This window comes from Leucobacter sp. PH1c (assembly GCF_000633415.1).
Classification (GTDB): domain Bacteria; phylum Actinomycetota; class Actinomycetes; order Actinomycetales; family Microbacteriaceae; genus Leucobacter.
The window spans coordinates 1-48631 of sequence record NZ_AYMV01000013.1 but is presented as its reverse complement, the minus strand read 5'-3'; the positions used below and the strand labels follow the sequence as shown (position 1 = coordinate 48631).

Here is a 48631-nt window from a genome sequence, read left to right as displayed (position 1 = left end):
GATCCGGCACCGCCCGGGTGACTCAGGTGCCGCGGCGCCTGCCCAGCCCCACGCCCTAGTCGAGCAGGAGCGCGGGCTCCTCGAGCACGGAGGCCACGTCGGCCACGAAGCGCGAGATCACATCACCGTCGACGATGCGGTGGTCGAACGAGCCACCCACCGTCGTGACCATGCGCGGGCGCACCTCGCCGTCCACGACCCACGGCTTCTGCCGGATCGTGCCCATCGCCATGATCGCGCACTCCCCCGGGTTCAGGATCGGCGTGCCGAAGTCCATCCCGAACACGCCGATGTTCGTGATCGTGATCGTGCCCTGCTGCATCTCGGCGGGCTGGGTGCGGCCCTCGCGCGCGGTGATGGTCAGCTGCTCGATCGCCTTCGCGAGGTCGAGCAGGCTGAGCTCCTGCGCTTCCTTGATGTTCGGCACCACGAGGCCGCGGGGCGTCGCGGCCGCGATCCCCAGGTTGACGAAGTTGCGGCGGATGATCTCGGTCTCCGTGAAGGTCGAGTTGACCTCCGGGTTGCGGCGGATCGCCCACAGCATCGCCTTCGCGAAGATGAGGAGCGGCGAGACCTTCACGCCGGCGAAGGCGGAGGACGTCTTGAGCCGCTTCACGAACTCCATGGTGCGCGTCGCGTCGACCTCGGTGAAGACGCTCACGTGGGGGGCCTCGGAGGCGCTCGCGACCATCGCCTTGGCGATCTGCTTGCGCATGCCCTTGAGCGGGATCCGCTCCTCGCGCACCTCGGGCGGTTCCGGCGTCTCGAGGTTGCGGAAGAGACGGGCCTGGCCCGCGTGTCGCTCGACGTCCGTGCGGGTCACCTCGCCTGCGGGGCCCGTGCCGCTCACCTCGGCGAGCGGCACGCCGAGATCCTTCGCGAGCTTGCGGATCGGGGGCTTCGCGAGCACCGCACCGGGGGCCGTTCCGGCGGCCGCGACCGCGGCGGGAACCGCACCGGGCGTGGGGAGCAGCGGCTCGCCGCCCGAGCGGCGGCGCGACTTCGCCGCGCCCGTCGTCCCGTAGCCGACGAGCACCGCACCGGCGCCCTCCTCGTGCTCGACGCTCGCGGCGGCGTCGGCGGCGATCTCCCGCGCCTCCTCGACCACCGCGGGGGCGGCCTGCGGCGCCGGCGCGGCGTCCGCGGGGGCGGCGTCGCCGCCCGTCGAGACGCGCATGATCGCTTCGCCCACCGGAACCGTCTGGCCCGGCTGCGCGAGCAGCTCGGTGACGGTGCCCACGAACGGCGATGGCAGCTCGACGATCGACTTCGCGGTCTCGATCTCGCAGATCACCTGGTTCAGCGCGACCGTGTCACCGGGCGCCACCTTCCAGGCCACGATCTCGGCCTCGGTCAGCCCCTCGCCGACGTCCGGCAGGGGAAAGGACATCTCACTCATCGCGAATCCTCCGAGGGTTAGTAGTGCAGGGCCCGGTCGACCGCTTCGAGCACGCGATCAGCGTCCGGGAGATACAGGCTCTCCAGGTGCGCCGGGGGGAAGGGAACATCGTATCCGGAGACCCGCATGACGGGGGCCTGCAGCGCCGTGAAGGCGTGCTCCGAGACGTGGGCGGCGATCTCGCTGCCCACGCTCGCGCCACCCTGTGCCTCCTGCGCGACGACGAGGCGACCCGTCTTGCGCACGGAGGCGATGAGCGGCGCGTAGTCGATCGGCGAGACGCTGCGGAGGTCGACCACCTCGAGGCTCGTGCCCTCGCTCTGCGCAATTTCGGCGGCCTGCAGCAGCGTCGTCACCATTGCGCCGTGGCCGACGACGGTGCAGTCGGCGCCCGTGCGCGCGATCCGCGTCTGGTGGAGCGCGGCGGCCGGAGCGCTCGGGTCGACCTCGCCCTTCTGCCAGTACTTCGCCTTCGGCTCGAAGAACAGCACCGGATCGGGCGACGCAATCGCCTGCTGGATCATCCAGTACGCATCGTTCGCGGTCGACGGCGCGACCACGCGGAGCCCCGGGGTGTGCGCGAAGTACGCCTCCGGGCTCTCCTGGTGGTGCTCGACGGCCCCGATGTGCCCGCCGTAGGGCACACGGATCACGACGGGCATCGACACGACGCCGTCGTGCCGGTTGGTGAGCTTCGCGAGCTGCGTGACGATCTGGTTGAACGCCGGGAAGATGAAGCCCTCGAACTGGATCTCGACGACCGGGCGGTAGCCGCGCATCGCGAGTCCGATCGCGCTGCCGACGATGCCGGCCTCCGCGAGCGGGGTGTCGAGCACGCGGGCGGAGCCGAAGTCCTGCTGGAGCCGATCCGTGACGCGGAAGACGCCGCCGAGCGGACCGATGTCCTCACCCATGAGGAGCACCCGATCGTCGGCGGCCATCGCCGCGCGGAGCCCCTCGTTGATGGCTCGGGCGATCGGCAGCGTGGTCGGCTCGCTCAGCGTGGCGACGGCGCGTGCGCCTGCGGTGGTCGTGGTCTCGGTGCTCATGCGCCCGTCCCCTCCTGGTGCTCGAACGAGGCCTCGTAGCGGGCGAGCCACGCGCGCTGCTCCTCGATGCGCGGGTGCTCCTCCGCGTAGACGTGCGCGAACATGGAATCCGGCTCGGGCGCCGGCAGGCTCAGGATCGCGTCGCGCGCGACCTTCGCCTCGCGGTCCGCGGTCTCGTGCACCTCCGCGAAGAAGTCGTCGGCGACACCGAGCGAGCGCAGGTACGCCTCGAGCCGCGCCACGGGGTCGCGCTCCTCCCAGCGGGCGAGCTCCTCCTCCTCGCGGTAGCGGGTGGGGTCGTCACTCGTGGTGTGCGCACCGATCCGGTAGGTGAGCGCCTCGATGTAGCCGGGGCCCTCGCCCGTCCGCGCGAGGCGGAGGAAGCGTCGCGCCACCGCGTAGGCCGCGAGCGGGTCGTTACCGTCGATCTGCACGGCCCGGATCCCGAAGCCGAGCGCGCGGCGGTACAGCGGGGTACGCGACTGGCGTGCCACGGGAACGGAGATCGCCCAGCGGTTGTTCTGCACGACGAAGACCTCGGGGGTCTGGTAGCTCGCGGCGAAGATCATCGACTCGTTGGCGTCGCCCTGGCTCGTGGTGCCGTCGCCGTAGAAGACGAGCGTGGCCTCGCCGGTCGCGGTGCCGGCCTCGCCCGCGTCGAGCGTCGAATCCCCCGCCGCGCGCTTCGCGTCGAGCAGCTGGCCGAGCGCGTAGCCCGTCGCGTGCTGCGTCTGCGCGCCGAGCACGAGCGTGTACAGGTGGAAGTTGCCGTGCGCCGGATCGGTGACGTCCCAGCCGCCGTGCGTGAGGCCGCGGAACTGCTTCGCGAGATCCACCCGCGAGACTCCGCGGATGTGGGCGATCGTGTGCTCGCGGTACGCCGGGAAGATGTGGTCCTGCGGCTCGGCGGCGCGGCCGATGCCGGCCTGGCAGCCCTCCTGGCCGATGCTCGGCACCCAGAGCGCGAGCTGGCCCTGGCGCTGGAGGTGCGTGCACTCGATGTCGAAGGCACGGGTGGAGACCATGTCGCGGTACCACTGCTGGAACTCGGCGACGCCGACCCCCGCGAGCTCGTCCGCGTACTCGGCCGCGGTGGCCGAGGGCGCATAGGCCCCCGCGTCGTCGAGGAAGCGGATGGGCTCCGGATCCTGCTGGGTGATGGTGAGTGCGGACTCGGTCACGCGACTCCTCCTCGCTGTGCGAGATGTGCTCGCACCAGGTCGATGATGACGGGGAGGCTCTCCTCCTCGCCGACGGAAATTCGGAGCCCACGCGCGGCGAACGGACGCACGAGCGTGCCGCGCTCCGCGAACTCGGCGGCGAGCGCGAGCACGTCGGGGACGCCGCCCTGCTCGGCCTCGGGGATCCAGACGAAGTTGCCCTGCGCATCGGGCACGGCGAGCCCGAGCTCGCGGAGCGCGGCGGCGAGCCGGTCGCGGCGCTCGACCAGCACGGCCACGCGCTCGGCGTGCGCCGCGCGGGCCTCGGGGGTGAGGGAGGCGCGAGCGGCGAGCTCGGCGATCCCGGTCACGGAGAGCGGGATCGCGACGCTCGCCGCCGCGCGGAAGATCGCCGGATCCCCCACGCCGTAGCCGATCCGCAGGCCGGCCAGCCCGTACGCCTTGGAGAACGTGCGCAGCACCACGAGGTTCGGGTGCGCCGCGAGGACGTCCTCACCGCGCACGGCCTCGGGGTCCGTGACGAACTCGCGGTACGCCTCGTCGAGCACGACGAGGGTGTCAGCGGGCACGCGCGCCATGAAGCGCTCGAAGTCGGCGCGGCGGAGCGCGGGGCCCGTCGGATTGTTCGGCGAGCAGAGCAGGATCACGCGCGTGCGCTCGGTGATCGCCTCGGCCATCGCGTCGAGATCGTGCTCGGCCTCCGCCGTGAGCGGCACGCCCACGGGCTCGGCGCCCGAGGCAAGACCAAGCCCGGGGTAGGCCTCGAAGCTCGGCCACGCGTAGAGGTAGCTGTCGCCCGCCGCCGCCGCGGCCTGCACGAGCTGGTAGAGGATCGCCACCGAGCCCGCCGCGAGGTGGACGTGCGCGGGGTCGACGCCGAACTCGGCGCCGATCTCGGCGCGCAGCTCGGGCATCGCTGCGGCGGCGTAGCGGTTGATATCGAATGCGCCGGTCATCGCCTCGAGCACTCCGGGGAGCGGGGCGAACGGGTTCTCGTTGCTCGACAGCTTGTAGCCGGGCTCCGTGGGCGTGGCGCCCTGCCGGTAGGCGGGTACGGCGAGCACATCGGCGCGGAACCGGACGGGCGTCTGGGCGTGGTCGCTCATGCGTGCCAGTGTATCGAGCGGGTATCTCAGGATCGGGATACACCGAGGGGCGGGAGATGACATTCGTCACTCCTTTTCGTGACACCGCCGCACTGTTCGGTCGCCGGCGCGCCCGCGAGACTGGGGCTCACCCCGCCGTCTGCGGGGCCCGAAAGCCGCCCTCGATCGTTGGGACCCCTCGTGCGCACCGCTCGCAAGATCATCCTCCGTACCCTGCTCGTGCTCGTGAGCGCCATCGCGCTGACGCTCGCCGGTACCGCCGTCGGCAACGCCGTCGCGAGCGCGAACGAGGCTGCGCGCCTCGTGCCGTACGGGGAGCGCGTGGACGTGGGCGGCCGGCAGATGAACGTCGTGGTGAGCGGCTCGGGCGAGGAGACGCTCGTGCTGCTGCCCGGCTTCGGCACCGCGGCGCCCGGGATCGACTTCGCACCGCTCGTCGCCGAGCTCGAGCGCGACTTCCGCGTGGTGGTCGTGGAGCCGTTCGGCTCCGGGCTGAGCGATGACACGAGCGTGCCGCGCACCAGCGAGGCCTACGTCGCAGAGGTGCACGCGGCACTCGCCCAGCTGGGGATCGATCGCTACGCACTTGTGGCCCACTCGATCGCCGGCGTGTACTCACTGGCCTATGCGAATCGCTTCCCCGGAGAGGTCACGGCGTTCGTGGGCATCGACAGCAGCGTGCCCGATCAGCCCGGCGCCGCCGTGGAGCTGCCGGTCGGCCTCATGCGCACGCTCAGCGCACTCGGCCTCACCCGGCAGCTCGATGCGGCCGGCCCGGACCCGCTCGAGGGGCTGCCCTACACCGCGGAGCAGCGCGAGCAGAACCGGATCCTCACCCTGCGAAACGGGACGAACGACGCGCTGTTCAGCGAGGCCGCGCTCGCGGGTACCAACTTCAGCGCGGCCTCGGGCGAGACGTTCCCCGCCGAGCTCCCCGTGCTGCTCATCATCGCGGAGGGGGACGACGGCGAGGTCGCGGGCTGGCAGACCCTGCATGAGGCGCAGGCTGCCGCCGTGGACCGCGGCGAGGTCGTCCTCATTCCCGGTGACCACTACCTGCACCACGAGCACTCCCCCGAGATCGCCGAGCGGATCCGCGCGCTGCTCATCCCCGCAGGCTGAGCCCGGGCGGGTGGGCCGCACTCGCGGCGCCCAGATCCCGGTGCGAGAATGGGCGCATGCGCGCCATCATTCGAATCCTCGTCAGCGCCTTCGCGCTGTGGCTCACCACGCTCATCGTGGGCGGCAGCGGCGACCACGGGGTGTGGATCACCCCGATCGACGCCGGCGAGTACGGCCACCTCATCACGCTCCTGCTCGTCGCGCTCCTCTTCGGCCTCGTGAACGGCACGCTCGGCCGCATCGTGCGCTTCGTCTCGATCCCGCTGTACATCATCACCTTCGGGCTGTTCGGCCTGATCGTGAACGGCATCATGATCGCCGTCGTCGCCTGGATCTCCGGGCTCGCCGGCTTCGGGCTCGAGGTCGAGAGCTTCTGGTGGGGCGTGCTCGGCGCGCTCGTGCTGTCGCTCCTGTCCGGCTTCATGAACAGCCTCCTCGGCACGAAGAAGAAGCGCGACCGCTAACAGCGTTCGGCGCGGTGGTGGCGATCCGCCGGGGGTGCACCGCGCCGCGGCCCGGCCGCTCGGGCAGACTGGAGCCATGAGCGCGCCCTTCCACGTCAACTTCGTCTGCACCGGCAACATCTGCCGCTCCCCCATGGCCGAGGCCGTCTTCCTGCGGCTCGTCGCCGACGCCGGGCTCGGCGAGCGCTTCACCGCATCGTCGAGCGGCACGGAGGGCTGGCACACGGGCCGCCCCGCCGATCCGCGCACGCTCGCGGCCCTCGCGGCGCGCGGCTTCGACGGCTCCGCGCACCGCGCCTCGCAGGTCTCGGACGCGGAGATCGCGCACGACGATCTCCTCGTCGCCCTCGCCCGCACCCACCGCGACGCCCTCCTCGCGCGCGGCGCCGATCCCGCACGAGTGGTGCTCTTCACCGACTTCGATCCCGCCGAGCCCGCAGACCCGGACGTCTTCGACCCCTACTTCGACGACCAGGCGGCCTTCGACGCGGTCCTCGCGCAGGTGGAGCGCGGCGCCGCTCGGCTCCTCGCGGAGCTGCGGGACCGGCCCTAGGCGGCGCGGGCGGCGCCTCCCCCGCCCGCATGGGAGAATGGAACCGGATCGCGCGCGCCATGGCGCCCTGCCGTGCCCGCGCCGCACCGCCGCCGCTCGCCTCGACCCGCACGGAGACGCCATGACCCCCCTGCCCCCGCAGCCCATCAGCCCGCTCGACGGCCGGTACCGCGCCGCCGTCGCCCCGCTCGGCGATACCCTCTCGGAGGCCGGGCTGAACAAGGCTCGCGTCCACGTCGAGGTCGAGTGGCTCGCGTACCTCACCGAGCACTCCCTGCTCGGCGGCACCCCGATCGATCCGGAGCAGCTCGCCTCGCTGCGCGCCTGGGCCGCCGACTTCGGCCAGGCCGAGATCGACGAGCTCGCCGAGACCGAGAAGACCACGCAGCACGATGTCAAGGCGGTCGAGTACCTCGTGCGCGCAAGGCTCGAGTCGCAGGGCCTCGGGCACCTCGCGGAGCTCACGCACGTGTGCTGCACGAGCGAGGACATCAACAACCTCTCCTACGCGCTCACCGTGAAGCAGGCGATCGCCGATGTGTGGCGCCCGCGCTTCGACGCCGTGATCTCGGAGATCGCCCGCCAGGCCGAGCAGTACCGCGAGCTGCCGATGATGAGCCGCACCCACGGGCAGCCGGCCACGCCGACCACGCTCGGCAAGGAGCTCGCGGTGTTCGTCCACCGCCTGGAGCGCCAGCTCAACCAGATCGACGATGTCGAGTACCTCGGCAAGTTCTCGGGCGCGACCGGCACCTTCGCGGCGCACCTCGCGGCGGATCCCGACACCGACTGGGCGCAGGTCTCCCAGGAGTTCGTTGAGGGCCTCGGCCTCGACTGGAACCCCCTCACCACGCAGATCGAGTCGCACGACTGGCAGGCGGAGCTCTACACGCGGATCGCGCACGCGAACCGGATCCTCCACAACCTCGCGACCGACATCTGGAGCTACATCTCCATCGGCTACTTCCGGCAGATCCCCGTCGCGGGCGCGACGGGATCCTCGACCATGCCGCACAAGGTGAACCCGATCCGCTTCGAGAACGCCGAGGCGAACCTCGAGCTGTCGAACGCGATCCTCGACTCGCTCGCCGCGACGCTCGTGACGAGCCGCTGGCAGCGCGACCTCACCGACTCCTCGGCGCAGCGCAACATCGGCGTCGGCCTCGGCCACTCGGTGCTCGCGCTCGACAACATCCTGAAGGGCCTCGGCCAGATCGACGCGGCCCCCGAGGTGCTCGCGGCGGATCTCGACGCGAACTGGGAGGTGCTCGGCGAGGCGATCCAGACGGTGATCCGCGCGGAGGTCACCGCGGGCCGCTCCTCCATCAGCGACCCGTACGCGGCGCTCAAGGAGCTGACGCGCGGGCGCCGGATCGGCCAGGCCGAGCTCATCGAGTTCGTCTCCGCGCTCGAGATCGGCGACGCGGCGAAGCAGCGCCTCCTCGCACTCACCCCCGCGACGTACATCGGTGATGCCACGCGTCTGCTCGACTTCCTCCAGCGGTAGTCGACGCGCTCAGCAGTGCGGCCCGGGGCGTCTCGCCCCGGGCCGCACTGCGTTTCGGGCGTGTGCGCCCGGCCCGGTGATACGCTCGGGAGGAATCATCTGATGAAAGGATCACCGTGACCGAGCAGGATCCCGCCGCACGCTTCGCCCGCCCGCGCACCATGCACCGCTTCACCGCACGGCGGATCGTGGTGACCCGCGTCACGGAAATCGAGCACTTCACGCGGATCACCTTCTCGAGCCCCGAGCTCGCGGACTGGGAGAGCACCGGCCCCGAGGACCACGCGAAGATCTTCTTCCCCGACCCGGACACGGGCGAGCTGCGCGCCCCCGCCCCCGTCGGAGCGGACGCGGACGGGATCGTGCGCCCGGAGGGCGAGATGTTCGGGCGAGACTTCACGCCGCTCAACGTGCGGGAGGATCCCGGATCCGGGCACCGCGTCTTCGATCTCGACGTGCTGCGCCACGAGGATCCAGGCCCCGCCGCGCGCTGGGCGGCCGGCGCCGAGCCGGGCGATGAGCTCGTGATGGTGGGGCCGCGCGGCTCGATCGCGGCGGCGAGTGCTGCGCCCCGCGTCGTGTGCTTCGCGGACGAGACGGCGCTGCCAGCGGCGGCGCGCTGGATCGCGGAGATGCCGCGGGAGTCGCGCATCGAGGTCGTCGCCGATGTGCCCGGAGCGCTCGACTGGGTGCGGCTCTACCTCGCGGCGCAGGGCGGGCGCGACGTGCCCGTGCACGCGGCGCCCGGCACGCTCGCCGAAGCCGCCGTCGCGATCGGGGTCGATGCGGACACCTACGTGTTCGCGGGCGGCGAGGCCGGTCGCCTCGTACCGCTCCGCCGCTACCTGCGCGGCGAGCTCGGCTTCGGCAAGGAGCAGTACTCGATCAGCGGGTACTGGAAGCGCGCGGAGTCGGGCTTCGATCACCACGCGCCGATCGATCCGAGCGACCCGGAGGACTAGCGGAACGCGCCGGCGGCGGGCGCCCGGCGGCTCAGTGCCAGTTGGCGCCGTTGTCGGGCTTCTGCAGGTCCTTGCGGGCCTCGAGGTCCTCGTCGCTCGGCTTGCCGCCGAGCCCGACGAGCGCGACCATCATCACGGAGACGATGAAGCCGACGCCGAGGAAGACGAGGCCGAGCACGATGTCTCGCGTCGTGAGCAGGACGATGAGCCCCGCGAACACGCCCAGGACGGTGGAGAAACCGAGCAGCTCGAGCGGTCGCAGGCGATCACGGCGCGACGGGGTCACGGGATCCTGCTTGGCGGGCTCGGGAGACTGAGTCATCTTCTGCTTTCAGGTCAGGCGAAGGGATTTAGCGGGCGGCGGGCGAGGCGCCCGCTGCGTCGCCGGCTGCACCGGCGGCGCGACGCGTGTCGAACGCGGAGATTCCGAGGAACACGCCCGTGAGGAGCGCGTAAGCCCCGAAGAAGCCGAGGATCGCGACCTGATCGTCGCGGAAGAGCAGCACGAGGAGCGCGAGCAGGACGCCGGCTCCGCCGAGCAGCGCCGAGTCCTGGCGGCTGCCGGGGCGCACCGCTGCGCCGATGAACTCGAGGAGCGCGCTCGCGAGCGCCCAGGCCGCGACGATCACCGCGAAGGCGATGGGCGCGCTGGAGAACGGGAGCAGCAGCGCGGCGACCACACCGACGACACCGAGCAGCAGCGGCACCACCGTGCGCGCGGGCGCGCGGAGCGTGAACCACTCGACGAAGTGGGCGATGCCGATCGCACCGAGCGCGGCGGACGCGACGCCGAGGTCGAAGCCGAGCTGCTCGTGCAGGGTCGCGGAGAACGCGATGACGAGGCCGGCGACGAGCAGCACGCCGACGCGCAGCAGGCGCACAGCGCGGGAGGGTGCGATTTCCGGGGCCACGGATTGCGCGGACGATGACGCCACAGCGGACATGGCTCCCCTTTCGTTGACCGACACCCAGTCTACCCCGCGACGGCTGAAGCCGCCTCCCAGGCTAGATCCCGCTCGGCATGTCCTGGAAGCGGGAGTAGTGGCCCTGGAACGCGACCGTGACGGTGCCCGTGGGGCCGTTACGCTGCTTCGCCAGGATGAAGTCGGCCTCGCCCGCGCGCGGGCTGTCGCGGTCGCCCACGGCCTCGCGGTGCAGCAGGATGACCATATCGGCGTCCTGCTCGAGCGAGCCCGACTCTCGCAGGTCGCTGATCGCGGGCATCTTGTCCGCTCGCTGCTCCGACGCACGGTTCAGCTGCGACAGCGCGATCACGGGCACGTCGAGCTCCTTCGATAGCAGCTTGAGCGCACGCGAGAACTCGGAGACCTCTTGCTGACGGCTCTCGGACTTCTTGCCGCTCGAAAGCAGCTGGAGGTAGTCGATGACGACCATGCGGAGGCCGTGCTGCTGCTTCAGTCGCCGGCACTTCGCGCGGATCTCGACGAGCGTCAGGTTGGGGCTGTCGTCGATGTACAGGGGCGCCTCGGCGACGCGGGCCTGCGTCGCCGCGAGCTTCTGGAAGTCGCGGTTGTCGAGCGCGCCCTTCCGGAGCGTCTGCATCGGAATGCTCGCCTCCGCCGCGAGCAGTCGCATCGCGATCTCGGCGCGCCCCATCTCGAGGGAGAAGAACACGGTGGGCGCATTGGCGTGCACCGAGGCGTTGCGGGCAACGTCCATGGCGAGGGTCGACTTACCCATCGCGGGTCGCGCCGCGATGATGATCATCTGCCCGCCAGCGAAGCCGTTCGTCATCGCGTCGAGCTCGCTGAAGCCGGTGGGCACGCCGAGCATGCCGTCAGCCGCACCGTTGGCCTTGTTGATCTCCTCCAGCGCGGCGTCGACGGCGAGGTGCAGGGGCACGTAGTCCTCGCCCTGCGCCTCCCCCGTCACGCCGTAGATCTCCGACTGCGCGACGTTCACGAGGTCGATCGCCTCGCCCTCGCCCGCGTAGCCCATCTGCACGATGCGGGTGCCCGCCTCGACGAGCCGGCGCAGCAGCGCCTTCTCGGCGACGATCTCGGCGTAGAAGCTCGCGTTGGCGGCCGTGGGCACGATGCTCGTCACCGTGTGGAGGTACTCCGCGCCGCCCGCGCGCTGCAGCTCGCCCGACTTCGTGAGCTCGTCCGTCACCGTGATGACATCGGTCGGCTCGCCGCGCGAGTAGAGCGAGAGCACGGCCTCGTAGATGACCTCGTGCTTCGGCACGTAGAAGTCCCCGCCCTTGAGCAGGCCCGTCACGTCCGCGACGGCGTCCTTCGAGAGGAGCATGCCACCGAGCGCGCTCTGCTCCGCGAGCAGGTCGTACGGCGGCGTGCGCTCGTGGCCACGCGAGGATTCCTCGACGGCGGGATCCGGGATCCCGAGATGTGCGATCGACACTCGATCACTCCTTTTCGCTGCAGCGGGACGGGTGCTCAATGATCGAACACCAGACCCCAGACATTCACGGTACGGGCACCTGCGGCCCACACCAAGCCCCTGAGTTTTACACCTGTGGATAACTCGGTGCATAACTTGCCGATTTGTGCCACATCTTTTCCACAATCCTGGGGACAACTTGTGGATGAGTGTGCACGGGTGTGTTTTTTATGGCTCCTGATCAGGCGTTTATATTTTCCACAGCCTGAAAGTTATTCAAGTCTCAGGTAGATCTTGAGGGTGGGGAAAGCGGGCGCGTGTGTGGAGAACTGTCGGGACAAGTCGCCGAATGTCAATCCCGCCACGCCGATATCGGCCCACCAATCGACATCGAGTGTTCACTTTTTCGGGCGTGTCGTGGCCGCCCGGCGATCCCGCACAAAACGCGAGCGGGGCGGCGGCCCCGAAGGACCACCACCCCGCTCGACTGCAGTGTGCTTAGCGCTGCGAAATCACCTGGAGGGTGATCTCGGCGTCGACGCCCTCGTGGAGGTGCACGATCGCCTTGTACTCGCCCGTCGACTTGATCGAGGGGACGGTGACCTTGCGCTTGTCGATCTCGCCCAGGCCAGCAGCGGAGACCGCAGCGGCAACCGCAGCGGGCTTCACCGAGCCGAAGAGGCGGCCGCCGGTGCCGGTCTTGGCCTGGAGGCGGATCTTGCCCTCCTGGAGCTTGGCCTTGAGCGCCTGAGCGTCCTCGACCGAAGCGAGCGCACGCGCCTCGCGAGCCGCACGGAGCTGCGCGACCTGAGCCTCGCCACCGCGGGTCCAGTGCACGCCGTAGCCCTGGGGCACGAGGTAGTTGCGAGCGTAACCGGTCTTGACGTCAACGACGTCGCCGGCGGAACCGAGGCCCTGGACCTCGTTCGTGAGAATAACCTTCGCCATGATTCTCGTTCTCCTTAGCGGCCGGAGCCGGCGTAGGGGAGGAGTGCCATCTCGCGGGCGTTCTTCACGGCCTTTGCGATGAGTCGCTGCTCCTGCACGGACACGCCGGTGATCCGACGGGCGCGGATCTTCCCACGCTCAGAAATGAACTTGCGAAGCGTCGCGACGTCCTTGTAGTCGATGACGCCCACGGTCTGCTTCTTGGCGGGTGCGACGACCTTAGCGTTCTTGCCGCGACCCGGCTTGCGGCCTGCGCCGCTGGACTTGCCTGCCATAGTTGGTCTCTTTTCATGTGATGCCCCGAGCACGCTCGGAACAAGAAGTTGATGCTCGCCGTCTGAGAGAACGGGAGGGTGGCGCCGCGTGGCGGCGCGAGGGCTGCCTTAGAAGGGCTGCTCGTCGTCGAAACCGCCGCCGAAGCCGCCGCCGCTGGAACCGCCCTGAGCGGGCTGGCCGCCCCAGGGGTTGTCCTGCTGCTGGGGAGCTGCTGCGGGCTGACCCCAGCTGCTCTGCCCGGCGGGCTGGCCGCTTCCGCCGCCGAAGCCGCCGACCTGACCGCGGGACTGGCCCCGGGAGATCTGTGCGGTAGCGAAGCGGAGCGACGGGCCGATCTCCTCGACCTCAAGGTCGAGTGACGTGCGCTGCTGCCCCTGGTTATCGGTGTAGCTGCGCTGCGTGAGACGGCCCTGGACGATGACGCGGGCGCCCTTCGTGAGCGAGGCGGCGATGTTGTCGGCGTACTCACCGTACGCGCGGCAACCGAGCCACAGCGGTTCGCCGTCCGACCAGTCACCCGACTGACGGTCACGCACGCGCGGCGTCGAGGCGATCCGGAAGGTCACCCACGACTTGCCGGCCTGGCTCACGCGAGGCTCGGGGTCGGCAACGAGGTTACCGACGACAGTGATCAGCGGCTCGCCGGCCATGAGCTACGCGCCCACCTTCGCGGCGCGAGCCGCCTTGGCCTGCTCGTGCTTCGCCTGCGCTGCGCGCTGCGCGATGAGCTCGTCGGAGCGCAGCACCTTGGTGCGGAGCACTGCCTCGGACAGGCCGAGCTGACGGTCGAGCTCCGCGGTCGCCTCGTGCGACGCGGTGAAGTTCACCACGACGTAGATGCCCTCGGACTGCTTCTTGATCTCGTAGGCAAGACGACGCTTGCCCCAGATGTCGACGTTCTCGATCTCGCCGCCCGCGTTGCGGATGACGCCGAGGAACTTCTCCATGCTGGGGGCCACGGTGCGCTCGTCGATACCCGGATCGAGGATCACCATGAGTTCATACGGATGCATTAACTGACCCACCTCCTTCGGACTTCACGGCCACAGGATTTCTGTGGCAGGAGGGTGTTTGTGCATCGTGCCGGTGCGCGACGAAGGTTACGCTGCGCACAGACAACCCGGAAAGCTTATCACTTTCCGCCCCTGCACGGGAGGCCCCGGACTGTTTCCCGTGAAACATCGACGGGGCATCCCTAGGGTGGGGGAATGCGGATCGCCCTTGTCTCCCTGCACACCTCGCCCGCCGCGGTGCCCGGCAGCGGCGACGCGGGTGGGATGAACGTGGTCGTGGCGAACGCGGCGCGGGCGCTCGCCCGGGCGGGGCACGACGTCACCGCGTTCACACGGGCCGATGGACACGCGGCCGCGGAGCTTTCGGAGACTTCGGTTCCTCCCGGGGCAGCGCCGTCCGGGGCACCCGTGGCGCGCATCGTGGTCTCGCCCCTCGGCGACGGCGCCCGGCTCGTCACGCTCCCCGCCGGCGACGCCGCACTGCGGAAGGAGGCCCTCCCTGGCGTAGTACCCGTGTTCGCCGCGGCGCTCGCGGCCCACGGTCCCTTTGACGCGGTGCACGCGCACTACTGGCTGAGCGGGCTCGCCGCCCTGCCGCTCGCGGCGCGGAGCGGCGTGATCCCGGCACTCACGCTGCACACGGTCGCGGCGCAGAAGAACGCACGGCTCGCCCCCGGCGACCGGCCGGAACCGCCCCTCCGCGTCGCGGGCGAGCGCGCGCTCACCCGGCGGGCGCAGCTCATCGCGTGCAGCACGAGCGAGCGCGAGGCGATCCGCTCGGGGTACGGCGAACCTCGCTTCCCCATTCCCGTGGTGACCCCGGGCGTCGACACCGAGCTGTTCCGTCCGCGCGGGATCGGGGCTGGGCTCGCGGAGAGCGGGGCAGGGCTCGCGGAGTTCGGGGCTGGGCTCGCGGAGTGCGGGGCGGGGCTCGCGGATTCGCGCCCGCTCCGCGTGACCGTGCTGGGGCGCGTGCAGCCGCTCAAGGGCCAGGACCTCGCGGTGGCCGCCGCAGCCGCCCTCGCGCGGCGAGATCCCGAGCTCTGGGGGCGCACGGAACTCGTTGTGGCCGGGGAGCCGACCCCGGGCGCGGAGGACTACGCCGCCGAGCTTCGCGCGCTCGCGGACCGGGAGGGGATCGCGGACCGGGTGCGGTTCCTCCCAGCGCAGTCGCGGGCGGCGGCGGCCGCGCTCTTCGCGGACAGCGACCTCGTTCTCGTGCCGTCGCACTCGGAGACGTTCGGCCTGGTGGCCCTGGAGGCCGCCGCCGCAGGCGTCCCCGCCATCGTCGCCGCCCACACGGGGCTGCTCGAGGCGACTCCGCCGGGGGAGTCCGGGGTGCGCGTCGCGGGACGCGATCCCGAGGAGTGGGCCCGCGCGATGGCGCAGCTCCTGAGGGATCCCGAGCGCCGTGCCCGGCTGGGCGCCGAGGCGCGGGCCCACGCGCTCAGCCACAACTGGGACGCGCACGCCGCCCAACTGGTCGAGGTATATTCCCGCCTGCGTACACGCTCCGCGTAGCGCCCATTCCCCGAATCGAATATTCCCGATCGGGAATTCGGTGGAATGCCTGCCTGGGGGTGCGGCTCGTGCGTGCTCTCGCTCGCTCGCCCGTGAGTGAGCCGATGCCGTCCCCCGGTTCCCGCTCACTTTCCTCGGAGAAATCCGATATCTCGGAGCCTGCCCCGGCAGAAACTCCGAGATATCGGATTTCTCCTGGGGAAGGTGCGCGAATGCGAGCGAGCGAGCGGAGCCTCAGCGGACAGACCCCAGCTCAGCGGCACAGCCCAGGCCGCAGCAGCACAGCCCAGGCCGCAGCAGCACAGCTCGCGCCACAGCAGCACAGCGGCACCGCACATGCACACGAGGGAATATGCGTGTGGGGCCCAGCGAACATCGCTGAGCCCCACACACGCGCACAACGGCAGCGCCGCCCCAAGCTACGCCGCGGAGTCCTCCAGGAACTCCTCGAGCTCAGCGCGCGCCGCGTGGTCGGGCTTCTGCACGGGCGGCGACTTCATGAAGTAGGCCGAGGCCGCCTCGACGGGCCCGGCGATGCCGCGCTCCCGCGCGACGTGCGCGATCCGGATCGCGTCGATCATCGTGCCAGCCGAGTTGGGGGAGTCCCACACCTCGAGCTTGTACTCGATGCTCATGGGCACATCACCGAAGCCGCGCCCCTCGAGGCGCACGAAGGCAAACTTGCGATCCTCGAGCCACGGCACGTGGTCGCTCGGCCCGATGTGGACGTCCTCAGGCGCGAGGTCGACGTCGAGGTTCGAGGTGACGGCCTGCGTCTTGGAGATCTTCTTCGACTTCAGGCGGCTGCGCTCGAGCATGTTCTTGAAGTCCATGTTGCCGCCGACGTTCAGCTGGTAGGTGTGGTCGAGCGCGATGCCGCGGCTCTCCATCAGACGCGCGAGCACGCGGTGCGTGATGGTGGCGCCCACCTGGCTCTTGATGTCGTCGCCGACAATCGGCACGCCCGCGGCCACGAACTTCGCGGCCCACTCGGGGTCGCTCGCGACGAACACGGGGACCGCGTTCACGAATGCGACGCCCGCGTCGAGCGCGGCCTGCGCGTAGAACTTCACAGCCTCGTCGCTGCCGACGGGCAGGTAGCATGCGAGCACATCGGCGCCCGAGTCGCGGAGCACCTGCGCGACGTCGACGGGTGCGGCGTCCGACTCCTCGACGGCGTCACGGTAGTACTCGCCCAGACCGTCGTAGGTGGGGCCGCGCTGCACGGTCACGCCGAGCTCGGGCACGTCCGAGAACTTGATCGTGTTGTTGTGGCCCGCCCAGATGGCCTCGCCGAGATCGAGTCCGACCTTCGCGGCGTCGACCTCGAACGCTGCGACGAACTCGAGATCGGAGACGTGGTGCCCGCCGAGGCGGACGTGCATCAGGCCGGGAACCTGCTCATCGTCTGCGGCACCCCGGTAGTACTCCACGCCCTGCACCAGCGAGCTCACGCAGTTTCCAACGCCCGCGAGGGCTACCTTGACAGTCATCGAACCCCTGTTCCTCACGATCCGGGCGCGCGGCGCGCCCGAGGGAAGAGTCTACTCCGCCTGCTCAGCGGCGTCGGTGGCGAGCGGGCGGAGCCGGAACGCCTCGCGTCGCGAGATCGGCTGGCGCTGCCCGCCGACGTGCACGATGTCGTCCCCGTCCACGGTCAGCTGCGTCGCGTGCGAGCGCAGTGCGGCCGTCTTTCGGTCGAGCCAGTGCTCGATCCCGTGCACCTCGATCGGGATCGCGCCCGCCGCGTCGGCCGACACCGCCTCCTCCGAAGCGCCGAGCCCGGTCGCGGCGAGGAGCGCCGGATCGTCCTCCGCGACGATCTCCCAGAAGGGGAGCCCGAGCGCCGCGGCGACGGCCCGCGCGATGCGGTGAGCAAACACGTGATCCGGATGGCCGTAGCCGCCCCCGTCGTCGTAGCTCACGATGCCCTGCGCGCCCGCGCCATGCGCCGCCGAGAGGAGATCGTTGAGCGCCTCCACGGCGGGAGCTCGCGTAAGCGCGTCCGGGCTCGCATCGGGTGCCGCGGCGGCCCGGCCGTCCGGGCCCCACACCATGCCCGAGTCCTCGTAGATCACCGGCGGGGCGCCGTCCGCCCGCGCCGGCTCGACGCCGAGGAAGACGTGCCGCTCGATCCCGAGCATGAAGAGCGCCGCCGCGAGCTCGCCCTGGCGGTGCGGCGCGAGGGCGTCGGTTCCCTGGAGATGGTGGAACGGGCCGTCGACCACCTCGCCGCGTTCGCCGCGCGTGAGCGTGACGAGGAGGGGCTCCTGCCCGGCCGCCGCGAGCGCGGCGAGCGTGCCGCCCGTCGTGATCGTCTCATCGTCGGGGTGGGCGTGCACGAACATGATCCGCGGGCGCCCCCCGAACCAGGTGGCAGGATCCGGAAGCTCGGTGCTCGTCATGTGATGCTCCTCCGTGTGCTCGTTTGCGGTCTGCGATGCGTCGTGGGGCGCGGCGGCGGGGCCGCTCACGCCGTCTCCTGCTCGGCGAACCAGGCCCGCAGGCGCTGCTCCGCGGCCTCCGCGCCAATGGGCCCCTCATCGAGCCGTACGTCGAGGAGGAACTTGTACGCCCGGCCGACGAGCGGCCCCGGCGGGATCTCGAGCAGCTCCATGATCTGCGCGCCGTCGAGCTCGGGGCGCACGGCCGCGAGCTCCTCAGCGGCGGCGAGCTCCTCGATCCGGCGCTCGATGTCGTCGTAGGCGTGATCGAGGCGCTCGGCCTTGCGGCGATTGCGGGTGGTCACGTCCGCGCGGGTGAGGATGTGCAGCTGAGCGAGCTCGTCTCCGGCATCGCGCACGTAGCGCCGCACGGCGGCGTCCGTCCACGGCTGGTCGCTGTAGCCGAAGAAGCGGAGGTGCAGCTCGATGAGCCGCGCCGTGCGCTTCACGGTGTCGTTGTCGAAGCGGAGCTCGCGCAGGCGCTTCTTGGCGAGCTTCGCGCCCACGACGTCGTGGTGGTGGAAGGTGACGCCGCCGCGCTCGAAGCGGCGCGTGGCGGGCTTCCCGATGTCGTGGAGCAGCGCGGCGAGGCGGAGCACGATGTCGGGCGCGGTTGTCTCGGGATCGCGCCGGGAGATCTCGAGCTCGATCGCCTGCCGCAGCACCGTGAGGCTGTGCTCGTACACGTCCTTGTGGCGGCCGTGATCGTCCTGGGTGGCGCGGAGCGCGGTGAGCTCGGGGAGGAACCGCTCGGCCAGGCCGGCGTCCACGAGGAGGCGGATGCCGGGCACCGGGTCGTTCGTGCCGAGGAGCTTCACGAGTTCGTCGCGGATCCGCTCGGCGGAGATGATGTCGAGCCGCTCGGCGTACTCGGCCATGGCGGCCTCGGTCTCCGCCGACACCGTGAAGCCGAGCTGCGCGGCGAAGCGCGCGGCGCGCAGCATGCGGAGCGGGTCGTCCGTGAAGGAGGCCGCGGGGGCCCCGGGGGTGTGGATCCGCCCCGCGAGCAGATCCTCGACGCCGCCCGCGACGTCCACCAGGCGGAGCTCGGGCAGCATGAGCGCGAGGGCGTTGATCGTGAAGTCTCGGCGCACGAGATCGCCCTCGATCGTGTCGCCGTAGCTCACGCTCGGCTTCCGCGAGTCCTCGCGGTACACCTCGGCGCGGTAGGTGGTGATCTCGACCGTCTCGCCGTGCACGCGCGCCGCGATCGTGCCGAAGTCGCGGCCGACATCCCACACGTTGCCGCTCACCTCGTCGAGGATGGCGCGCGTCTCGTCCGGGCGCGCGGAGGTGGTGAAGTCGAGATCGGTGACCGCTCGCCCGAGCATCGCGTCGCGCACCGGCCCGCCGACGAGCGCGAACTCGTGCCCGCGGGCGGCGAAGGCCTCCGCGAGGGTTGCGACGGGTGCGGAGGCGGCGATGGCGCGCAGGGCGTCCATGGACTCGGCGAGGGAAAGCATCCCCCCAGGGTACCTGGGCCGGGAACACAGAGCCGGTCTTTAGACTGGTACCTATGCCCTCAGTTCCCCGCCTCCGCGCGATCACGGCGACGCTGCTCGCGCTCGGGCTCGCCTGCGGCGGCCTGCTCGCGGGGGGCCAGGGCGCGGCGCACGCATCCGCGCTCGCCGGGGCCGTCCCGGCCCCCGTGGCGGGGGAGGAGACGGGCGGCGACGGCGCCACCGCCGAGACCGAGGAGAGCACGACGCCGGATCCCGTGCCCGAGCTGGTGATCGCCCCGAGCGAGGCGGTGCTCCGCCCGGACAGCACGCAGCTCGAAGTGTCCGTGCTCCTGCGCAATCCCGGCGCCGAGGAACTCCCCGCGGGTGAGATCCTCGTGGGTCTCGGCGCCGAGGCCGTCACCGATTCCGCGGCGCTTCACGCGGAGCGCTCGAGCGGGATCGGTACTCAGCTCGGTGCCCTGCGGGTCGGTGCCACGCCCGCGGGGAAGACCCAGGCACTCAGTCTGACCGTCGCGCGCGCCGATCTGCCGATCGCGGCGACCGCCCCCTTCGGGGTGCACCTGCTGCGCGCGGAACTCGTGCCCGAGGGGGAAACCGCTCCGAGCGATGCGCCCGCCGAGGACGCAGCAGGCGCGGAGGACGCAGCAGGCGCGGACGAGACCGCGGCGGACCCGCAGTTGCTCACCGCGAGCACACCGCTCGTGTGGCGCGGCACGGCTCCGCTCCAGGGGAGCACCGGAACCGCGCAGACTCCCGATGCGCAGACTCCCGATACCCAGACGCCCGGAGCGCAGACTCCCGGAGCGCAGGATCAGCCCGCCACCCCGCCGGTCACGCTGCCCACGGTCTCGCTCGGCCTGATCGTGCCGCTCGTCCTCCCGGACGACATCCACACCCTCCCGACCCGCGCGCAGCTCGAGGCCCTCGCGCCGGAGTGGGACCGGCTCGTCACGCAGGCGCGCGCGCAGCGCGGCACGCTCGCGATCGATCCCCGGATCATCTCAGGGATCCGCGCGTACGGCAGCGAGGCCCCGGAGAACGCGCGCCAGCTGCTCGATCGCATGACGACCCTCGATCTGCCGTCCTTCCTCCTGCAGTTCGCCGACGCGGATCCCGCCGCGCAGGCCGCGCTCGGCTTCACGAAACTGCTCAGCCCCTCGAGTCTCGACTTCGTGACGCGCTTCGGCACCTTCCCCGATGCTGCGACCGGCGCTCCGATCGGCAGCGGTCCAGGCGGCAGCGGCACGAGCGACGGCGGGGCGAGCGACTCCACGAGCACCGGCGCCACGCCGGACCCGGGAACCGGATCCGGGTCCGGGGCCGGCAGCGACCCCGCGGACGCTGCGGACACCACGGATGCCCCGCCCGCGGGGGAGGACGCCGCCCCGGCGCTCCCGGAGCTGCTCGCCTGGGACTCCGCCGAGCGGATCGCCTGGCCGGCCGCGGGCGCCGCGAATGCGCAGACGATCGACTTCCTCCGCACGAACGGCATCCGCACGACCGTGCTGAACTCCACAAACGTCGCGCTCGAGGGCGGCCCCCGCGCGCAGCTGAGCGATGGCACGGCCTACGTCGCCGATGCCGCGCTCGGCGACGCCGCAAGCGCGGCCCTCTCGGGTGAGACGGCCGCTGAGCGCGCCGCGGGATCCGCGCTCGTCGCCGCCGAGCTCGCGCTCGCGGCCCAGTCCGGCAGCACGGGCGTGCTCCTCGCCCTCGACCGCGGCGCGGTGGCCTCGGCCGAGCACCCGAACGAGCTGATCGCGCAGATCGCGGGCCTCGACTGGGTCGCGGCGACACCGCTCGCCGAGCTCGCCGAGGGCACCGCGACGCTCCGCGCGGGGGACACGCTCGAGGAGCGGCGCGAGCTGCTCCGCTCGGCCGTGGGCCGGGAGTCCTCGGTCACGAAGATCGGGGCCGTGCTCGTCAATCCCGAGTACCTGAGCGGATACCAGCGCACCCGCCTCCTCGAGCTCTTCGCGACCCGGCACGCCGCTCCGGAGCGCGAGTTCGACGAGGTGGCCGCCGCATACCGCGCGCGCGACGCCGAACTGCTTGAGGGCGTCCAGGCGATCAGCACCGAGCACACTCAGCTCGTCGGCACTTCCACGCGGGTCCCCGTCCAGCTGCGCAACACGCTGCCGTTCGACGCCCGCGTGCACGTGCAGGTCGATCCGGCATCCGGGGCGCTCTCGCTCAGCGAGCGGAGCTTCGACGACGTCGTGGTGCCCGCCGAGGGCAACCAGCAGCTCCTCGTCCCCGTGCACAGCCGCGTCTCGTCGGGGGAGTCCGGCCTCGTCGTGAGCATCTCGGCGCCGTCGGGAGATCCGACCGTGTTCACGGGAACCATGCCCATCTCGATCCGCAGCTCCGTCGAGGCGATCGCGCTGTGGTCGCTCGGCGTGATCGCGGCTTCGCTCCTCGGCTTCGGCATCTGGCGGAGCCTCCGCCGGCGGTCCCGCGCCCGCGCCGCGGAGCCCGTCCCCAGCGCGCAGGAATAGCGCGAGCCTAGGATGGGTTGTACCCCCTGAGCGGCCGGCACCCGGCCGCGATTCATCAGCGATGCGTGCGAGGAGCCTCATGCAGCAGATCATCATCATCGGTTCCGGCCCCGCCGGCTTCACGGCAGCGATCTACGCGGCCCGTGCTGGCCTGAAACCGCTGCTCTTCGCGAGCTCCGTCGGAATCGGCGGCGAGCTGATGAACACCACCGAGGTGGAGAACTTCCCGGGCTTCCCGGAGGGCATCCAGGGCCCCGAGCTCATGCAGCGCATGCAGGAGCAGGCGGAGAAGTTCGGCACCGAGGTCGTGTACGACGACATCACCGAGGTCGACTTCTCGGGTGACGTGAAGCGCGTCACCGCGGGCGACGGGACCGTCCACGAGGCGCTCACCGTGATCTACGCGACGGGCTCCGCCTACCGCAAGATCGGCCTGGCCGACGAGGAGCGCCTCTCCGGCCACGGCGTCTCCTGGTGCGCCACCTGCGACGGCTTCTTCTTCCGCGAGAAGACGATCGCCGTGGTGGGCGGCGGCGACTCCGCGATGGAGGAGGCCACGTTCCTCACCCGCTTCGCGGAGAAGGTCTACGTGATCCACCGCCGCAACGAGCTCAAGGCCTCGAAGATCATGCAGCAGCGCGCCTTCGACAACGAGAAGATCGAGTTCGTCTGGGACTCCGAGGTCGCCGCGATCCACGGCGAGTCCGAGGTCGAGGGCGTCACCCTGCGCAGCACGGTCGACGGGAGCGAGCGCGAGCTCGCGATCCAGGGCCTCTTCGTGGCGATCGGCAACGATCCCCGCACCCACCTCGTGCACGGCAAGCTCGACCTCACGGAGGAGGGCACGATCGCGGTCCAGGGCCGCAGCGCGCAGACCTCCGTGCCCGGCGTCTTCGCCGCGGGCGACGTCACCGACCCGAGCTACCGCCAGGCGATCACCGCCGCCGCGTCCGGCACCATCGCCGCGCTCGACGCGGAGCACTTCCTCGCCGCACGCGCGTCGCAGGACGCCGAGCTCGCCACGGCCTGAGCGCCGCGCGCACCCGAATCCACTGCGTGACCGAAGGAGTCATCATGAACGAACCCATCAACGTCGACGAGCAGACCTTCGACACGGTCGTGCTCCAGAGCGAGATCCCCGTCCTCGTGGACTTCTGGGCGGCCTGGTGCGGCCCGTGCCGCGCCGTCGCTCCCGTCCTCGACCAGATCGCCGCTGAGCAGGAGGGCAAGCTCCGCATCGTGAAGCTCAACGTCGACGAGAACCCGAACCTGGCCGCCCGCTACCGGATCACCTCCATCCCCGCGATGAAGGTCTTCTCGGGCGGCGAGGAGGTGCGCGAGATCATCGGCGCCATGCCGAAGCCGATGATCGAGGAGCACCTCGCGGGCATCATCTAGACGCGAGCACCTCGGCCATTCGGGCCGGGAACGACTGTGGGCGGGGATCGCTGATCCCCGCCCACAGTCGTTTCCGGAGCCCGGCGTGCGCCTACTCGGCGCCGGTGCCCGTCTCGGCGAGTGCCGCGAGCCGATCGATCGAGGCGCGGAGCGCTGCGCTCGTGTTCGCGCGGGCGCGGGCGACGCGCTTCGGATCGGTGAGACCCGTCCAGTCGTAGGTGTGGCGCACGAGCGTGCCCTCGGCGCGGGGCTCGAGCTCCCAGCGCCAGAGGTGGCCGGGCGCGGGCTCGCCCACGGGGGAGGGCAGCCAGGCGATCCTGCGCCCCTCCTCAAACTCGACGACCCGGTTCTCGCGCACGCGATCGCCCACGTTCGTCATCACGAAGACGTCGCCGACGGCGCGGACACGCTGACCGGGAGCCGCCTCGGCAAGGTTGTCGTTGCCGTCCCAGCGGGGCTGCTGCGCGGGATCGGCGATCAGCTCAAAGATCTCCGCCGCGTCCGCCGCGATGACCCGCTCCGCCGACACGATCTGCTCTGCTGCACTCATGGCCCCAGTCAATCACACCGACGCGTGCGGCGGTTTAGCTGAAGCCGGGGTCTCCGAGCTCGGAGAGGATGCGCTTCAGGTCGGCGATCGTCGCGAAGTCGATGACGATCTGCCCCTTCTTCGCGCCGAGCTTCACGGCGACGCGGGTGTCGAACCGGTCGCCGAGGCGATCGGCGATCTCGCCCAGCTGAGCCTGCACGCCGCCGGCTCGGGGCTTCGCCACCCGGCGCTGGGGCCCCTCGGCCGCAGCGGCCTCCGCCGCGCGCACCGAAAGCCCCTCGTCGACGATCTTGTCGGCGAGGCGCTGCATCGACTCGGCGTCGCCGTCGTGCGACAGGATCGCGCGAGCGTGCCCGGCCGAGAGCACCCCGGCGGCCACGCGGGCCTGCACGGGCTCGGGGAGGCGCAGGAGCCGGATCGTGTTGGAGATCTGGGGGCGCGAACGGCCGATCCGCTCGGCGAGCTGCTCCTGCGTGATCCCGAAGTCGGCGAGGAGCTGCTGGTAGGCCGAGGCCTCTTCGAGCGGGTTCAGCTCGGCGCGGTGCAGGTTCTCGAGGAGTGCATCGCGGAGCATGTGCTCGTCGGCCGTGCTGCGCACGATCGCGGGGATCGAATCGAGGCCCGCCCGCTTCGAGGCGCGGAAGCGCCGCTCGCCCATGATGATCTCGTAGCGCGGGCCGCGCTTCGGCGCCGGCTCGATCTCGCGCACCACGATGGGCTGGAAGACGCCGAACTCCTTGACGGAGTGGGTGAGCTCCGCGAGCGCGTCCTCGTCGAACTCGGTGCGCGGCTGCACGCGGTTGGGCGTGATCTCGCTCAGCTCGAGGCGGGTGAGGCGCGCGCCGGGAACGGCCTGGAGCTGCTCCTCGCCAGCGTCGACGACGGGGGCCTCCGGCGCCGCGCTCGCGTCGGCGGCGGGCTGCTCAGCCGCGTCCGCCGGCGTGCTCGCCGGGAAGAACACGTCGACCGGGCGCTCGCCCGTCGCCGGTGCCTGGGGGATGAGGGCCCCGATCCCGCGGCCGAGACCGCCTCGCTTCTTCGTCGCCATCAGTCGCGCCCTTCCGTGGAAATGTCTGCTCCTGCCCCTGCTCCGCGCTCCGCCATCTCCGCGGCGGCCTCGAGGTACGCGAGCGCGCCGATCGAGGCGCCGTCGTAGGCGTGCACGGTCTGCCCGTAGCTCGGTGCCTCCGAGATGCGCACCGAGCGCGGGATCACGGCGCCGAGCACCTGCTCCGGGAAGTGCGAGCGCACCTCGCGCGCCACCTCCTGCGCCAGGTTCGTGCGCGCGTCGTACATCGTGAGCAGGATCGTCGACACCCGGAGCCCGGGGTTCAGGTGCTTCTGGATCAGCTGGATGTTGCCGAGCAGCTGGCTGAGGCCCTCGAGCGCGTAGTACTCGCACTGGATCGGGATCAGCACCTCGTCCGCGGCGACGAACGCGTTCACCGTGAGCAGGCCCAGCGAGGGCGGGCAGTCGATGAAGACGTAGTGGTAGGGCTCCTCGGCCTCGTCGAGGAACGCCTGGAGCGCGGTGCGCAGGCGCTGCTCGCGCGCGACGAGCGAGACGAGCTCGATCTCCGCGCCCGCGAGGTTGATCGTGGAGGGCACGCACCACAGGTTCTCGTGATCCGTGGTCTGCTGCAGCGCCTCATCGAGGCCGCTGTCGCCGAGGAGCACGTCGTAGACGCTCGTCACCTCCGGGCGATGCGGAACACCGAGCGCGGTCGACGCGTTGCCCTGGGGATCGAGGTCGATCACGAGGACACGCGCGCCCCGGCGCGCGAGCGCCGAGGCGAGGTTCACCGTGGTCGTGGTCTTCCCGACCCCGCCCTTCTGGTTCGAGACCGTAATGATGCGCGGCTCGTCGGGGAGCGGCGAGACGGTCTCGGCGAGCTTCCGGCGTCGCCGAACCTTGTCGACGAGATGGTCGCCGACGAGTGACTTCTCCGATTCAGCCATGGCTCTTGATTTTAGCCCGAAACACGCGCGTCGTCTCCGCGAGCTGGCCGACGCCGAGCTCTTCGACGCGGACATCGGTGAGCCGGTGCTTGCGCAGCACCTTCGCCGCGGCCTCGATCTCCGTGTCCACCGACGTGCCCTTGAGGAAGAGCATCTCGCCCTCCTCGCGGAGGAGCGGGGCGGTGATGGGCACGAGCTTGCGCAGCGCGGTCACCGCACGCGCAGTGACCTGGTCGACCGGGAACGCGTCGTGGAACTCCTCGGCGCGCCCCCGCTTGACCTCGGCGTTCGTGAGCCCGAGGCGCTCGATCTGCTCCGACAGCCACAGGCAGCGCCGCTCCATGGGCTCGACGAAGAGGAAGTGCGCATCGGGCCGCACGATCGCGAGCACGAGGCCGGGCATGCCGCCCCCGGTGCCGATGTCGGCGACGCGCGCGCCCGGGCGGATGAGCGGCGCGAGCACGGCGCTGTTGAGCAGGTGCCGGGTCCAGAGTCGCGGCAGCTCGAGGGGACCGATGAGCCCGAGCTCTTCGCCGCGCGCGGCGAGGTCGGCCGCGAACGCGCGCAGCACGTCGATCCGCTCGCCCGCGATCTCCGCGGCAGCCGCGGGCTCCGGCTCGAGTCCGGTCACTTCGGTCATTCTGCGCCCTCCGCGCGTTTCACGTGAAACGAGTTCCGGCCGCGCTAGGCGCGGGTGATGACGAGCCGGCGATCCCGGCCCTCGCCGCGGGACTCCGAGAAGTACCCGCGCTCGGCGACGTCGTCGTGCACGAGCTTCCGCTCGTACGAGGACATCGGCTCGAGCTCGACGCTCTCACGGCCCGCAGCGATCTGCGCGACCGCTGCGTCCACCATGCCCTTGAGCTCGGCGGCGCGGGCATCGCGGGATCCGCCGATGTCGATGATCAGGCGCGAGAAGCGGCCCGTCTTCGCCTGCACGGCGAGCCGGGTCAGATCCTGCAGTGCCTGCACCGTCTCGGGCGCGGCGAGGTGGTCGAGCCCCGCGCCGCCCCCGGTCACGGAGACGTAGGCGCGACCGTTGGCCACGTCGATGTCGATGTCGCCATCGAGATCCGCGATGTCCAGAAGACCCTCGACGTAGTCCGCGGCGAGATCGCCGTCAGCCTCGAGCTCCTCGAGCGTGAGGTCGGCGGACTCGGGTGCGGGGGAGCGCTGCTCATCACTCATGGAACTCACTTGCCCTTCTTCTTCGCGCGCTTCGAGCTCATCGGCTGCTGGCGCTGGCCCTCGGCCTTCGACGGGGTCTGGGCGTCGAGCGCCCGCACCTCGTCGTCAGTCAGCTTGCCCTTGGCCTTGAGGCGCGCCTGGCGCGCACGCCACGCCTCACTGCCGGGCGTGGGCATGTTGCGGATCACGATGAACTGCTGGCCCATGGTCCAGACGTTCGAGGTGAACCAGTACACGTTGAGCGCGAGCGGGAAGGTGACGCCCGAGAACAGGAACGCGAAAGGGATGATGTAGAGCAGGATGCGCTGCTGGCGGTACATCGGCGAAGCCTTCGTCTCGTCGGAGACGTTCTTCGACATGATCTGCAGCTGTGTGAAGAACTGCGAGGCGATCATGAGGATCACGATCACGCCGAGGAGGATCACGACGGTCCAGTTGCCGCTCTCCCAGCCCTGGGTGAAGTTCATCTTCAGGGGAGCTCCGAAGATGCTCGCCTGGTTGAAGCTCTGCGTGAGGTCGGCGTTCATGAAGCCGATGCCCGGCTTGTTCTCGGCCGCGTGGCGCAGCACGTAGAACAGCGAGAAGAAGACCGGCATCTGGATGAGGATCGGCAGGCACGAGGAGAACGGGTTGGTGCCGTGCTTCTTGTACAGGGCCATCGTCTCGCGGCTCATGGCCTCGCGCGAGAACTGATCCTTCTTGCCCTTGTACTTGTCCTGCACCTTCTTCATCTCGGGTGCGAGGTCCATCATGCGGCGCTGCGACTTGATCTGCCGCACGGTCACCGGGATGAGGGCGGAGCGGACGACGATCACCAGACCGATGATCGAGAGCACCCAGGTGAGGCCGGACGCGGGCTCCATCCCGAGCCAGGTCAGCGCCTGATGCCAGACCGCCAGTACCAGCTCGACGAGCCAGCGGAGGGGCCAGAGTATGGTCTCGAAGAAATCCACCGCGTTAGGCCTTTCGCTCGATGGGGCGGACGAAGCCGCGCGAGTTAATCACAAAGTTCTGTTGGTTCCGAGCGGGGACATCATCGATCCCGCCGGGCGTGAAGGGGTTGCAGCGCAGCAGCCGCCATCCCGTGAGCGCGGTTCCGACGATGAATCCGCGCAGTTGGTACGCCTCCACAGCGTATCGGGAACACGATGGATAATACCTGCAGACCTGCCCGTACAGCGGGGAGATGAGCTTCCGGTAGGCGTGCATGATCGCGAGCGCGAGATTGCGCGGTGCGAGCCAGAGCTCGAGCAGGATCCGCTTCACGCCGACTCCGCAGGGGAGAGGAGCGTGCGCTCCACCCGATCCAGCGCCCGCGTCACCGCGGCGTCGAGCTCCGCGAACGGAGCATCCGCGATCGGCGGCAGCGCGCGGAACACCACGTCGACCCCGGTCATGCCCGCCGCGATCCGGCGCTCGGCGAGCGTCTTCAGGCGGCGACGCACGAGGTTTCGCGTCACGGCGTTGCCCACGGCCTTCGAGACGATGAAGCCGAAGCGCGCCGGTTCTCCCGGCGCACGCAAAACCGCGTGGGTGATGCACAGAGCACCACCCACGCGGTAGCCGGATCGAACGACCCGTCGGTATTCGTCTCCCCGGGTTACGCGGTGCCGCTTGGCAGGCATAGTGATCCCGGGAGGGGAATTACGCGGTGAGCTTGGAGCGGCCCTTGCCGCGACGAGCGGCAACGATCGCACGGCCCGCACGGGTACGCATGCGGGCGCGGAAGCCGTGCACCTTGGCGCGGCGGCGGTTATTGGGCTGGAAAGTACGCTTGCTCATTGAAGACTCCGTGACTTATGGAACAGATCCCCGAAGCTCAGTGTCGTCGAGGAAGTCGGATCTGGGCAGGGCGACAATTCGCCCATACAAGGTATTCACTTTACGCGGAATCCCGACTCCCGTCAAAAAGATCTTGTGATTCCCTGCACACGCGGGTGCGCGAGCGGCCCGATCGGGGTGTGGACAGCCTGGGGACTTGCCTGTGGACAAATCTGTGACTAACGTGGGCGCAGATGTCTTTCCGGCGACAAGATCGCGGGAATTCCCCCGAGTTTTGGTTCACCTTCTGTGGATAAGCCTGGGTATAACATCGTTCACCCACCACTACGAACGAGCCGGGTAATTGCGTGACTGAGGACGAAGTACAAGAGGTTTGGGATCGCGTCACCCAGGCCGTGATGGCCGACCCCGCGGTCGGCCCCGCCGTCGGCGCGCAGCTCGCCCTGGCCCTGCCCCGCGGAATCGCGGCCGGCACGCTCTACCTCGCGGTGCAGCTCGAGTTCACGCTGAAGCTGCTCGAGAACCGCCTCCGCCCCGCCATCATGTCGGCGATCTCCGCGATCCCCGAGGCCCAGGAGATCCAGAACTTCGTGGTGATCGTCGATGAGGACGCGCACCCCTCGCTCGATCCGGATCCCGTGCCCGAGCCCGCCGCGCAGCCCGCGGCACCCACCGCACCCGCCGGCTTCGACGAGCCCGCGACGCGCCCGGAGCCCACGCGGCCCGTCCACGAGCCCCGCGGTCGCCACGGCGGCGACGACCCCGGCGACAGCCGGCTCAACGAGAAGTACCGCTTCGACAGCTTCGTCATCGGTCAGTCGAACCGATTCGCCCACGCCGCCGCCGTCGCGGTGGCTGAAGCCCCCGCCCGCGCGTACAACCCGCTCTTCATCTACGGCGACTCGGGCCTCGGCAAGACGCACCTGCTCCACGCGATCGGCCACTACGCCCGGGAGCTGTTCCCCGAGGTGCGCGTGCGCTACGTGAGCTCCGAGGACTTCACCAACGACTTCATCAACTCGATCGCGAACAACCAGGGCGCCGCGTTCCACGCCCGGTACCGGAGCGTCGACATCCTTCTCGTGGACGACATCCAGTTCCTCGAGGACAAGGTGGAGACCCAGGAGGCGTTCTTCCACACCTTCAACACGCTCCACGATCACAACAAGCAGGTGGTCATCACGAGCGATGTGCAGCCCAAGCAGCTGCGCGGCTTCGAGGAGCGGATGCTGTCCCGCTTCGAGTGGGGCCTCCTCACGGATATCCAGGCGCCCGACCTCGAGACCCGCATCGCGATCCTGCGGAAGAAGGCTCAGCGCGAGAACCTCGAGATCGATCACGCGATCCTCGAGTTCATCGCGAGCAAGTTCTCCTCCAACATCCGCGAGCTGGAGGGCACGCTCATCCGCGTGACCGCGTACGCGAGCCTCAACCAGCAGCGCATCGACATGGCCCTCGTGCACACCGTGCTGAAGGACCTCATCACGCTCGATGCCGACAACGAGGTGCAGCCCTCGGACATCATCAGTCGCACGGCCGAGTACTTCGACCTCTCGGTCGACGATCTCTACGGTCCGACCCGCGCTCAGCAGATCGCCACCGCGCGGCAGATCGCGATGTACCTGTGCCGCGAGCTGACCCCGCTCTCGCTGCCCAAAATCGGGCAGCTCTTCGGCGGCCGCGATCACACCACCGTGATGTACGCGCACAAGAAGATCTCGCAGCTGATCGCCGAGCGACGGTCCATCTACAACCAGGTGACCGAGCTCACGACGCGCATCAAACAGGGCACCCGGTAGGGCGAGTTATCCACAGTTGTGATGAGCCCTGTGGATAGCTGGGGAGAACTCGGGCGTGTCTGTGGAGGGATTCCACAGGCCTGTGAGTGGGACTCCGTCTGACAACTTTCCTGTCACTGCAACGAATGTGATCTATCCCGAGGCTGCCAACAAGTGACATTCGTGTAGTTCGCAACGGGCGACAGGGAAGTCCGGAGTTATCCACACAATCCACAGCCGTTAACACTGTTAACAATTTCTCTTATTTTTTGTCACAAACTCGATCACGCGATCGAGCGGGGCTCGAATAGGTGTGACACGCCTCTCGGATGCCACTCCCGCTGGAGTGTGCAAAGATTGTGAGGCCCATCGAACCAGCCACGCTCACGGGCGGAAGGAGCAGCCATATGCGATTCACCGTTAACCGTGATGTCTTCAGCGAGGCCGTATCGTTCGCGGTAAAGCTGCTCCCGCAGCGTCCCACGCAGCCGCTGCTCAGCGGAGCCCTCATCGAAGCAGAGGGCGAAAGCCTCACGGTGTCGTCGTTCGACTACGAGGTCTCCGCCCGTACGAGCGTGCTCGCGCAGGTTTCTGAGGCGGGTCGTGCGCTCGTTTCAGGTCGACTGCTGAGCGAGATCGCACAGCGGCTGCCGCACGCGGACGTCGAGGTGTCGCTCCTTGAAAGCCGTGTCGAGGTGCGCTGCGGCTCTGCATCCTTCAGCCTCCCCGCGATGCCGGTCGAGGAGTACCCCCAGATTCCCCGCGTCGATGCGGTGTCCGGCGCGGTTCCCGCTGACGTGTTCGCTGATGCGATCGCGCAGGTCTCGCTCGCCGCGTCGAAGGACGATGTCACCCCCGTGATCACGGGCGTGCAGTTCGAGATCAACGAGAACTCGCTCACGCTCACGGCGACCGACCGCTACCGCGTAGCAACTCGCGGCATCGATTGGGAGCACGCCGGCGATCAGGACGCGCTCAGCGCGCTAGTGCCCTCGAAGATCGTCACCGAGGTGGGTAAGACCTTCTCCGGCGACGGCCAGGTCAACGTTTCCATCATCAAGGATGGCGAGCGCGAGCTCATCGCGTTCACGGGCGGCTCGAAGACGGTCACCTCGCTCCTCATCAAGGGCAACTACCCGCCGGTTGGGCGACTGTTCCCCGAGAGCGTGGACAACTACGCAGTGGTGAACACGGCCGAGCTCGTCGAGGCCGTGGGCCGAGTGGGACTCGTGCTCGAGCGGGAGGCCGCGCTGCGGTTCTCCTTCGCTGAGGGCACCGTGACCCTCGAAGCCGCGGGAACGGAATCCGCTCAGGCGGTCGAGACCGTCGACGCGCACCTCGTCGGCGATGAGATGGTCGTGTCGCTTAAGCCTCAGTTCCTCCTGGACGGCCTCCGCTCCACGCACTCCGAGTACGCGCGCATCGCATTCACGCGTACGGACAACCCGGGCAAGCCCGGGCCCGTGCTCATCACGAGCCAGCGCAGCAAGGATGACGCTGACGAGGAGAGCTTCAAGTACCTGCTGCAGCCCAACCTGCTGCTCCGCTAGGGGAGGGGAGCGATGCGGGTCGCGCACCTCTCGCTCGGAGATTTCCGCAACTATCGCATGGCCGAGCTTCCGCTGGCCGCCGGCCCGAACCTGATCGTCGGGCGGAACGGCCAGGGGAAGACGAACCTCGTCGAGGCGATCGGCTACTTCGCTGCGCTGCGATCGCACCGGGTCACGGGCGATGCCGCACTCATCCGCGCCGGGGCGGATGCCGCTATCGCGCGGCTCCGCGTCATCGCCGCTGAACGCGAAGTGCTCCTCGAGCTGCAGATCAATCGCGATCGCCCGAACCGCGCCCAGGTCAATCGCAATCCTGCGCGCCCCCGCGAGGTGATGCGCTGGTTTGCGGCGGTGCTGTTCGCGCCGGAGGACCTCACAATCGTTCGTGGAGAGCCATCCTTACGTCGGCGCTTTCTCGACGACGCACTCGTTTTGCGTCACCCGGTGGCCGCGGGCGCCCTCTCGGACTACGAGCGGGTGGTGCGGCAGCGCACCGCGCTCCTCAAATCTTCGCGAGGCTCGTCCGGGCCACCGACCGCCGCACTGCAGGTCTGGGACGACCAGCTCGTTGAGTTCGGATCGCAGATCATGTTGGCGCGTCGCGAACTGGTTCGCGACCTTCAGCCGATTCTGCGCGATGCGTACGCGACGCTTGTCGAGCAGGACCACGCGCCGGAGCTCGGCCTGGCCGAGTCGGTCGCCGAGGCACTTCGCGCGGGCGACGTTTCACGTGAAACACCGGCGCCGTCCCTCGCCGAACTCGCGAGCGTTTCACGTGAAACACTGGCCGCCGAGATGCGGGAGGCCCTGGAGCGGGTGCGCCGCCGCGAGGTCGAGCGGGGAGTGACGCTCGTAGGTCCGCACCGGGACGACCTCGTACTTTCCCTCAATGGGCTTCCCGTGAAGGGCTACGCGAGCCACGGCGAGTCATGGTCCTTCGCGCTGTCGTTAAAGCTCGCACTCGCCGGCCTGCTCCGCGACGAGTCGCCGGCTGGCGATCCCGTGATCATCCTCGACGACGTGTTCGCCGAACTCGATTCTCGTCGCCGAGAGCGCCTCATGGGCGCCGTCGAGTCATATGAGCAAGTTATTGTGACGGCCGCGGTCGAGGGGGACGTTCCTGACGAGCTGTCCTGGCATCGGGTGGAGATCCGCGCGGGCGAGATTCTTGACGCAGGGGAGGGGAGCCGCGAGGCCGCTGCGCCCGAGGACTCCACTCCGGACTCCGCCGCAGACTCTGTTGCCGCAGACTCCGTTGCCAGGGTGCCCGACGCGGCGGCGCAGGACGCGGCGGCGGGTGACATCACTGCGGGTGACATCACTGCGGGTGGCCCTGTTGCGGGCGACACCGCCACGCGCGACACGGAGGAAACGCCGTGAGCGAGGGAGCCGGCGAGCTCGGCTTCGCGAGCGAGGCGTATCTCCGCGCCAAATCGCTCTGGCGGGGGAAGCCCGTGCGGCGTCGGCGGCGGGTGGGTGCCGACGGCCCCGGGGGCGAGGCCTTCGGCTTCGGCCGCGATCCCCGTGCGCTCAGCGACGTGCTCTCGACGATGGCGGGCGATATGGGCTGGAGTGTCGAACTCGAGCAGGCGCGCATCATCGCGGAGTGGGCCGAGTTTGCCGGGGGAGCGACCGCGGAGCACACGACCGTGCTCGGGATCAGCCACGGCGTGCTGCAGATCCAGTGCGACTCGACCACCTGGGCGACGGAGCTGCGCCGGCTTCGCGCCGAGATGCTGACTCGGCTGCTCCGGGAGTACCCCGATGCCGAGATTCGTGACATTCGATTCCTCGCACCGGGGGCACCGAGCTGGCGCCACGGCCCGCGCACGGTTCCGGGCCGAGGACCCCGCGACACCTACGGGTAGGGAGATTCCGCGGGGGAGGACCCCGAACTTCACATGCGCCGCACAGGCCCGCAATCCGGCCTGCGACGGCGCATTCTTGATAGACTGGTGTGCGGAAGTATCCGGGGTGAAATTACGCTCTGAGACGCCCAGAAAAGGATCATTCACGCATGAGTTCAGAACAGGCCGCGGCCGCGGAAGACTACGGCGCCGGCGCCATTCAGGTGCTCGAAGGCCTTGAAGCAGTGCGCAAGCGTCCGGGCATGTACATCGGTTCGACCGGCCCCCGTGGCCTCCACCACCTGGTGTACGAGATCGTCGACAACTCCGTGGATGAGGCGCTCGCCGGCTACTGCGACACGATCGCGGTGACCATCCTTCCCGATGGCGCGGTCCGCGTCGTCGACAACGGGCGCGGCATCCCCGTGGATCCGCACCCCACCGAGGGTCGCTCCACGGTCGAGGTGGTCCTCACGGTCCTCCACGCCGGCGGCAAGTTCGGTGGCGGTGGCTACGCGGTGTCCGGTGGCCTGCACGGCGTCGGCTCCTCGGTCGTGAACGCGCTCTCGACGCGCTTCGAGGTCGCCGTGAAGCGACAGGGTTTCACGTGGAACATGTCGTTCACCGGCAGTGTCCCGGACGCCCCGCTCGCGCAGGGGGAGCCCACGGACGAGACCGGCACGACGATCACGTTCTGGCCGAGCGCCGAGATCTTCGAGACCGTCGAGTTTGACTACCAGACGCTGCGCACCCGATTCCAGCAGATGGCCTTCCTCAACAAGGGCCTCAAGATCACGCTCACGGATGAGCGCCCGCAGGAGCCCGTGGAGAACGAGGCCGGCGAGCTCGTCGCTCCCGCCGCTCCGCACGATTCCTTCCTCTACGAGAAGGGCATCGAGGATTACGTCGAGCACCTGAACGCCGCCAAGCGCGCCGATCTCGTGCACGAGGACATCATCTCCTTCGACGCGGAGGATCCGGAGCGCAAGATCGCGGTCGAGATCGCGATGCAGTGGACCACCGCGTACACGGAGAGCGTCCACACCTACGCGAACACGATCAACACCCACGAGGGCGGCACCCACGAGGAGGGCTTCCGCGCTGCGCTCACCACGCTGGTGAACCGCTACGCGCGAGAGAAGAACATCCTTCGCGAGAAGGATGACAACCTTTCGGGCGACGACGTGCGCGAGGGCCTCACCGCCGTCATCTCCGTGAAGCTGGGGGAGCCCCAGTTCGAGGGGCAGACGAAGACCAAGCTCGGCAACACCGAGGCGAAGGCGTTCGTGCAGAAGGTCGTGGGCGATCAGCTCGGCGACTGGCTCGAGCGCAACCCCGGTCCCGCCAAGGACATCATCCGCAAGGCGATCCAGGCCGCGACCGCTCGGATCGCGGCCCGCAAGGCCCGTGAGACCGCGCGCCGCAAGAGCGTGCTCGAGTCGGGTGGCATGCCCGGCAAGCTCTCGGACTGCACGAGCAAGGATCCGACGATCTCCGAGATCTTCATCGTGGAGGGCGACTCGGCAGGCGGCTCCGCCAAGACCGGGCGCAACCCCCACACCCAGGCGATCCTCCCGCTCCGCGGCAAGATCCTGAACGTGGAGAAGGCGCGACTCGATCGGGCCCTCAACAACGCCGAGGTTCAGGCCATGATCACGGCGTTTGGCGCCGGCATCGGCGAGGAGTTCGATCCCGAGAAGGCTCGCTACCACAAGATCGTGCTCATGGCCGACGCCGATGTCGACGGCCAGCACATCACCACGCTGCTGCTCACGCTCCTGTTCCGCTACATGCGGCCGCTCATCGATCTCGGCTACGTGTACCTCGCGCAGCCGCCGCTCTACCGCATCAAGTGGGCGAACGCGGATCACGAGTACGTCTACAGCGATGCGGAGCGCGACGCGCAGCTCGCCGCCGGCGCGGAGAACGGCAAGCGCCTCATGAAGGAGAGCGGCGTGCAGCGCTACAAGGGCCTCGGCGAGATGAACCACGAAGAGCTGTGGGAGACCACCATGAACCCGGAGACCCGCACCCTGCTGCAGGTCACCATGGAGGACGCGGCGACCGCCGACGAGATCTTCGCCACCCTGATGGGCGAGGACGTCGAGGCGCGCCGCACCTTCATCCAGCAGAACGCGAAGGATGTGCGCTTCCTTGACATCTGAGAACCAGACCCCGGAGGTCGACCCCGTGACCGACGAGACCCAGCCGGGAGAGCAGGCCGTGCACGGCCGTATCGACCAGGTCGACCTGCAGCTCGAGATGCAGCGCTCCTACCTCGACTACGCCATGAGCGTCATCGTGGGTCGAGCCCTTCCCGACGTGCGCGACGGCCTGAAGCCCGTGCACCGCCGCGTAATCTACACGATGTACGACGGAGGCTACCGCCCGGACAAGGCCTTCTCGAAGTGCACCCGTGTCATCGGTGACGTGATGGGCCAGTTCCACCCGCACGGCGACGGTGCGGTCTACGACTCGCTCGTGCGCCTCGTGCAGCCGTGGTCGCTGCGCTACCCGCTCGCGCTCGGCCAGGGCAACTTCGGTTCGCCCGGCAACGACGGAGCCGCGGCGCACCGATACACCGAGACCAAGATGTCCCCGCTAGCCATGGAGATGGTGCGCGACATCGACGAGGAAACCGTCGATTTCCAGGACAACTACGATGGGCGCACGCAGGAGCCCACCGTGCTCACGAGCCGGTTCCCGAACCTGCTCGTCAACGGCTCCGTGGGCATCGCCGTCGGCATGGCCACGAACATCCCGCCGCACAACCTCCGCGAGGTTTCCGAGGGCGCCATCTGGCACCTCGAGCACCCCGAGGCGAGCCGCGAGGAGCTGCTCGAGGCGCTCATGGAGCGCGTGCACGGCCCCGATTTCCCGACGGGCGCCCAGATCCTCGGTACCAAGGGGATCCGCGAGGCGTACCGCACGGGTCGCGGCTCCATCACGATGCGCGCCGTGGTGAACATCGAGGAGATCCAGGGCCGCACGTGCCTCGTGGTCACCGAGCTCCCGTACCAGGTGAACCCGGACAACCTCGCGGTGAAGATCGCGGACCTCGTGAAGGAAAACAAGGTCCAGGGCATCGCCGACATTCGCGACGAGACGAGCGGCCGTACGGGCCAGCGCCTCGTGATCGTGCTGAAGCGCGATGCGATCCCGAAGGTCGTGCTGAACAACCTGTACAAGCACACGCAGCTGCAGGAGAACTTCGGCGCGAACATGCTCGCGATCGTCGACGGCGTGCCGCGCACCCTGTCGCTCGACGGCTTCATCGTCTCCTGGGCGAAGCACCAGGTCGAGGTCATCGTCCGCCGTACCGAGTACCGGCTGCGGAAGGCCGAGGCCGAAGCGCACATCCAGCGCGGCTACCTCAAGGCGCTCGACGCGCTCGACGAGGTCATCGCCCTGATCCGCCGCTCGCCGACCGTGGATGAGGCTCGTGAGGGCCTCATGCAGCTCCTCGACGTCGACCAGATCCAGGCCGACGCGATCCTCGGACTCCAGCTGCGCCGCCTCGCGGCCATGGAGCGCCAGAAGATCCTCGACCTCGCGGCGAAGCTCGAGGCGCAGATCAAGGAGTACCAGGGCATCCTGGCATCGCCGGCCGAGCAGCGCAGCATCATCGTGACCGAGCTGGGGGAGCTCGTCGACAAGTACGGCGACGAGCGCCGCTCGACGATCCTGCACGGCTTCGACGGCGACATGTCGATGGAGGACCTCATCCCCGAAGAGGAGATGGTGGTCACCGTGACGCGCGGCGGCTACGTCAAGCGCACGCGCATCGACAACTACCGCTCGCAGCACCGCGGCGGCAAGGGCGTCAAGGGCGCGGCGCTCCGCGCCGACGACATCGTCGAGCACTTCTTCGTCACCACGACGCACCACTGGCTCCTGTTCTTCACGAACACGGGCCGCGTCTACCGGGCGAAGACGTACGAGATCCCCGAGGGCGGTCGGGATGCGAAGGGCCAGCACCTCGCAAACCTGCTCGCGCTCGCTCCCGATGAGACGGTCACGCAGATCCTCGACGTCCGCGACTTCGCGAGCGGGTACCTCGTGCTCGCGACCCGCGATGGCCTCGTCAAGAAGACCGCGCTCACGGAGTACGACACGAACCGTACGGGCGGCATCATCGCGATCAAGCTGCGCGAGGGCGACGAGCTCGTCTCGGCGCTGATCGCGGAAGCCGACGACGACGTGCTACTCGTCTCCAGGCACGGAATGTCGGTTCGATTTACGGCATCTGATCAGGCACTTCGCCCGATGGGACGCTCCACGAGCGGCGTGCGCGGCATGAACTTCCGCGAGGACGACGCACTCCTCTCGGCCTCGCGCGTGAGCGACGAGGGCGGCTTCGTCTTCGTGGTCACCGAGGGCGGGTACGCCAAGCGCACCGCGGCGAACGAGTACCGCGTGCAGCAGCGCGGCGGCTACGGCATCAAGGTCGCGAAGCTCGATGAGAACCGCGGCGATCTCGTCGGCGCGCTCATCGTCGACGAGGCGGACGAGGTGCTCGTCGTGCTCGCAAGCGGTAAGGTGGTGCGATCGAGCGTCGCGGAGGTCCCCGCAAAGGGCCGGAACACCATGGGCGTCGTGTTTGCACGATTCCCAGAGGCGGACCGTATCATTGGCATCGCGCGAAATTCAGAACGCGGGCTCGACGACGCTGAGTCCGAAGCACCGGGCGCCGAGACCGCGGAAAACGAGGAAGACCTGAATGAGTAATACTGTCGCAGACAAGCTGGCCAAGAAGACCCGCAAGAAGGCTCCTGCCAAGCAGGTTCGGCTGAAGCTCGTCTACGTCGACTTCTGGTCGGCGGTGAAGTTCTCCTTCCTCGTGTCGATCTGCTTCGCGATCGTCGGCATCGTGGCGACCATCCTGATCTACACGGTGCTGCTCCAGACCGGCGTGTTCAGCCAGGTCGACGCGCTGTTCATGGACATCGTGGGCGAGGACAACAGCCTGATGAAGATCATCGGCTTCCCGCAGGTGCTCGGCCTCTCGGTCGTGGTGGGAATCCTGAACGTGATCGTCGGCACCGCGCTCGGCGCGATCGCCTCCCTCGTCTACAACCTGCTGGTGCGCGTCCTCGGCGGCTTCCAGCTCGGTTTCACGAGCAACTAACGCGACCACGGTCGCACCGCCCGGGCACCGGCCCCGACGGGATCCACGGATCCCTCGGGGGACCGGTGCCCGTGTGCGTGCGGGGGAGACACCCTGGATGGCGGACGTGGCTGCTCCGGGACGGGGAGGCCCCGACGCGCACCGCGACCACGCGCACCGCGACGACACGCAACGCGCCCGGAACGCCGATTCGATTTCAATTTTCGTTCGGCTTCCGCTAAAGTTAGTTTCTGGTCAAGGGGCTATAGCTCAGGCGGTTAGAGCGCTTCACTGATAATGAAGAGGTCCCAGGTTCAAGTCCTGGTAGCCCCACCGATGTGCACGAGAGTGTTCATCACCACGGGTCCTTAACTCAGTTGGTAGAGTGCCTGCTTTGCAAGCAGGATGTCGGGAGTTCGATTCTCCCAGGATCCACCACAGAAATCCTCGCTTCGGCGGGGATTTTTTGCGTTCCCGGGCCCGGGAGTAGGGAAACCCCGAAACCGCTCCTCCGGTCGGCCCGGTGTTGCGGGCCCCCGCCTCCGCCTACCGTAGAAGCATGAGCAGTTCTCCGGCCGCACCGGCCACCCACTCCGCGACACCCGCGACACCCGCGGCCCCCGCATCGACCGATTCCGCGCCGCGCTGTGCGGCGCCGCGAGGCACGTCAGCGGGCGGTCACGCGCCCCGCCGGATCGCCTTGACGGTGCTGCACCTCGCCGCGCTCGGGATCGGCGGCTGGGTCGTCGTCAGCGTGCTCCTCGCACTCGGGAGCGCCGGTGTGGCCACCGCGCTCGTCTTCGGGATCGGCCTCGTCGTGCTCGTGGGCTTCGTGTACGCGCTCTTCGGCGTCGGCTGGTTCGAGATCGAGCGGGTCGCCGGCCTGTACGGGATCGAGGCTGCGCCCCTGCGGCTCGCCCCCGCGCGCGGCCCCGGCTTCGGCGGGTACCTCCGCGGAGTCTGGGCGCAGTTCTGCGACGGCCGCATGTGGCGCTCGATCGGCAGCTTCATCACCGCCACCGTGATCGGCACTTTCGTGCTCGTGCTCGCCCAGAGCGTCATCTGGGCGCTCGTCTCCGGGGTGAGCGGCCTGTTCGGGGGAGCGAGCGAGCCGGATCCGGCCTTCGGCACCCTGTTCGGGCTCTTCGGCGGGCTGAGCTCGCCGCTCGTCGCCCTCATCGTCGCTGTCCTGGGCAGCGCGGCCATCATCGGCCTGGCCCTGCTCCACCGCACGATCACCGTCGCGATCCTCCGGGCCGGGGTGCGCACGCAGCAGCTGACCCGGGACGCGCAGACCTCGGCCCGGCAGCGCGCCGGCGCCGTGCGCGCCGCTGAGGTGGAGCGCACCCGCATCGAGCGCGACCTCCACGACGGCGTGCAGCCCCGCCTCGTCTCGGTCGGGATGACGCTGGGCCTCGCCCAGCAGCAGATCGAGTCGAACCCGGAGGAGGCGAAGGCCCTCATCGCGGAGGCGCACACGTCCACGAAGGCCGCGATCACCGAACTGCGGCAGCTCGCGCGCGGGATCCACGCCTCGGTCCTCGACGACCGCGGCCTCGACGCGGCGCTCTCCGCGCTCGCCGGGCGCTCCCACATCCCGGTCGTGCTCGACGTGCGCCTCGACGGCCGCTGCAGCAGGGAGGCCGAGACCGCCGTGTACTTCGCGATCGCCGAATCCCTCACGAACGCCGCGAAGCACTCGCGAGCGAGCGAGTGCCGGGTGATCGTGCGGCTGCGCGAGGGCGGCACGCTGTGGGCGCGCGTCGAGGACAACGGCATCGGAGGCGCCCGGGTACTCCCCGGCGGCGGCCTCGACGGGATCTCCAACCGGATCCTCGCAGCGGGCGGCACCATTCGACTCGACAGCCCGCAGGGCGGTCCCACATCCCTGGAGGTGAGCGTTCCGTGCGCATCCTGATCTGCGAGGACTCCGTGCTGCTCCGCGAGGGCCTGGTGCGGCTCCTGGAGCACTCCGGCCACGAGGTGGTCGCGGCCCTCCCCACGACGGAGGGCGTCCCCGAGGCGGTGCGCGAGCGCGCGCCCGAGCTCTGCATCCTCGATGTGCGGCTCCCGCCCACCTTCACCGATGAGGGGATCCGGCTCGCCCGCGCGCTCCGCAGCGAGCACCCGCAGCTGCCCGTCCTCGTGCTCTCGCAGTACGTGGAGGAGCGCTACGCGAGCGAGCTGATCGCCGCCCAGGGCGGTGCCTTCGGCTACCTGTTGAAGGACCGCGTCGCCGACGTGGGGGAGTTCATCGACGCCGTCGCCCGGATCGCGGGCGGCGCGACCGTGCTCGATCCCGAGGTCGTCGCCCAGCTCCTCACGCGCCGGGGCCGGGACGACCGGATGTCGGCGCTCACGGAGCGCGAGCGCACCGTGCTCGCCGCGCTCGCCGAGGGCCGCTCCAATCAGGCCATCGCCGCGCTGCTCTTCCTCTCCGAGGCGAGCGTCGAAAAGCACATCACCGCCATCTTCCAGAAGCTGGGCCTCGAGCCGGACGAGTCGGGCAATCGCCGCGTCCTCGCCGCCATCGCGCACCTCGAGAGCACGGGAGCCGTGCCGCCCCAGCCCCCCACGACCCCGCAGACAGGAGCCCCCCGATGATCGATCAGCCCCAGCCCCCGAGCACCCCGACCGTCCCGACCGCCCCGAGCGGGCACACCGTGAGCGAGGCGGGGCCGGGCAGCCCCCGCCGTCGCGGAACCGGCCCGGTCGCGATCACCACCGCGATTCTCGGCGGGGTGGCCCTCCTCGCGGTGGGCGCCTCCGCGGCCTCCGGCGCCGTGGGCAGCCGAGGCGGGACGAGCGAGAGCGGCGTGCAGAGCGTCTCCGCGCGCGGGATCACGGAGCTCGACCTCGAGGTGGGTGCTGCATCGTTCACGCTCGCTTACGGCCCCGTCACGGAGGCCGAGCTCACGGTGACCGGCGCGCAGGCGGATCGCGTTGAGCTGCGCCGCGAGCGCGGCTCGCTCGTCGTCTCGAGCCCCGACCAGATCGGCGGGAGCTGCTGGTTCGGCTTCTGCCCGCCGGAGCGGCGCCTCGGATCGAGCACGATCACGCTGACCCTGCCGCAGAAGTACCGCACGCAGCTGCTCGACGCGGACATCACGCTCGCCGCGGGCGCGGTCTCCGCGGACGGCACCTTCGGCCAGCTCGACGTCGAGGTCGGCGCGGGCAAGGCGGAGGTGACGGGCGCGGCCCGGGAGCTCGACGTCAGCGTGGGCGTGGGGGAGTTCGTCGGAGATCTGCAGGGCGTGCGCACCGCCGACTTCGAGGTATCGATGGGCGGCGCGACCGCGCGGCTCCGCGGCACCGCGCCCGACGAGGTCTCCGTGCAGGCGAGCATGGGATCGGTCGATCTCACCCTCCCCGATGCCGAGTACCGGGTGACCTCCGCGGTGGAGCTCGGCGATCTGCGCAACGAGCTCCGCACCTCCTCGACGTCTCCGCACCGCATCACGGCCGAGCTCACGGCAGGCGACCTGGTTCTCCGCAACGGGTCGTAGACTACGAGCATGACCGAGTGGCGCGAGGACGTGCTCGGTGCGGGCTTCACCTGCACCGAGCTCGCCCTCGGCGCGGACGACGAGGGGCCGCTCGTCGCCACCCTCGTGCGCGCCCTCCCGGAGCCTGTCCCGCTGTGGGATCGGCTGCGCGGGAAGCGGCTGCCGCTCGCCGACGTCGATGTGCTCTACGTGCACGGCTGGTCTGACTACTTCTTCCAGACGGAGCTCGCGCGGTTCTGGACGGACCGTGGCGCGCGCTTCTACGCCCTCGACCTCCGGAAGTACGGGAGGAGCCTCCGCCCCGGGCAGACCCCCGGATACATCACCGCGCTGGGGGACTACGACGAGGAGATCGGCCAAGCCTTCGACGTGATCGCGGCCGCGGGGCCGAGCGGCGCCCCGCGCGACCTCGTGCTCTTCGGGCACTCGACGGGCGGCCTCGTGCTGAGCCTCTGGGCGGCCAGGCACCCGGATCGCGCCCACGCGCTCGTACTGAACAGCCCCTGGCTGGAGTTCCAGCTCGCCACCGCCGGCAGGCAGGCCCTCTCTCCGATCGTCAACATGACCGCGAAGGTCACGCCGAAGGACGCGGGACCGCAGGTGGACGCCGGGTTCTACATGCGCGCGCAGCGCGAGGTCGGCCCCGCCGAGGAGCTCGCGCGGCTGAACCCCGAGTGGCGGCCCGAGCGCAGCCACACGATGTCCGCCGGCTGGCTGCGGGCGATCCTCGCGGGGCACGACCGGGTGAGCAGGGGGCTCGGGATCGGGATCCCGGTCGAGGTGATGCTCTCGGCCCGCTCGGCGGTCCCGCTGCGGTGGAGCGAGGAGCTCACCCGCGCGGACACCGTGCTCGATGTGGAGGCCGTGGCCCGTGCCGCGCTGCGCCTCGGCGGCTCCGTCACGATCGACCGGATCGACGGCGGGCTGCACGATCTCTTCCTCTCCGCGTCCGGGCCGCGCGCAGAGGCGTATGCGCGCCTCGACCGCTGGCTGGTGGGGTGGCGCGCGCAGCGTTCGAGCTTCGCGGTTCCCGCGGAGCGGCACGGGGGCGCACACGGGGCGACAGGCTAGGCTCAGAGCCATGGATCTTCGAGTGGCCGCCTACGCGGTGGTAGAGCGGCGCGGGAAGATTCTGCTCACGCACTGGCGGCGCGGTCACCTCCACGGCTGGACGCTGCCGGGTGGCGGGCTCGAAGCCGGCGAGGATCCGCGGGACGCGGTCGTGCGCGAGGTGCTCGAGGAGACCGGGCTGGAGGCCCGCGTGGGGAAGCTCCTGGGTGTCGATTCCCGGGTCATGGTGCGTGAGGAGGTGCCCGAGGGCACCGATCCCGAACTGCACACCATCCGCATCGTCTACCGCGCCACGGTGAAGGACGGGCCGCTCCAGCACGAGGTCGACGGATCCTCGGACGAGGCGCGCTGGGTGCCAATCCGCGACATTGGGAAACTGCGCACCCTGTCGCTCGTGCAGACGGGGCTCCGGATGGCGGGCATCGGTCGACGACCGGCGGAGGGAACCGCGAAGGGCGGCTCGAAGGGGGCCGCGAAGCCCGCAGGCAAGCCCGCGGCGAAGACGACGAAGACCGGGAAGACCGGGAAGACGGGCAAGACGGGCGCTGCGGCGAAGAAGAACGCCGCCGCGAAGACCGGCCAGGAGCGGCCGCAGACCCGCGGTCAGGGGCGCAGCGGCCCGCGGCGGGCCTCGCTCCCGAAGTCTGGTCCCGGCCCGCAGCCTCCCGCCGCAGCCTCCTAGAAACGCCGCGGGCGCTGCACCCGGAATCCGGTCGCAGCGCCCGCGGCGTTCGTGGGGCGTCGAGCTAGTGCTCGGGGGCCACCCACAGCTCGTCGTCCGTGCGGAAGGCCTGCCAGAGCGCGTAGCCCACGCCGGCGGCCGCGGCGACACCGAGGCCGAGCGCGACGAAACCGCCCACCCGGCGCTTCTTCTTCTGCGGCGCGAGGTATCCGGCGCGCTCGCCGAATCCGCGCACCTGCGCGGCGGCGTCGCCGTTGTCGAGCTCGTCGAGCGTGCGGATGGTGCGCGCGAGGGCGTTCGCGACGATCGGGGTCGTGACGCGGCGCACGGTGTCCGCGGCGCGTCGGGCCGATGCGACGCCGCGGTCGACGGTGGGGCGTGCGGCCTCGAGTGCATCGTCGATCCGGGGCGCGAGGTGCTCGTCGCTGAGCGCCTTCGCCTGGCGGCCCGCCTGGGAGAGCACGTCTCCGGCGTGGCTCAGAACGACGCGCTGCTGATCGAGCAGCTCCTGCGCGTCACCCCGCAGGCTGCGCAGTTCGCGGCGGCGCTTGCGTGAGAGTTTCATTACGGTCCTCCTAGCTTGGCGAGGCGGGAAGCAAGGGTGCTCGCTGTCTCCACGCTACACCGATCTGCGCGCGGTGCGTCGAGTCCGCGCACGAGTGCATGAGGATTCTCAGGAGAGGCGCACAGGAACACCGGCCAGCGCTCAGTTCCTCGCGGGAGGCCCGCCTACACTAGTGCCTATGACCATTCACACTGCGGTAGCGACCATCCACACGAACCACGGCGACATCGTCGTCAACCTCTTCGGCGACCAGGCCCCGAAGACGGTGAAGAACTTCGTCGACCTCGCCGAGAAGGGCTTCTACGACGGCGTCATCTTCCACCGCATCATCCGCGACTTCATGATCCAGGGCGGCGACCCCACCGGCACCGGCACCGGCGGCCCCGGCTACACCTTCGACGACGAGATCCACCCCGAGCTCGTCTTCGACCGGAAGTACCAGCTCGCCATGGCGAACGCCGGCAAGCGTCCCGACATGACCGGCCGTCTCGCCGGCACGAACGGCTCGCAGTTCTTCATCACCACGACCGCTCCCGAGTGGCTGACGGGCAAGCACACCATCTTCGGTGAGGTCGCGGACGAGGCCTCGCAGGCCGTCGTCGAGGCGATCTCGGGCGTGCAGACCGGTGCGATGGACCGTCCCGTCGAGGACGTCGTCATCACCGGTGTCGACGTCGTCGCGGCCTAGGTCTCCACGTGGCGAGTGACGGCGCGGGGCCCTCGTACGGCGAGCGCGTCTCGTACGGGCCCGACGATGTCTGCTATCGCCACCCGCGCGTGCACAGCTTCACGCTGTGCCAGCGCTGCGGCCGCACCATCTGCCCGGAGTGCCAGGTGGTGTCGGCCGTCGGCGTGCTGTGCTCGGAGTGCGTGAAGCAGACGCAGCCGAGCACCGCGAAGCGGGCGGCGCGCGCCTCCCGGGTCACCGGGCGACGGATCGCGGCTTCGGACACCCCGGTCACCTACGGGATCATGATCGCGTGCGCGGTCGTGTTCGCGCTGCAGCTCATCAGCCACACCTTCGGCGGCGACGAGGTGACGCGCACCCTCTGGTACGCGCCCCTGTACTCGCTGCCCGACGCGGTGCTGCCCGCCGGCATGGGCTTCGAGCCGTGGCGCATGTTCACGGCGATGTTCACGCACTCGACCGGCTTCCTGTTCCACATCCTGTTCAACATGTATGCCCTGTGGCTCTTCGGCAGGAACCTCGAGCAGACGATCGGCCGCGGCGCCTACCTCGCGCTGTACCTCTTCGCGGGGGTCGGCGGATCGCTCGGCGTGATGTTCTGGGCGTACCTCGCTCCCGAGACGATCAACATCCCGACGGTCGGCGCCTCCGGCGCGATCTTCGGCGTGCTCGCCGCGACGCTCGTCGCCTACCGGGCCGCCCGGGTGAACGTCACCTCGCTCGCGGTGCTGCTCGCGATCAACTTCGGCATCGGGCTCATCCCCGGCGCCGCGATCTCGTGGCAGGCGCACCTCGGCGGCATGATCGTCGGGGCGGCGACGATGGGCGTGCTGCTCGCGACCCGCGGGCCGCGGCGCCGCGCGGCCCGGATCGGCTCGCTGGTGGGCCTCGGCGTCGTGCTCGCCGCGCTGTCGTGCGCGTACTTCGTGGTGATGCCCGCGATCTTCTGATCCCGCGGTGAACGACTGAGGCCCGGCCTCGCGCAATCGCGCGGGACCGGGCCTCAGTCATGTCCGGGTCGCCGTGGAGTTATCCACAGATTCCTCCCCAACCTGGGGACGAATTACACCGGTGTGATTAATGACAAGAATGTGTCATTCGTCAGCGTGCGAGGAGCTACTTCCACCACGGCGTCATGAGGAAGCCGACGAGCACGAGGCCGAAGCCGACGAAGATGTTGCCCTGGCCGAGCGCCGGGATGGGGAGCTGCAGGTTGCCGCTCGTGATGTAGAACAGCACGATCCAGATGAGCCCGAGCAGCATGAAGCCGAACATCACGGGCTTGAACCACACCGGGTTCGGAGCGTCCTTCCGCGCGGAGGCACGCTCCGCACGTTCGCGGTCGAGCTCACCCGACGCGCGCTTGCTTACATTCTTGCCAGCTGCTGCCATGACACCGATTCTAGCCCGATCCCGTGTGGGACTCAGGTGTGCGATCTAGAATGTTCTCCATGACCGAGACGCGACGTGCGGGCGGCCGCCGCCGCAGAGCACGGCTCAGCCCCCTGACGGTGATCGGGGAGCTCCTGCTGGTGGCCGGGCTGGGCGTGCTCGGCTACATCGTCTGGCAGCCCTGGCACACGGGCGTCACCGTCACCGCGAAGCAGGAGCAGCTGTCCGCCGCGGACTCCGAGAAGTGGCGCACGGAAGCGCAGCCGCTGCAGACCGAGGGCGTCCCCGTTCCGGCGAAGCCCGAGGCGGCCGAGGTGTTCGCCGTGCTCCACGCGCCCGCCTTCGGCACGAGCTACGCCAACCGGATCGGCGAGACGACCGACTGGTGGACCGTGCTCAACCTCGACGAGAAGGGCATCGGCCACTACGAGAACACGCAGCTGCCGGGCGAACCGGGCAACTTCGCGCTCGCGGGCCACCGATCCGGCCCGCTCATCAACTCGTTCCGCGAGGTCATGAACCTCCGGGTCGGCGACCCGCTCTTCATCGAGACGGCCGACGGCTGGTACACGTACCGCTTCCGCTCGATCGAGTACGTGCTGCCGAACGAGACGGACGTGCTGAATCCGTTCCCCCGCCTCGAGGGCATCCCGGGAACCGACCAGATCATGACCTTCACCACGTGCCATCCGAAGCTCGCCGGCAGCGACGAGCGGGCGATCGCCTACTCCGTGTTCGAGGGCTTCCAGCCCCACAGTGCTGGCCCGCCGGCCGAGCTCCTCGAACTCAACCCCGCACTGAAGGGAGCTGCGAGCTGATGTTCTCCATGCTGTGGCGATTCTTCCCCGGACCCGCGTGGCTGCGCGTGATCGTGCTCATCGTCGCGCTGGCCGCCCTGGTCTACGCGCTCATCACCTATGTCTACCCGTGGGTGGCTCTCCAGCTCCCCGAACAGGAAGTGACGGTCGGGACATGACAAGCATCCTGGTCATCGACAACTACGACAGCTTCGTCTACACGCTGAACGGCTACCTGCAGCAGCTCGGCGCCTCGACGCGGGTGATCCGCAACGACGAGCTCACCCCCGGCGAGCTCGAGCAGCTCGTCGGCGAGTTCGACGGCGTGCTCATCTCGCCCGGCCCCGGCACCCCGACCGACGCGGGCGTCTCGATCGCCATGGTCGGGATCGCGCTGCGCACGGGCATTCCGCTCCTCGGCGTCTGTCTCGGTCACCAGGCGATCGCCGAGGCGCTCGGTGCGACCGTGACGCACGCCGAGGAGCTCATGCACGGCAAGGTGTCGCGCGTGCGCCACGCCGCCGACGGCTTCTTCTCCGGCGTCCCCGAGGAGTTCGACGCGACGCGGTACCACTCGCTCGCCGTCGTGCGCGACACGGTGCCCGAGACGCTCACCATCACGGCGGAGACTGCGGGCGGCGTGATCATGGCCCTGCGCCACCGCGAGCTGCCCATCTACGGCGTCCAGTACCACCCGGAGTCGGTGCTCACGGAGGGCGGCTACCAGCAGCTCGGCAACTGGCTCACCGTCGCCGGCCTCGCGAACGCCGCGGAGATCGCGCGCTCGCTGTCGCCGCTCATGCGCGAGGCCTGAACCCCGCGCCGCGCACGGAGCGGATCCTGAGCGCGTTCTGAGCGGGCTCTGAGTGCGCTCAGCGCGACGAAACGGCCGAGGGGCCGGCAC

Annotated in this window: 51 protein-coding genes and 2 tRNA genes; 28 read left to right on the top strand and 25 right to left on the bottom strand. The window is 69.8% G+C overall.

The genetic code is table 11. The features are described 5' to 3' along the window. Window positions 1-55: 55 nt before the first annotated feature. The 4 genes from U874_RS0104780 to U874_RS0104765 are packed head-to-tail and all read right to left on the bottom strand — an operon-like array spanning window position 56 to window position 4735. Window positions 56-1399 (bottom strand): dihydrolipoamide acetyltransferase family protein, encoded by a 1344-nt coding sequence (locus U874_RS0104780; protein ID WP_025133408.1) that lies wholly within the window; start codon window positions 1397-1399, stop codon window positions 56-58. A 17-nt stretch (window positions 1400-1416) separates the two neighbouring features. Further along, window positions 1417-2448 carry an alpha-ketoacid dehydrogenase subunit beta gene (locus U874_RS0104775; protein ID WP_081809899.1) on the bottom strand — a complete coding sequence of 344 codons (1032 nt, stop codon included), beginning with the start codon at window positions 2446-2448 and terminating at the stop codon, window positions 1417-1419. Continuing rightward, window positions 2445-3629, bottom strand: coding sequence for a thiamine pyrophosphate-dependent enzyme (locus tag U874_RS0104770; protein ID WP_232755869.1), 1185 nt, complete (start codon window positions 3627-3629; stop codon window positions 2445-2447). Before U874_RS0104770 ends, U874_RS0104775 begins: the two co-directional genes overlap by 4 nt. After that, window positions 3626-4735, bottom strand: a complete 1110-nt coding sequence (locus U874_RS0104765) for a histidinol-phosphate transaminase (protein ID WP_025133405.1) — start codon at window positions 4733-4735, stop codon at window positions 3626-3628. Before U874_RS0104765 ends, U874_RS0104770 begins: the two co-directional genes overlap by 4 nt. A gap of 180 nt (window positions 4736-4915) precedes the next feature. On the opposite strand from U874_RS0104765, the gene U874_RS0104760 reads away from it, so the two are divergent. The 5 genes from U874_RS0104760 to U874_RS0104740 all read left to right on the top strand — a co-directional run bounded on the left by U874_RS0104760 (window position 4916) and on the right by U874_RS0104740 (window position 9343). Further along, window positions 4916-5857, top strand: a complete 942-nt coding sequence (locus U874_RS0104760) for an alpha/beta fold hydrolase (RefSeq protein ID WP_025133404.1) — start codon at window positions 4916-4918, stop codon at window positions 5855-5857. Window positions 5858-5913: 56 nt separating this feature from the next. Then, window positions 5914-6321: a phage holin family protein gene (locus U874_RS0104755; protein ID WP_025133403.1), complete on the top strand. Its 408-nt coding sequence runs from the start codon at window positions 5914-5916 to the stop codon at window positions 6319-6321. A gap of 76 nt (window positions 6322-6397) precedes the next feature. Further along, complete coding sequence (locus tag U874_RS0104750) at window positions 6398-6874, top strand: low molecular weight protein-tyrosine-phosphatase (RefSeq protein ID WP_025133402.1); 477 nt, start codon at window positions 6398-6400, stop codon at window positions 6872-6874. Between the two features lie 121 nt (window positions 6875-6995). Continuing rightward, a complete protein-coding gene (gene purB / locus U874_RS0104745) occupies window positions 6996-8381 on the top strand; it encodes an adenylosuccinate lyase (protein WP_025133401.1) in 1386 nt (461 codons plus the stop codon). A gap of 116 nt (window positions 8382-8497) precedes the next feature. Next, window positions 8498-9343 (top strand): siderophore-interacting protein, encoded by an 846-nt coding sequence (locus tag U874_RS0104740; protein ID WP_025133400.1) that lies wholly within the window; start codon window positions 8498-8500, stop codon window positions 9341-9343. Window positions 9344-9374: 31 nt separating this feature from the next. Here the strand turns inward: U874_RS0104740 and U874_RS0104735 are convergent, their stop codons facing one another. The 7 genes from U874_RS0104735 to rpsF form a co-directional block, all read right to left on the bottom strand. Continuing rightward, the gene (locus tag U874_RS0104735) at window positions 9375-9665 is read right to left on the bottom strand and encodes a hypothetical protein (protein WP_025133399.1); all 291 of its coding nucleotides are present in this window, start codon (window positions 9663-9665) and stop codon (window positions 9375-9377) included. A 28-nt stretch (window positions 9666-9693) separates the two neighbouring features. Next, window positions 9694-10224, bottom strand: coding sequence for a hypothetical protein (locus U874_RS0104730; protein WP_232755868.1), 531 nt, complete (start codon window positions 10222-10224; stop codon window positions 9694-9696). 124 nt (window positions 10225-10348) lie between these two features. Then, on the bottom strand, window positions 10349-11725 hold the full coding sequence (gene dnaB / locus U874_RS0104725; protein ID WP_025133397.1) for a replicative DNA helicase: 1377 nt from the start codon (window positions 11723-11725) through the stop codon (window positions 10349-10351). A gap of 477 nt (window positions 11726-12202) precedes the next feature. Further along, on the bottom strand, window positions 12203-12652 hold the full coding sequence (gene rplI, locus U874_RS0104720; protein ID WP_025133396.1) for a 50S ribosomal protein L9: 450 nt from the start codon (window positions 12650-12652) through the stop codon (window positions 12203-12205). 14 nt (window positions 12653-12666) lie between these two features. Continuing rightward, window positions 12667-12927, bottom strand: coding sequence for a 30S ribosomal protein S18 (gene rpsR, locus U874_RS0104715; protein ID WP_025133395.1), 261 nt, complete (start codon window positions 12925-12927; stop codon window positions 12667-12669). A 108-nt stretch (window positions 12928-13035) separates the two neighbouring features. Further along, a complete protein-coding gene (gene ssb / locus U874_RS0104710; RefSeq protein WP_025133394.1) occupies window positions 13036-13578 on the bottom strand; it encodes a single-stranded DNA-binding protein in 543 nt (180 codons plus the stop codon). A gap of 3 nt (window positions 13579-13581) precedes the next feature. Continuing rightward, the gene (gene rpsF, locus U874_RS0104705) at window positions 13582-13941 is read right to left on the bottom strand and encodes a 30S ribosomal protein S6 (protein WP_025133393.1); all 360 of its coding nucleotides are present in this window, start codon (window positions 13939-13941) and stop codon (window positions 13582-13584) included. 195 nt (window positions 13942-14136) lie between these two features. Between rpsF and U874_RS0104700 the strand changes: the two genes are divergently transcribed. After that, complete coding sequence (locus U874_RS0104700) at window positions 14137-15462, top strand: glycosyltransferase (RefSeq protein WP_025133392.1); 1326 nt, start codon at window positions 14137-14139, stop codon at window positions 15460-15462. A 419-nt stretch (window positions 15463-15881) separates the two neighbouring features. Here the strand turns inward: U874_RS0104700 and U874_RS0104695 are convergent, their stop codons facing one another. The 3 genes from U874_RS0104695 to U874_RS0104685 all read right to left on the bottom strand — a co-directional run bounded on the left by U874_RS0104695 (window position 15882) and on the right by U874_RS0104685 (window position 19369). Further along, complete coding sequence (locus tag U874_RS0104695; RefSeq protein WP_025133391.1) at window positions 15882-16955, bottom strand: inositol-3-phosphate synthase; 1074 nt, start codon at window positions 16953-16955, stop codon at window positions 15882-15884. 51 nt (window positions 16956-17006) lie between these two features. Continuing rightward, entirely contained in the window at window positions 17007-17867 is an 861-nt protein-coding gene (locus tag U874_RS14680) for a PIG-L family deacetylase (protein ID WP_025133390.1), read from the bottom strand. Between the two features lie 65 nt (window positions 17868-17932). Further along, entirely contained in the window at window positions 17933-19369 is a 1437-nt protein-coding gene (locus tag U874_RS0104685) for a CCA tRNA nucleotidyltransferase (RefSeq protein ID WP_025133389.1), read from the bottom strand. Window positions 19370-19422: 53 nt separating this feature from the next. Between U874_RS0104685 and U874_RS0104680 the strand changes: the two genes are divergently transcribed. The 3 genes from U874_RS0104680 to trxA all read left to right on the top strand — a co-directional run bounded on the left by U874_RS0104680 (window position 19423) and on the right by trxA (window position 23265). Continuing rightward, window positions 19423-21867, top strand: a complete 2445-nt coding sequence (locus tag U874_RS0104680; RefSeq protein ID WP_025133388.1) for a DUF6049 family protein — start codon at window positions 19423-19425, stop codon at window positions 21865-21867. Between the two features lie 79 nt (window positions 21868-21946). Further along, window positions 21947-22897: a thioredoxin-disulfide reductase gene (gene trxB, locus U874_RS0104675; RefSeq protein ID WP_025133387.1), complete on the top strand. Its 951-nt coding sequence runs from the start codon at window positions 21947-21949 to the stop codon at window positions 22895-22897. 44 nt (window positions 22898-22941) lie between these two features. Next, window positions 22942-23265: a thioredoxin gene (gene trxA, locus U874_RS0104670; RefSeq protein WP_025133386.1), complete on the top strand. Its 324-nt coding sequence runs from the start codon at window positions 22942-22944 to the stop codon at window positions 23263-23265. Between the two features lie 91 nt (window positions 23266-23356). Here trxA and U874_RS0104665 read toward each other — a convergent pair whose 3' ends face one another. Genes U874_RS0104665 through rpmH form a run of 9 tightly spaced genes read right to left on the bottom strand, consistent with a single transcriptional unit; the run spans window position 23357 to window position 28744 of the window. Next, complete coding sequence (locus U874_RS0104665) at window positions 23357-23815, bottom strand: SRPBCC family protein (protein ID WP_025133385.1); 459 nt, start codon at window positions 23813-23815, stop codon at window positions 23357-23359. A gap of 34 nt (window positions 23816-23849) precedes the next feature. Beyond that, window positions 23850-24863, bottom strand: a complete 1014-nt coding sequence (locus U874_RS0104660) for a ParB/RepB/Spo0J family partition protein (protein WP_025133384.1) — start codon at window positions 24861-24863, stop codon at window positions 23850-23852. Then, window positions 24863-25774, bottom strand: a complete 912-nt coding sequence (locus U874_RS0104655) for a ParA family protein (protein ID WP_025133383.1) — start codon at window positions 25772-25774, stop codon at window positions 24863-24865. Before U874_RS0104655 ends, U874_RS0104660 begins: the two co-directional genes overlap by 1 nt. Beyond that, on the bottom strand, window positions 25767-26414 hold the full coding sequence (gene rsmG / locus U874_RS0104650; protein ID WP_025133382.1) for a 16S rRNA (guanine(527)-N(7))-methyltransferase RsmG: 648 nt from the start codon (window positions 26412-26414) through the stop codon (window positions 25767-25769). Before rsmG ends, U874_RS0104655 begins: the two co-directional genes overlap by 8 nt. Before the next feature lie 44 nt (window positions 26415-26458). After that, on the bottom strand, window positions 26459-26962 hold the full coding sequence (locus U874_RS0104645; RefSeq protein ID WP_025133381.1) for a R3H domain-containing nucleic acid-binding protein: 504 nt from the start codon (window positions 26960-26962) through the stop codon (window positions 26459-26461). Between the two features lie 5 nt (window positions 26963-26967). Continuing rightward, window positions 26968-27915, bottom strand: coding sequence for a membrane protein insertase YidC (gene yidC / locus U874_RS0104640; RefSeq protein ID WP_025133380.1), 948 nt, complete (start codon window positions 27913-27915; stop codon window positions 26968-26970). 4 nt (window positions 27916-27919) lie between these two features. Beyond that, window positions 27920-28228 carry a membrane protein insertion efficiency factor YidD gene (gene yidD / locus U874_RS0104635; RefSeq protein ID WP_025133379.1) on the bottom strand — a complete coding sequence of 103 codons (309 nt, stop codon included), beginning with the start codon at window positions 28226-28228 and terminating at the stop codon, window positions 27920-27922. Further along, the gene (gene rnpA, locus U874_RS14155) at window positions 28225-28587 is read right to left on the bottom strand and encodes a ribonuclease P protein component (RefSeq protein ID WP_025133378.1); all 363 of its coding nucleotides are present in this window, start codon (window positions 28585-28587) and stop codon (window positions 28225-28227) included. The genes yidD and rnpA overlap by 4 nt, the downstream gene beginning before the upstream one ends. 19 nt (window positions 28588-28606) lie before the next feature. Continuing rightward, entirely contained in the window at window positions 28607-28744 is a 138-nt protein-coding gene (gene rpmH, locus U874_RS15030; RefSeq protein ID WP_010155609.1) for a 50S ribosomal protein L34, read from the bottom strand. A gap of 398 nt (window positions 28745-29142) precedes the next feature. Between rpmH and dnaA the strand changes: the two genes are divergently transcribed. The 14 genes from dnaA (at window position 29143) to U874_RS15915 (ending at window position 44285) form a co-directional block, all read left to right on the top strand. Continuing rightward, window positions 29143-30543 (top strand): chromosomal replication initiator protein DnaA, encoded by a 1401-nt coding sequence (dnaA, locus tag U874_RS0104625; RefSeq protein ID WP_051582800.1) that lies wholly within the window; start codon window positions 29143-29145, stop codon window positions 30541-30543. Window positions 30544-30929: 386 nt separating this feature from the next. Beyond that, entirely contained in the window at window positions 30930-32072 is a 1143-nt protein-coding gene (gene dnaN, locus U874_RS0104620; protein WP_025133376.1) for a DNA polymerase III subunit beta, read from the top strand. A 12-nt stretch (window positions 32073-32084) separates the two neighbouring features. After that, window positions 32085-33452: a DNA replication/repair protein RecF gene (recF, locus tag U874_RS0104615; protein WP_025133375.1), complete on the top strand. Its 1368-nt coding sequence runs from the start codon at window positions 32085-32087 to the stop codon at window positions 33450-33452. Beyond that, window positions 33449-33940 carry a DUF721 domain-containing protein gene (locus U874_RS0104610; RefSeq protein WP_025133374.1) on the top strand — a complete coding sequence of 164 codons (492 nt, stop codon included), beginning with the start codon at window positions 33449-33451 and terminating at the stop codon, window positions 33938-33940. The genes recF and U874_RS0104610 overlap by 4 nt, the downstream gene beginning before the upstream one ends. A gap of 149 nt (window positions 33941-34089) precedes the next feature. Next, window positions 34090-36084 (top strand): DNA topoisomerase (ATP-hydrolyzing) subunit B, encoded by a 1995-nt coding sequence (gene gyrB / locus U874_RS0104605; RefSeq protein WP_025133373.1) that lies wholly within the window; start codon window positions 34090-34092, stop codon window positions 36082-36084. Continuing rightward, window positions 36074-38647 carry a DNA gyrase subunit A gene (gyrA, locus tag U874_RS0104600; RefSeq protein ID WP_025133372.1) on the top strand — a complete coding sequence of 858 codons (2574 nt, stop codon included), beginning with the start codon at window positions 36074-36076 and terminating at the stop codon, window positions 38645-38647. Before gyrB ends, gyrA begins: the two co-directional genes overlap by 11 nt. Continuing rightward, window positions 38640-39047 carry a DUF3566 domain-containing protein gene (locus tag U874_RS0104595; protein WP_025133371.1) on the top strand — a complete coding sequence of 136 codons (408 nt, stop codon included), beginning with the start codon at window positions 38640-38642 and terminating at the stop codon, window positions 39045-39047. The genes gyrA and U874_RS0104595 overlap by 8 nt, the downstream gene beginning before the upstream one ends. Before the next feature lie 238 nt (window positions 39048-39285). Next, a tRNA-Ile gene (locus U874_RS0104590) sits at window positions 39286-39359 on the top strand. A gap of 29 nt (window positions 39360-39388) precedes the next feature. Continuing rightward, window positions 39389-39464: transfer RNA gene (locus tag U874_RS0104585), tRNA-Ala, on the top strand. Window positions 39465-39726: 262 nt separating this feature from the next. Continuing rightward, window positions 39727-40944 (top strand): histidine kinase, encoded by a 1218-nt coding sequence (locus U874_RS14150; protein WP_025133370.1) that lies wholly within the window; start codon window positions 39727-39729, stop codon window positions 40942-40944. Continuing rightward, a complete protein-coding gene (locus tag U874_RS0104575; RefSeq protein ID WP_025133369.1) occupies window positions 40932-41630 on the top strand; it encodes a response regulator transcription factor in 699 nt (232 codons plus the stop codon). Before U874_RS14150 ends, U874_RS0104575 begins: the two co-directional genes overlap by 13 nt. Further along, window positions 41627-42532 (top strand): DUF4097 family beta strand repeat protein, encoded by a 906-nt coding sequence (locus U874_RS0104570; protein ID WP_025133368.1) that lies wholly within the window; start codon window positions 41627-41629, stop codon window positions 42530-42532. Before U874_RS0104575 ends, U874_RS0104570 begins: the two co-directional genes overlap by 4 nt. A gap of 9 nt (window positions 42533-42541) precedes the next feature. Then, the gene (locus U874_RS0104565) at window positions 42542-43603 is read left to right on the top strand and encodes an alpha/beta hydrolase (protein WP_025133367.1); all 1062 of its coding nucleotides are present in this window, start codon (window positions 42542-42544) and stop codon (window positions 43601-43603) included. 10 nt (window positions 43604-43613) lie between these two features. Then, a complete protein-coding gene (locus U874_RS15915; protein WP_025133366.1) occupies window positions 43614-44285 on the top strand; it encodes an NUDIX hydrolase in 672 nt (223 codons plus the stop codon). A 64-nt stretch (window positions 44286-44349) separates the two neighbouring features. Here the strand turns inward: U874_RS15915 and U874_RS0104555 are convergent, their stop codons facing one another. Further along, window positions 44350-44850 carry a hypothetical protein gene (locus U874_RS0104555; protein WP_025133365.1) on the bottom strand — a complete coding sequence of 167 codons (501 nt, stop codon included), beginning with the start codon at window positions 44848-44850 and terminating at the stop codon, window positions 44350-44352. A 178-nt stretch (window positions 44851-45028) separates the two neighbouring features. Here U874_RS0104555 and U874_RS0104550 point away from each other — a divergent pair, with 178 nt between their 5' ends. Together U874_RS0104550 and U874_RS0104545 are read left to right on the top strand one after the other, a co-directional pair. Continuing rightward, window positions 45029-45538, top strand: coding sequence for a peptidylprolyl isomerase (locus U874_RS0104550; RefSeq protein ID WP_025133364.1), 510 nt, complete (start codon window positions 45029-45031; stop codon window positions 45536-45538). 8 nt (window positions 45539-45546) lie between these two features. Beyond that, the gene (locus U874_RS0104545; RefSeq protein ID WP_025133363.1) at window positions 45547-46488 is read left to right on the top strand and encodes a rhomboid family intramembrane serine protease; all 942 of its coding nucleotides are present in this window, start codon (window positions 45547-45549) and stop codon (window positions 46486-46488) included. Window positions 46489-46654: 166 nt separating this feature from the next. Here U874_RS0104545 and U874_RS0104540 read toward each other — a convergent pair whose 3' ends face one another. Next, window positions 46655-46930, bottom strand: a complete 276-nt coding sequence (locus U874_RS0104540; RefSeq protein WP_025133362.1) for a cell division protein CrgA — start codon at window positions 46928-46930, stop codon at window positions 46655-46657. Window positions 46931-46989: 59 nt separating this feature from the next. Between U874_RS0104540 and U874_RS0104535 the strand changes: the two genes are divergently transcribed. From U874_RS0104535 to U874_RS0104525, 3 genes are read left to right on the top strand one after another with little or no spacing between them, the layout of a single operon-like run. Beyond that, on the top strand, window positions 46990-47748 hold the full coding sequence (locus tag U874_RS0104535; protein WP_025133361.1) for a class E sortase: 759 nt from the start codon (window positions 46990-46992) through the stop codon (window positions 47746-47748). Next, window positions 47748-47906: a hypothetical protein gene (locus U874_RS15645; RefSeq protein WP_198525813.1), complete on the top strand. Its 159-nt coding sequence runs from the start codon at window positions 47748-47750 to the stop codon at window positions 47904-47906. The genes U874_RS0104535 and U874_RS15645 overlap by 1 nt, the downstream gene beginning before the upstream one ends. Then, window positions 47903-48541, top strand: coding sequence for an aminodeoxychorismate/anthranilate synthase component II (locus U874_RS0104525; RefSeq protein WP_025133360.1), 639 nt, complete (start codon window positions 47903-47905; stop codon window positions 48539-48541). Before U874_RS15645 ends, U874_RS0104525 begins: the two co-directional genes overlap by 4 nt. The last annotated feature ends 90 nt before the right edge of the window (window positions 48542-48631 follow it).

Bases quoted from the DNA above. Each gene is read 5' to 3' on its own strand.
- U874_RS0104765 (WP_025133405.1), bottom strand. From the start codon at position 4,735: ATGAGCGACCACGCCCAGACGCCCGTCCGGTTCCGCGCCGATGTGCTC.
- U874_RS0104700 (WP_025133392.1), top strand. From the start codon at position 14,137: ATGCGGATCGCCCTTGTCTCCCTGCACACCTCGCCCGCCGCGGTGCCC.
- U874_RS0104645 (WP_025133381.1), bottom strand. From the start codon at position 26,962: ATGAGTGATGAGCAGCGCTCCCCCGCACCCGAGTCCGCCGACCTCACG.
- rpsF (WP_025133393.1), bottom strand. From the start codon at position 13,941: ATGCATCCGTATGAACTCATGGTGATCCTCGATCCGGGTATCGACGAG.
- rsmG (WP_025133382.1), bottom strand. From the start codon at position 26,414: ATGACCGAAGTGACCGGACTCGAGCCGGAGCCCGCGGCTGCCGCGGAG.
- U874_RS0104570 (WP_025133368.1), top strand. From the start codon at position 41,627: ATGATCGATCAGCCCCAGCCCCCGAGCACCCCGACCGTCCCGACCGCC.
- U874_RS0104780 (WP_025133408.1), bottom strand. From the start codon at position 1,399: ATGAGTGAGATGTCCTTTCCCCTGCCGGACGTCGGCGAGGGGCTGACC.
- U874_RS0104655 (WP_025133383.1), bottom strand. From the start codon at position 25,774: ATGGCTGAATCGGAGAAGTCACTCGTCGGCGACCATCTCGTCGACAAG.
- U874_RS0104755 (WP_025133403.1), top strand. From the start codon at position 5,914: ATGCGCGCCATCATTCGAATCCTCGTCAGCGCCTTCGCGCTGTGGCTC.
- U874_RS0104695 (WP_025133391.1), bottom strand. From the start codon at position 16,955: ATGACTGTCAAGGTAGCCCTCGCGGGCGTTGGAAACTGCGTGAGCTCG.
- trxA (WP_025133386.1), top strand. From the start codon at position 22,942: ATGAACGAACCCATCAACGTCGACGAGCAGACCTTCGACACGGTCGTG.
- rplI (WP_025133396.1), bottom strand. From the start codon at position 12,652: ATGGCGAAGGTTATTCTCACGAACGAGGTCCAGGGCCTCGGTTCCGCC.
- dnaN (WP_025133376.1), top strand. From the start codon at position 30,930: ATGCGATTCACCGTTAACCGTGATGTCTTCAGCGAGGCCGTATCGTTC.
- rpsR (WP_025133395.1), bottom strand. From the start codon at position 12,927: ATGGCAGGCAAGTCCAGCGGCGCAGGCCGCAAGCCGGGTCGCGGCAAG.
- dnaA (WP_051582800.1), top strand. From the start codon at position 29,143: ATGGCCGACCCCGCGGTCGGCCCCGCCGTCGGCGCGCAGCTCGCCCTG.
- rpmH (WP_010155609.1), bottom strand. From the start codon at position 28,744: ATGAGCAAGCGTACTTTCCAGCCCAATAACCGCCGCCGCGCCAAGGTG.
- U874_RS0104540 (WP_025133362.1), bottom strand. From the start codon at position 46,930: ATGGCAGCAGCTGGCAAGAATGTAAGCAAGCGCGCGTCGGGTGAGCTC.
- gyrB (WP_025133373.1), top strand. From the start codon at position 34,090: ATGAGTTCAGAACAGGCCGCGGCCGCGGAAGACTACGGCGCCGGCGCC.
- ssb (WP_025133394.1), bottom strand. From the start codon at position 13,578: ATGGCCGGCGAGCCGCTGATCACTGTCGTCGGTAACCTCGTTGCCGAC.
- trxB (WP_025133387.1), top strand. From the start codon at position 21,947: ATGCAGCAGATCATCATCATCGGTTCCGGCCCCGCCGGCTTCACGGCA.
- purB (WP_025133401.1), top strand. From the start codon at position 6,996: ATGACCCCCCTGCCCCCGCAGCCCATCAGCCCGCTCGACGGCCGGTAC.
- U874_RS0104660 (WP_025133384.1), bottom strand. From the start codon at position 24,863: ATGGCGACGAAGAAGCGAGGCGGTCTCGGCCGCGGGATCGGGGCCCTC.
- U874_RS15915 (WP_025133366.1), top strand. From the start codon at position 43,614: ATGGATCTTCGAGTGGCCGCCTACGCGGTGGTAGAGCGGCGCGGGAAG.
- U874_RS15645 (WP_198525813.1), top strand. From the start codon at position 47,748: ATGTTCTCCATGCTGTGGCGATTCTTCCCCGGACCCGCGTGGCTGCGC.
- U874_RS14680 (WP_025133390.1), bottom strand. From the start codon at position 17,867: ATGACGAGCACCGAGCTTCCGGATCCTGCCACCTGGTTCGGGGGGCGC.
- U874_RS0104550 (WP_025133364.1), top strand. From the start codon at position 45,029: ATGACCATTCACACTGCGGTAGCGACCATCCACACGAACCACGGCGAC.
- U874_RS0104535 (WP_025133361.1), top strand. From the start codon at position 46,990: ATGACCGAGACGCGACGTGCGGGCGGCCGCCGCCGCAGAGCACGGCTC.
- recF (WP_025133375.1), top strand. From the start codon at position 32,085: ATGCGGGTCGCGCACCTCTCGCTCGGAGATTTCCGCAACTATCGCATG.
- U874_RS0104750 (WP_025133402.1), top strand. From the start codon at position 6,398: ATGAGCGCGCCCTTCCACGTCAACTTCGTCTGCACCGGCAACATCTGC.
- U874_RS0104665 (WP_025133385.1), bottom strand. From the start codon at position 23,815: ATGAGTGCAGCAGAGCAGATCGTGTCGGCGGAGCGGGTCATCGCGGCG.
- U874_RS0104735 (WP_025133399.1), bottom strand. From the start codon at position 9,665: ATGACTCAGTCTCCCGAGCCCGCCAAGCAGGATCCCGTGACCCCGTCG.
- U874_RS0104565 (WP_025133367.1), top strand. From the start codon at position 42,542: ATGACCGAGTGGCGCGAGGACGTGCTCGGTGCGGGCTTCACCTGCACC.
- rnpA (WP_025133378.1), bottom strand. From the start codon at position 28,587: ATGCCTGCCAAGCGGCACCGCGTAACCCGGGGAGACGAATACCGACGG.
- U874_RS0104555 (WP_025133365.1), bottom strand. From the start codon at position 44,850: ATGAAACTCTCACGCAAGCGCCGCCGCGAACTGCGCAGCCTGCGGGGT.
- U874_RS0104595 (WP_025133371.1), top strand. From the start codon at position 38,640: ATGAGTAATACTGTCGCAGACAAGCTGGCCAAGAAGACCCGCAAGAAG.
- U874_RS0104775 (WP_081809899.1), bottom strand. From the start codon at position 2,448: ATGAGCACCGAGACCACGACCACCGCAGGCGCACGCGCCGTCGCCACG.
- U874_RS0104685 (WP_025133389.1), bottom strand. From the start codon at position 19,369: ATGCTTTCCCTCGCCGAGTCCATGGACGCCCTGCGCGCCATCGCCGCC.
- U874_RS0104680 (WP_025133388.1), top strand. From the start codon at position 19,423: ATGCCCTCAGTTCCCCGCCTCCGCGCGATCACGGCGACGCTGCTCGCG.
- U874_RS0104525 (WP_025133360.1), top strand. From the start codon at position 47,903: ATGACAAGCATCCTGGTCATCGACAACTACGACAGCTTCGTCTACACG.